The organism is Saccharopolyspora sp. SCSIO 74807, assembly GCF_037023755.1.
In the GTDB taxonomy this organism is placed as follows: domain Bacteria; phylum Actinomycetota; class Actinomycetes; order Mycobacteriales; family Pseudonocardiaceae; genus Saccharopolyspora_C; species Saccharopolyspora_C galaxeae.
The window spans coordinates 6,579,529-6,637,199 of record NZ_CP146100.1 but is presented as its reverse complement, the minus strand read 5'-3'; the positions used below and the strand labels follow the sequence as shown (position 1 = coordinate 6,637,199).

The 57,671-nt window shown below is 71.1% G+C and carries 48 protein-coding genes and 1 riboswitch (2 of these 49 only partly in view); of the genes, 21 read left to right on the top strand and 27 right to left on the bottom strand.

Going from position 1 to position 57,671, the window contains the following annotated elements:
* Positions 1-632: the 3' portion of an aminoglycoside phosphotransferase gene (locus tag V1457_RS30300; protein WP_295140020.1), read on the top strand. It extends 208 nt beyond the left edge of the window; the window shows 632 of its 840 coding nt (coding positions 209-840); its start codon lies beyond the left edge, outside the window; the stop codon is at positions 630-632.
* A 110-nt stretch (positions 633-742) separates the two neighbouring features.
* Here the strand turns inward: V1457_RS30300 and V1457_RS30295 are convergent, their stop codons facing one another.
* From V1457_RS30295 to V1457_RS30270, 6 genes are all read right to left on the bottom strand, one after another.
* The gene (locus tag V1457_RS30295) at positions 743-1,108 is read right to left on the bottom strand and encodes a GntR family transcriptional regulator (RefSeq protein ID WP_200071902.1); all 366 of its coding nucleotides are present in this window, start codon (positions 1,106-1,108) and stop codon (positions 743-745) included.
* A 65-nt stretch (positions 1,109-1,173) separates the two neighbouring features.
* Positions 1,174-3,255 carry a tetratricopeptide repeat protein gene (locus tag V1457_RS30290; RefSeq protein ID WP_338598701.1) on the bottom strand — a complete coding sequence of 694 codons (2,082 nt, stop codon included), beginning with the start codon at positions 3,253-3,255 and terminating at the stop codon, positions 1,174-1,176.
* Between the two features lie 283 nt (positions 3,256-3,538).
* The gene (gene meaB / locus V1457_RS30285; RefSeq protein WP_338598699.1) at positions 3,539-4,525 is read right to left on the bottom strand and encodes a methylmalonyl Co-A mutase-associated GTPase MeaB; all 987 of its coding nucleotides are present in this window, start codon (positions 4,523-4,525) and stop codon (positions 3,539-3,541) included.
* 49 nt (positions 4,526-4,574) lie between these two features.
* Positions 4,575-6,803, bottom strand: coding sequence for a methylmalonyl-CoA mutase (gene scpA / locus V1457_RS30280; RefSeq protein ID WP_338598697.1), 2,229 nt, complete (start codon positions 6,801-6,803; stop codon positions 4,575-4,577).
* Positions 6,803-8,704 carry a methylmalonyl-CoA mutase family protein gene (locus V1457_RS30275; RefSeq protein WP_338598695.1) on the bottom strand — a complete coding sequence of 634 codons (1,902 nt, stop codon included), beginning with the start codon at positions 8,702-8,704 and terminating at the stop codon, positions 6,803-6,805. Before V1457_RS30275 ends, scpA begins: the two co-directional genes overlap by 1 nt.
* 466 nt (positions 8,705-9,170) lie before the next feature.
* The gene (locus V1457_RS30270; RefSeq protein ID WP_200071907.1) at positions 9,171-9,359 is read right to left on the bottom strand and encodes a hypothetical protein; all 189 of its coding nucleotides are present in this window, start codon (positions 9,357-9,359) and stop codon (positions 9,171-9,173) included.
* Positions 9,360-9,503: 144 nt separating this feature from the next.
* On the opposite strand from V1457_RS30270, the gene V1457_RS30265 reads away from it, so the two are divergent.
* Positions 9,504-12,002: an RNA helicase gene (locus tag V1457_RS30265; RefSeq protein ID WP_200071908.1), complete on the top strand. Its 2,499-nt coding sequence runs from the start codon at positions 9,504-9,506 to the stop codon at positions 12,000-12,002.
* A gap of 72 nt (positions 12,003-12,074) precedes the next feature.
* Positions 12,075-12,488: a universal stress protein gene (locus V1457_RS30260; RefSeq protein ID WP_200071909.1), complete on the top strand. Its 414-nt coding sequence runs from the start codon at positions 12,075-12,077 to the stop codon at positions 12,486-12,488.
* 154 nt (positions 12,489-12,642) lie between these two features.
* Here the strand turns inward: V1457_RS30260 and V1457_RS30255 are convergent, their stop codons facing one another.
* The gene (locus V1457_RS30255; RefSeq protein ID WP_200071910.1) at positions 12,643-13,503 is read right to left on the bottom strand and encodes an SAM-dependent methyltransferase; all 861 of its coding nucleotides are present in this window, start codon (positions 13,501-13,503) and stop codon (positions 12,643-12,645) included.
* Between the two features lie 251 nt (positions 13,504-13,754).
* A complete protein-coding gene (locus V1457_RS30250; protein WP_338598690.1) occupies positions 13,755-15,215 on the bottom strand; it encodes a 5,10-methylene-tetrahydrofolate dehydrogenase in 1,461 nt (486 codons plus the stop codon).
* Between the two features lie 188 nt (positions 15,216-15,403).
* Between V1457_RS30250 and V1457_RS30245 the strand changes: the two genes are divergently transcribed.
* Together V1457_RS30245 and V1457_RS30240 are read left to right on the top strand one after the other, a co-directional pair.
* On the top strand, positions 15,404-16,432 hold the full coding sequence (locus V1457_RS30245; protein ID WP_338598688.1) for an NB-ARC domain-containing protein: 1,029 nt from the start codon (positions 15,404-15,406) through the stop codon (positions 16,430-16,432).
* On the top strand, positions 16,366-17,526 hold the full coding sequence (locus V1457_RS30240; RefSeq protein ID WP_338598686.1) for a tetratricopeptide repeat protein: 1,161 nt from the start codon (positions 16,366-16,368) through the stop codon (positions 17,524-17,526). The genes V1457_RS30245 and V1457_RS30240 overlap by 67 nt, the downstream gene beginning before the upstream one ends.
* 107 nt (positions 17,527-17,633) lie before the next feature.
* On the opposite strand, the gene V1457_RS30235 is transcribed toward V1457_RS30240, so the two are convergent.
* The 5 genes from V1457_RS30235 to V1457_RS30215 all read right to left on the bottom strand — a co-directional run bounded on the left by V1457_RS30235 (position 17,634) and on the right by V1457_RS30215 (position 23,536).
* A complete protein-coding gene (locus V1457_RS30235) occupies positions 17,634-18,488 on the bottom strand; it encodes an NAD(P)H-binding protein (RefSeq protein ID WP_338598684.1) in 855 nt (284 codons plus the stop codon).
* Positions 18,489-18,675: 187 nt separating this feature from the next.
* Complete coding sequence (locus V1457_RS30230) at positions 18,676-19,941, bottom strand: hypothetical protein (RefSeq protein WP_338598682.1); 1,266 nt, start codon at positions 19,939-19,941, stop codon at positions 18,676-18,678.
* On the bottom strand, positions 19,892-20,386 hold the full coding sequence (locus tag V1457_RS30225; protein ID WP_338598680.1) for a hypothetical protein: 495 nt from the start codon (positions 20,384-20,386) through the stop codon (positions 19,892-19,894). Before V1457_RS30225 ends, V1457_RS30230 begins: the two co-directional genes overlap by 50 nt.
* Positions 20,383-21,603, bottom strand: coding sequence for a glycosyltransferase family 4 protein (locus V1457_RS30220; protein WP_338598678.1), 1,221 nt, complete (start codon positions 21,601-21,603; stop codon positions 20,383-20,385). Before V1457_RS30220 ends, V1457_RS30225 begins: the two co-directional genes overlap by 4 nt.
* A 37-nt stretch (positions 21,604-21,640) precedes the next feature.
* Positions 21,641-23,536 carry a heavy metal translocating P-type ATPase gene (locus V1457_RS30215; RefSeq protein ID WP_338598676.1) on the bottom strand — a complete coding sequence of 632 codons (1,896 nt, stop codon included), beginning with the start codon at positions 23,534-23,536 and terminating at the stop codon, positions 21,641-21,643.
* A gap of 132 nt (positions 23,537-23,668) precedes the next feature.
* Between V1457_RS30215 and V1457_RS30210 the strand changes: the two genes are divergently transcribed.
* On the top strand, positions 23,669-24,013 hold the full coding sequence (locus V1457_RS30210; protein WP_200071916.1) for a metalloregulator ArsR/SmtB family transcription factor: 345 nt from the start codon (positions 23,669-23,671) through the stop codon (positions 24,011-24,013).
* A 6-nt stretch (positions 24,014-24,019) separates the two neighbouring features.
* Here V1457_RS30210 and V1457_RS30205 read toward each other — a convergent pair whose 3' ends face one another.
* From V1457_RS30205 to V1457_RS30180, 6 genes are all read right to left on the bottom strand, one after another.
* Positions 24,020-24,349 carry a YnfA family protein gene (locus tag V1457_RS30205; RefSeq protein WP_295149246.1) on the bottom strand — a complete coding sequence of 110 codons (330 nt, stop codon included), beginning with the start codon at positions 24,347-24,349 and terminating at the stop codon, positions 24,020-24,022.
* A 206-nt stretch (positions 24,350-24,555) separates the two neighbouring features.
* Positions 24,556-25,098 (bottom strand): cyclodeaminase/cyclohydrolase family protein, encoded by a 543-nt coding sequence (locus tag V1457_RS30200; protein ID WP_200071918.1) that lies wholly within the window; start codon positions 25,096-25,098, stop codon positions 24,556-24,558.
* The gene (locus V1457_RS30195; protein ID WP_338598671.1) at positions 25,095-26,792 is read right to left on the bottom strand and encodes a formate--tetrahydrofolate ligase; all 1,698 of its coding nucleotides are present in this window, start codon (positions 26,790-26,792) and stop codon (positions 25,095-25,097) included. Before V1457_RS30195 ends, V1457_RS30200 begins: the two co-directional genes overlap by 4 nt.
* Positions 26,789-27,631, bottom strand: coding sequence for a methylenetetrahydrofolate reductase (locus V1457_RS30190; RefSeq protein ID WP_338598669.1), 843 nt, complete (start codon positions 27,629-27,631; stop codon positions 26,789-26,791). The genes V1457_RS30195 and V1457_RS30190 overlap by 4 nt, the downstream gene beginning before the upstream one ends.
* 14 nt (positions 27,632-27,645) lie before the next feature.
* Positions 27,646-28,845, bottom strand: coding sequence for a glycine cleavage T C-terminal barrel domain-containing protein (locus V1457_RS30185; protein WP_200071921.1), 1,200 nt, complete (start codon positions 28,843-28,845; stop codon positions 27,646-27,648).
* Positions 28,846-29,058: 213 nt separating this feature from the next.
* Positions 29,059-31,548, bottom strand: coding sequence for an FAD-dependent oxidoreductase (locus V1457_RS30180; RefSeq protein ID WP_338598666.1), 2,490 nt, complete (start codon positions 31,546-31,548; stop codon positions 29,059-29,061).
* Positions 31,549-31,924: 376 nt separating this feature from the next.
* Between V1457_RS30180 and V1457_RS30175 the strand changes: the two genes are divergently transcribed.
* From V1457_RS30175 to V1457_RS30155, 5 genes are all read left to right on the top strand, one after another.
* Positions 31,925-33,160 carry a sarcosine oxidase subunit beta family protein gene (locus V1457_RS30175; protein WP_200071923.1) on the top strand — a complete coding sequence of 412 codons (1,236 nt, stop codon included), beginning with the start codon at positions 31,925-31,927 and terminating at the stop codon, positions 33,158-33,160.
* 282 nt (positions 33,161-33,442) lie between these two features.
* A complete protein-coding gene (locus V1457_RS30170; RefSeq protein WP_200071924.1) occupies positions 33,443-33,685 on the top strand; it encodes a sarcosine oxidase subunit delta in 243 nt (80 codons plus the stop codon).
* The gene (locus V1457_RS30165) at positions 33,682-36,525 is read left to right on the top strand and encodes a 2Fe-2S iron-sulfur cluster-binding protein (RefSeq protein WP_338598663.1); all 2,844 of its coding nucleotides are present in this window, start codon (positions 33,682-33,684) and stop codon (positions 36,523-36,525) included. Before V1457_RS30170 ends, V1457_RS30165 begins: the two co-directional genes overlap by 4 nt.
* The gene (locus V1457_RS30160; RefSeq protein WP_338598661.1) at positions 36,503-37,114 is read left to right on the top strand and encodes a sarcosine oxidase subunit gamma family protein; all 612 of its coding nucleotides are present in this window, start codon (positions 36,503-36,505) and stop codon (positions 37,112-37,114) included. Before V1457_RS30165 ends, V1457_RS30160 begins: the two co-directional genes overlap by 23 nt.
* Positions 37,115-37,350: 236 nt before the next feature.
* On the top strand, positions 37,351-38,097 hold the full coding sequence (locus V1457_RS30155; RefSeq protein ID WP_200072132.1) for an IclR family transcriptional regulator: 747 nt from the start codon (positions 37,351-37,353) through the stop codon (positions 38,095-38,097).
* 217 nt (positions 38,098-38,314) lie between these two features.
* Here V1457_RS30155 and V1457_RS30150 read toward each other — a convergent pair whose 3' ends face one another.
* Positions 38,315-39,871, bottom strand: coding sequence for a Na+/H+ antiporter (locus V1457_RS30150; RefSeq protein WP_338598659.1), 1,557 nt, complete (start codon positions 39,869-39,871; stop codon positions 38,315-38,317).
* Positions 39,872-40,005: 134 nt separating this feature from the next.
* Here V1457_RS30150 and V1457_RS30145 point away from each other — a divergent pair, with 134 nt between their 5' ends.
* Positions 40,006-40,272, top strand: coding sequence for a UBP-type zinc finger domain-containing protein (locus tag V1457_RS30145; RefSeq protein ID WP_200071928.1), 267 nt, complete (start codon positions 40,006-40,008; stop codon positions 40,270-40,272).
* Here V1457_RS30145 and V1457_RS30140 read toward each other — a convergent pair.
* Positions 40,248-41,453: a hypothetical protein gene (locus V1457_RS30140; protein ID WP_200071929.1), complete on the bottom strand. Its 1,206-nt coding sequence runs from the start codon at positions 41,451-41,453 to the stop codon at positions 40,248-40,250. The two genes, V1457_RS30145 and V1457_RS30140, sit on opposite strands and share 25 nt — an antisense overlap.
* A gap of 220 nt (positions 41,454-41,673) precedes the next feature.
* Between V1457_RS30140 and V1457_RS30135 the strand changes: the two genes are divergently transcribed.
* From V1457_RS30135 to V1457_RS30120, 4 genes are all read left to right on the top strand, one after another.
* Positions 41,674-42,303, top strand: coding sequence for a DUF4383 domain-containing protein (locus V1457_RS30135; protein ID WP_200071930.1), 630 nt, complete (start codon positions 41,674-41,676; stop codon positions 42,301-42,303).
* Positions 42,300-42,953 (top strand): DUF1990 family protein, encoded by a 654-nt coding sequence (locus tag V1457_RS30130; protein WP_338598653.1) that lies wholly within the window; start codon positions 42,300-42,302, stop codon positions 42,951-42,953. Before V1457_RS30135 ends, V1457_RS30130 begins: the two co-directional genes overlap by 4 nt.
* A 78-nt stretch (positions 42,954-43,031) precedes the next feature.
* The gene (locus tag V1457_RS30125; protein WP_338598651.1) at positions 43,032-43,715 is read left to right on the top strand and encodes a DUF1990 domain-containing protein; all 684 of its coding nucleotides are present in this window, start codon (positions 43,032-43,034) and stop codon (positions 43,713-43,715) included.
* Positions 43,712-44,374 (top strand): hypothetical protein, encoded by a 663-nt coding sequence (locus V1457_RS30120; RefSeq protein ID WP_338598649.1) that lies wholly within the window; start codon positions 43,712-43,714, stop codon positions 44,372-44,374. Before V1457_RS30125 ends, V1457_RS30120 begins: the two co-directional genes overlap by 4 nt.
* Here V1457_RS30120 and V1457_RS30115 read toward each other — a convergent pair.
* Positions 44,349-45,200 (bottom strand): Scr1 family TA system antitoxin-like transcriptional regulator, encoded by an 852-nt coding sequence (locus tag V1457_RS30115; RefSeq protein WP_295145687.1) that lies wholly within the window; start codon positions 45,198-45,200, stop codon positions 44,349-44,351. The genes V1457_RS30120 and V1457_RS30115 overlap by 26 nt on opposite strands.
* A 388-nt stretch (positions 45,201-45,588) precedes the next feature.
* On the opposite strand from V1457_RS30115, the gene V1457_RS30110 reads away from it, so the two are divergent.
* Positions 45,589-45,969, top strand: coding sequence for a hypothetical protein (locus V1457_RS30110; RefSeq protein ID WP_200071935.1), 381 nt, complete (start codon positions 45,589-45,591; stop codon positions 45,967-45,969).
* Between the two features lie 251 nt (positions 45,970-46,220).
* Here the strand turns inward: V1457_RS30110 and V1457_RS30105 are convergent, their stop codons facing one another.
* On the bottom strand, positions 46,221-46,907 hold the full coding sequence (locus V1457_RS30105; protein WP_338598645.1) for a biliverdin-producing heme oxygenase: 687 nt from the start codon (positions 46,905-46,907) through the stop codon (positions 46,221-46,223).
* A gap of 95 nt (positions 46,908-47,002) precedes the next feature.
* Entirely contained in the window at positions 47,003-47,935 is a 933-nt protein-coding gene (locus V1457_RS30100) for a siderophore-interacting protein (protein ID WP_200071937.1), read from the bottom strand.
* Positions 47,936-47,998: 63 nt separating this feature from the next.
* Between V1457_RS30100 and V1457_RS30095 the strand changes: the two genes are divergently transcribed.
* Positions 47,999-48,994: an ABC transporter substrate-binding protein gene (locus tag V1457_RS30095; RefSeq protein ID WP_338605170.1), complete on the top strand. Its 996-nt coding sequence runs from the start codon at positions 47,999-48,001 to the stop codon at positions 48,992-48,994.
* A 51-nt stretch (positions 48,995-49,045) separates the two neighbouring features.
* Here V1457_RS30095 and V1457_RS30090 read toward each other — a convergent pair whose 3' ends face one another.
* Positions 49,046-50,116 (bottom strand): ribonucleotide-diphosphate reductase subunit beta, encoded by a 1,071-nt coding sequence (locus V1457_RS30090; RefSeq protein WP_200071938.1) that lies wholly within the window; start codon positions 50,114-50,116, stop codon positions 49,046-49,048.
* A 41-nt stretch (positions 50,117-50,157) separates the two neighbouring features.
* The gene (locus V1457_RS30085) at positions 50,158-52,674 is read right to left on the bottom strand and encodes a ribonucleoside-diphosphate reductase subunit alpha (RefSeq protein WP_295140678.1); all 2,517 of its coding nucleotides are present in this window, start codon (positions 52,672-52,674) and stop codon (positions 50,158-50,160) included.
* 120 nt (positions 52,675-52,794) lie between these two features.
* Positions 52,795-53,023, bottom strand: a riboswitch (cobalamin riboswitch).
* A gap of 400 nt (positions 53,024-53,423) precedes the next feature.
* Here V1457_RS30085 and V1457_RS30080 point away from each other — a divergent pair.
* Both V1457_RS30080 and V1457_RS30075 read left to right on the top strand, forming a co-directional pair.
* A complete protein-coding gene (locus V1457_RS30080) occupies positions 53,424-55,112 on the top strand; it encodes a bifunctional UDP-sugar hydrolase/5'-nucleotidase (protein ID WP_338598641.1) in 1,689 nt (562 codons plus the stop codon).
* A 4-nt stretch (positions 55,113-55,116) separates the two neighbouring features.
* A complete protein-coding gene (locus tag V1457_RS30075) occupies positions 55,117-55,392 on the top strand; it encodes a hypothetical protein (RefSeq protein WP_200071940.1) in 276 nt (91 codons plus the stop codon).
* Here the strand turns inward: V1457_RS30075 and V1457_RS30070 are convergent.
* On the bottom strand, positions 55,351-56,682 hold the full coding sequence (locus tag V1457_RS30070) for a hypothetical protein (protein WP_338598637.1): 1,332 nt from the start codon (positions 56,680-56,682) through the stop codon (positions 55,351-55,353). The genes V1457_RS30075 and V1457_RS30070 overlap by 42 nt on opposite strands.
* 188 nt (positions 56,683-56,870) lie before the next feature.
* On the opposite strand from V1457_RS30070, the gene V1457_RS30065 reads away from it, so the two are divergent.
* Positions 56,871-57,671 carry the start of an AAA family ATPase gene (locus V1457_RS30065; RefSeq protein WP_338598635.1) on the top strand. 2,220 nt of this gene lie beyond the right edge of the window, so the window shows 801 of its 3,021 coding nt (coding positions 1-801); its start codon is at positions 56,871-56,873; its stop codon lies off the right edge, out of view.

Below are 57,671 nucleotides of genomic sequence, written 5' to 3'. Positions count from 1 at the left end.
GGGCCGACGGGGACTGGTGGACCGGCAACGCCGACTCGAACGCGATCACCGGCGTGCGCAAGCCCAAGGTGCTCGGCCTCGTGCAATGGGACGTCGAGCAGGCGCGGCGGCAACGCGGTGAGCTGATGACGTTCGTGCCCGGGCAGCGGTGCTCGGACACCGATGTGCTGCGCGCCGAACTTGACCTGCCCGCCGACTGGTGGGAGCAGCTGCGCGGCACCATCGACGCGGTCCGCGAGGTGGCGACCGAGCGGATGCGCGACGACGAACCGGCGATGCGGCGGGCCGTGCACGACGCGCTCGGCATCGACCTGCGCATCGAGCACTGGGAAACCGTGCACGGCGACCTGCACTGGGCGAACCTGCTGCGGCCGCGGTTCGGGCTGCTGGACTGGGAGCTGTGGGGGCGCGGCCCGGCGGGCACGGACGCGGCTTCGCTGTACTGCTACAGCCTGCTCACGCCGGGCACCGCCGCGCAGGTCTGGGAAACCTTCGCCGACGTGCTGGAGGCTCCGCACGGCCGCACCGCGCTGCGCTACGCGGCGGCGCGCATCCTGCACCGCGTCGACATGGGCGATCACCCGGATCTCGCCGAACCGCTGCGCGAACTCGTCGCGAACCTGCCGGAGTGACGCGCCGGCTCGCGTCTCGCCGACTCGCCCCGCCCCCGGCGATCCGAGTGAACGACCTGTTCGCCCGGCTAGATTGGGCGAACGGGCCGTTCACTCCTGGAGGAACGGGGTCAAGCCGGGGCGTCGAGGGCGGCGCGGACCATCGCCAAGGCTTCCGCGGGCGGGATGCCCAAAGCGTGCACGGTGCGGGCGTACTCGGCGGCGGCTTCGGCGGCGCGCCTGCTGCTGCGGTCACCGGTGGAGCTGACGAACGTGCCCGCGCGGCCGCGGGTCTCGATCAGCCCGGCCTGCTCCAGCTCGCGGTACGCCTTGGCCGCGGTGTTCGCCGCGATGCCCAGATCCGCGGCCAGCGCCCGCACGGTCGGGAGCTTGCCGCCGACCGGCAGCGCACCCGAGTTGATCCGCTCGGCGATCCCGGAACGCACCTGCTCGAACGGCGCAACCCCGGAATCCGGTTCCACGCTCAGGTCCAACATGGAGCCATTGTGGCAACAAGTCCGTCGAACCGGTCGCACCGCGGCAACGCGCGCGCCGGTGCGGCTCAACCGGCGAGTTCGTGCGGGACTCCGAGCTCGTCGTAGAGCTGCGCGGCCAGCCTGCGCTGCTCGCGGGCCTGCACGGGACGCCCGGTGGTGTCCCAGATGTCGGCGAGCCGCTCGCGGTCCAGCGCCTCGCCGTAGCTGTACTCCACGTCCCGGTGCAGCTCCAGCGCCAGCTCCAAGTGCTCGACGGCTTCCCCGGTGCGGCCGGTGGCGCCGAGCACCAGGCCGATCTCGCTCAGGCAGCTGCCCTCGAGGCGGCGGTCGCCGTGCGAGCGGCGGATCTCGATGGTCCGTTGCAGGTGCCGGATCGCCTCGTCGTACTGGTGCAGGCGGTGCTCGGCCTTGGCCAGCGCGCTCAACGTGGTCTCCTCGCCCCACTCGTCACCCAGCTCGACGTGCATGCTCAGCGAGCGTTCCAGCGCCTCGTTCGCCTCCTCGTCGCGCCCCAGCGCGTAGTACGCGCCGCCGAGGTCGCGCAACGCCCACGCCTGCGCCCACTCCGGGCCGGACCGCTGCCACAGCGGCACCGCGCGCTGCAGTTCCGCCAGCGCCACCTGGTGCTGCTGCAGCGTGCTGCGCGGGATGGAGTCACTGGTCAGCAGCCACGCCTCGGCCAGCTCATCGCCGAGCGCGGCGGCCGAGGCCAGCCCGATGCGATGCGATTCCAGCCAGTAGGCCACCGGCCTGCGGGCCAGCATGAAGGCGAACATCGCCACCGGCAGCTGCCAGGCGAAAACGTGCTCGCCGCGGTCCGCGGCCTGCCGGACCGCGGCCAGCAGGTTCGCGCGTTCGGCGTCGTAGAAGTGCAAAGCCGTCGGCCGATCGGTGAATTCCGGCACCGATCCCGGGGAATCCGGCAGCTGCATCGGGAGGCGGGTGAAGCTCGGCTCGGCCTTCCAGGACGCGCCGATCGTCGCGTGCAGGTACCAGGACAGCAGGCGGCGGACGGCCGCGTCGCGTTCCTCGGCGCTCTCGTCGTACTGCGCGCATTCCGCGGCGTAGAGGCCGACGAGGTCGTGGAAGCGGTAGCGCTGCGGCTGGTGCTCGTCGAGCAGGTGAGCACCGGTCAGGGATTCCAGCAGCCTGCGGGACTTGGGTCGGGAGATGTTGGCCAGCGCGGCTGCGGCGTCCAACCCGATGTCGGCGCCCTCGGCGAGACCGAGCAGCCGGAACAGCCGTGCCGCCTCCGGCGCGAGCGAACGGTACGACCAGGAGAAAACCGCGCGCACAGTGGTGAATTCGTCCTCGTCGATGGCCAGCGCGTCGAGCCGTTCCCGTTCGTCGGCCAGTTCCGCGACGAGATCGGCGATCCGCAGCTGCGCGCCGGCCACCAGCCGTTCGGCGGCGATGCGCAGCGCCAGCGGCAGGTATCCGCAGTAGTGGGCGAGCTCGGCGGTCGCGTCCGGCTCGGCGTCGACCCGGTCGGCTCCGGCGGTCCTGCGCAGCAGCTCGACCGCGCGGTCCGGGGGCAGCACGTCCAGCGACATCCGGCCGGCTCCTTCCCTGGTCGTCAGGCTCGTCAGGTGACTGCGGCTGGTTATCAGCACCCGGCAGTCCGGAGAACCGGGCAGCAACGGGCGGATCTGCTCGGCAGCGGCAGCGTTGTCGAGCACGATCAGCATACGGCGGCCGTGCAGCATGGTCCGGTACATCGTGGCCTTCGCGGCCGGGTCGACGGGTAATCGTTCGCTCGGCACGCCCAGCGCGCGCAGCACCTCGTCGAGCGCCTCGTCCGCGTCGCGCCTGCGGCTGACGTGGTAGCCGCGCAAGTCCACGTAGAGGTCGCCGTCGGGGAAGCTGTCCCGCACCCGGTGCGCCCAGAACGCGGCCAGCGAGGTCTTGCCGACGCCTCCGGAACCGACGATCAACCAGGTCGGTGCGGCGGAGTCGGACGGTTCGGCCAGCCAGGAGTCCAGCGCGGTCAGGCTCGCCTCGCGGTCGGTGAAGTGCGTGACGCGCTGCGGAAGTTGCCGCGGCACCGGGACTTCCGGCTGGTGCAGGTGCACACCGCCGTAGATGTGCTGCGCCTGCACGACGTTGCGCGCATTCCCGGAGAAGACGTTCGAGGCCCCGTCGCTCATGCCGACCCCCAACCGAAAGGCAGCGAACACCTCGCATGATCGCCCTCCGCCGCGGACCGCCGGCGCGGAACTTCCCGGAATTTCCGGAAAAACGACCGTACGGGCCAATGCCGCCACCCGAACGTCCGCACCCGGCCGGACGAATCCCGCCGGGGCCGGAGATCTTGCGCGAGGGACGCAGTGCGCAGCGGGAGGCTGCACCCGGAACAGCGAACGCCGGGACGGATTCAACTCCGCGCCGTGGTGGGTTTCGCCGCGCGCGGGCGGGCGGCCGGGGGAATCGTCATTCGCGGTTGAAGGCTTGCAGGAGTTGCTGGGCCGCCAGGCTCGCGGTGAGATCGCCCCGGCTGACGCGGGTTTCGACATCTTCGACGATGGCTCGGACGCCGGGATGGGCGGTGAGCTCGGCCATCAGCTGGTCGCGCACCAGCGACCACGTCCACTCGACCTGCTGGCGGCTGCGCTTCTGCGCCAGCTCGCCGGTTTCGGCGAGCGTGGCGCGGTGCTGCTCGACCTGCTCCCACAGCGAATCCAGGCCTGCCGCGGTCAGTCCGCTGCAGGTCAGCACCGGTGGTTTCCACGAGGCGCTGACCGGGGTGAGCAGCCGCAGCGCGCTGCGCAGCTCGCGCGCCGCCTTCCGCGCGTCCGTCTCATGTGGACCGTCGGCCTTGTTCACCGCGACCAGGTCGGCGAGTTCCAGCACGCCCTTCTTGATGCCCTGCAACTGGTCGCCGGTGCGGGCCAGGGTCAGCAGCAGGAAGCAGTCCACCATCCCGGCCACGGTCACCTCGGACTGCCCGACGCCGACCGTTTCCACCAGCACCACGTCGAAGCCCGCGGCTTCCATCAGCACGATCGTCTCGCGGGTGGCGCGCGCGACCCCGCCGAGCGTTCCGGCCGAGGGGGAGGGGCGCACGAACGCGGCCGGATCCGCCGCCAGCGTCCCCATCCGGGTCTTGTCGCCGAGGATGCTGCCGCCGCTGCGGGTGGACGACGGGTCGACCGCGAGCACCGCGACCCGGTGCCCGGCCGCGGTCAGCGACGTCCCCAGCGATTCGATGAACGTCGACTTGCCGACGCCGGGCACCCCGGTGATCCCCACCCGGTGCGCCCCGCCGCTGTGCGGCAGCAGCTGCACCAGCAGTTCCTGCGCTTTGGCCCGGTGCGCCGGTTTGGTCGACTCGACCAGCGTGATCGCCTGCGCCAGTTTCGTGCGGGAACCTTCCAGCACGCCCTTGGCGTAATCCTCGACGTTGATCTCGCGCGGCATCACGGGTCCTTGCGGAATGGATCTGCTCAGTGGGTCGGGTAGCGAAACCTCAGTCGAGGTCGAGACGGGTCCGCAGGTCCGCCAGCACGCCGAGCGCGGCCTCGGCGATGACGGTGCCGGGCGGGAAGATCGCGTTCGCGCCCGCGTCGTGCAGCGCCTCGAAGTCCGCGGGCGGGATCACCCCGCCGACCACGATCATGATGTCTTCGCGGCCCACCGCGGCGAGTTCGTCGCGCAGGGCGGGCACCAGCGTCAGGTGCCCGGCCGCCAACGAGGACACTCCGACGATGTGCACATCGGACTCCGCGGCCTGGCGCGCCACCTCGGCCGGGGTCTGGAACAGCGGGCCCACGTCCACGTCGAAACCGAGGTCGGCGAAGGCGGTGGCGATCACCTTCTGACCGCGGTCGTGCCCGTCCTGGCCCATCTTCGCGACCAGCAGGCGCGGCCGCCGCCCCTCGGCCTCGGCGAACTCCTCGACGACTCCGCGGGCGCGTTCCAGCGACTCGGACGGACCGGACTCGTCCCGGTACACCCCGGAGATGGTGCGGATCTGGCCGGAGTGGCGGCCGAACACCTTCTCCATGGCCTCGGAGATCTCACCGACGGTGGCCTTCGCGCGGGCCGCGTCGACGGCGAGGGTCAGCAGGTTGTGGTCCAGGTCGTTCGGCCGCTCGTCGGACATCGCGGCCTCGGCCGCGCCGGTGAGCTTGCGCAACGCGTCCTCGCACGCGGCGTCGTCGCGTTCCTCGCGCAGCCTGCGCAGCTTGTCCAACTGCTCGGCGCGGACCTCGGCGTTGTCCACCTTGAGCACGTCGATCTGCTCGTCGCCGTCGAAGCGGTACTTGTTGATGCCGATCAGCGGCTGCCGCCCGGAGTCGATGCGCGCCTGGGTGCGCGCGGCCGCCTCCTCGACCCGCAGCTTCGGGATGCCCGCGTCGATGGCCTGGGCCATCCCGCCCGCGCCCTCGACCTCGGTGATGTGCGCCCACGCCCGGTCGGCGAGGTCCTGGGTCAGCCGCTCGATGTAGTGGCTGCCGCCCCACGGGTCCACGACGCGGGTGGTGCCGGATTCCTGCTGCAGCACCAGCTGGGTGTTGCGCGCGATGCGCGCGGAGAAGTCCGTCGGCAGCGCCAGCGCCTCGTCGAGCGCGTTGGTGTGCAGGGACTGGGTGTGGCCCTGGGTGGCGGCCATCGCCTCCACGCAGGTGCGCGCGACGTTGTTGTAGACGTCCGCCGCGGTCAGCGACCAGCCGGAAGTCTGCGAATGGGTGCGCAGCGACAGCGATTTCGGGTTCTGCGCGCCGAATTCCTTGACCAGCTTCGCCCACAGCAGGCGGGCGGCGCGCAGCTTCGCGACCTCCATCGCGAAGTTCATCCCGATGCCCCAGAAGAACGACAGCCGGGGCGCGAACGCGTCGATGTCCAGGCCGGCCTGCTTGCCCGCGCGCAGGTACTCCACGCCGTCCGCGAGGGTGTAGGCCAGCTCCAGGTCGGCCGTGGCCCCGGCCTCCTGGATGTGGTAACCGGAGATGGAGATCGAATTGAACTTCGGCATCCGCTGCGAGGTGTAGGCGAAGATGTCCGAGATGATCCGCATCGACGGCTGCGGCGGGTAGATGTAGGTGTTGCGGACCATGAACTCCTTGAGGATGTCGTTCTGAATGGTCCCCGCCAGCTTTTCCGGCGGCACGCCCTGTTCTTCCGCGGCGACGATGTAGAGTGCCATCACCGGCAGCACCGCGCCGTTCATCGTCATCGACACGCTCATCCTGTCCAGCGGGATGCCGTCGAAGAGCTGGCGCATGTCGTAGATCGAGTCGATCGCCACCCCGGCCATGCCGACGTCACCGCCCACGCGCGGGTGATCGGAGTCGTAGCCGCGGTGGGTGGCCAGGTCGAACGCCACCGACAGCCCCTTCTGCCCGGCCGCGAGGTTGCGGCGGTAGAAGGCGTTCGACGCCGCCGCGGTGGAGAACCCGGCGTACTGGCGCACCGTCCACGGCTGGTTCACGTACATCGTCGGGTACGGCCCGCGCAGGAACGGCGCGATTCCCGGGTAGGTGCCCAGAAAATCCAGCTCGGCGGTGTCGGCCTCGGTGTAGAGCGGTTTGATGCCGATGCCCTCCGGCGCCTCCCACACCAGGGCGTCGGCCTCCTTGCCGGTGGCCGAGAGCACCGCGGAGTCCCAATCGCCGGAGTTCCCGTTCCCGGCAGGCCCGCCGGCAGCGGACGGCGCCTCGTCCCGCGGAATGTCTGCGAAGTTCGGGATGCTCATCACTCGACTCCCAACGTGCGGTGCGCGGTGCGCAGGACCTTGACCGCGTCGCAGCCGGTGTGCACGAAACCGTCCACATCGTCCGGTCGGTCCTTGGGTTTTCCGGCCAGCAGCACGGATTCGGCGCCGGCCTCCTTGAGCGCCCTGGCGGTCTCGGCGGCGCGCTCGGCGTAGACCTGGTCCGCCGAGCACAGGCACACCACGGCGCTGGGTTGCTCGGCGTAGGCCCGCACGACCTCCTGAGCGGACTCGGTGGGGCCCGCTTCGGGGGTGGCCAGCCCGCCGGCGGCGAACAGGTTCCTGGCGAAACCGGCGCGTGCGTTGTACGTCGCCAGCGGTCCGAGCGTGGCGAGGAAGACGGCGGGTCGTTCGCCGGTCCGCTCGGCCTGCGCGTCCGCGGCGTCGCGCAGCTCCTCGAACTCCTGGGCGTAGCGCACCTTCGGCAGCCCGCCGGACGGCTCGGCCGGGGCGGGCTCGCGCTGCAGGGGCTGCTCTTCGAGGTCCGGGAACTCGCTCACGCCGGTGATCGGGTCGTTGCGGTGCGCCAGCGCGTTCCGGCGGCGCTGCCAGATCGCGGAGAGCCGATCGGCCACCATCCCGGAACGCAACGCAGCGGGCAGCCCGCCCGCGCCTTCGATCTCGCGGAACCACTCCCAGGCGGCGTCGGCCAGCTCGTCGGTCAGCGTCTCGACGTACCAGGACCCGCCCGCCGGATCGATCACCTGGGCCAGGTGCGACTCGTCCAGCAGCAGCGCGTGCGTGTTGCGGGCGACGCGGCGCGCGAACGCGTCCGGCAGCCCGATCGCGGCGTCGAACGGGCGCACCGTGATGGCCTGCGCCCCGCCGACCCCGGCGGCGAACGTCGAGATCGTCGAACGCAGCATGTTCACCCACGGGTCGCGGCGGGTCAGCATCGCCGCGGAGGTCACCGCGTGCTGGCGCTGCGCCCGCGCCTGCTCGGGTGCCCCGGACTGCCGCGCGACCTGCTCCCACAACCGCCGTGCGGCCCGCAGCTTCGCGATGGTGAGGAACTGGTCGGCGGTCGCGGCGTAGCGGAACTCCAGCAGCCCGCAAGCGGTCCCGACGTCCAGCCCGGCCCCCTCCGGCGGGGCCGCCGTCAGCCACCGCAGGTAGGTCACGCCCGCCGCCAGCGAGGCACCGAGTTCCGCGCCATCCGAGCCACCGGCCTCGTGGTACGGCTGAGCGTCCACGGTGATCGCCCGCATTCCCGGGAGTTCCGCGGCGCAGCGCCGCGCGAGTCGCACCGCATCGGCCGGCCCGACCTCGCGGCCGGTGCGCGCCTCGACGCCGAGCGGGTCGGCACCGAGGTTGCCGCGCAGCGCGCTCGGCGCGACATCCTGGCCCGCGGCGATCTCCAGCAGCTTCGCCGCGGCCTGCGGAGCCTGCTCGCCCGCGTCCAGCACGATCCCGATCATGTCCAGGTGCACGCCGTGCAGCGCGTCGGCGAGGTCGTCGACGGCGATCCCGCCCGCGCCGAGCCGCAGCGTCAGGGAGGTGGCGCCGCCGTTGAGGTCGGCGAGCGCCTCCTGGTTCGTCCGGGCCGCATCCGGGTGTGCGTGCTCCTGCCGCACGTCCCAGCCCTCCGGCGCGGACCCCTCCGGACGACTCCCGCGCACGTACGGCGCGAAGCCGGGCAGACCGGAGTCGCCTGCCGCGGACGTGTACAGCGGCCGCACGGTGATCTCGTCGTAGGTGGCGGAGTTCAGCATCGCGGCGGGATCGTCCGGCGCGGGCTCGCCCTCGGCGATCCGGCCGGTGCGGCGCAGGATCTTCTCCACCTGCGCCTGCCATTCCTGGTGGGTGGGCTGCGGGAACTCACCGCCCAGGCGAAGCCCGGGGCGGGGGCCGCTCGGCGTTGAGAGCCGGTCTGAGGGCGCCATGGAGCCCGATGGTAGGACGCGCGCAGGCGCCGAAACGGCCGCTGACCTGTGACTCACGTCCCAAGATTCACGCGCCGCCCGGGCGGTCGCAGAACGCGCGCGCTCGGTCCGGCCGGGCCGGGTCGCGGACTCGAGCTCGGCCCGGCCGTGCGCGGATTCCCGGGAGCCGGAAGCCGGGGCTCCGGTCGCCGGGGAGCCGGTCACCAGGGAGCCGGTCGCCAGGGAGCCGGTCGCCAGGGATCCCGCCGCCGGGATTTCGGTCTCGCGCGGCGTCGTCATCAGGTCCATGACTTCATCATCCGGATGCGAACGCACGTTCGCATCGCTGAACCGGGTGGATCTCGATCGCAATGCCCGGAGACCGGCGCTCGCGCCCCGGAGCGCTCGGACCCGGCCCCTCCGCGCCGGATCTCTCGGCCCCGGATTCCTCGGACTCGGATCCGCTGGCCCCGGATCGGACCCCGGCTCAATGCTCGGTGTGGTACTCCCATCCCGCGTCGTTGCTGTAGTGCAGCCGGTACCGGGTGACGATCTTCGGCCCCTCGTGCAGGTGGATGTGCCGGAGCAGGCGCCCGTGCACCGCCTCCGATTCGCGCAGCTCCTGCTCGCGCCCGTCCAGCGGCCCGCCGATGAACCGCACCTGTCGTTCCGGCATGCCCCGAGTCTCCGCGTTCCGCGCCGCGGCGATCCACCCCCGAACAGCGACCAGCTACCCGATCGGGTGAGAAACCGCGCGGGCCGTTGCGCGCGCGACCCCGGCTGCGGTGCGCCGAAGGCGGGCGGGGACGATTCGGGGGCCATGAATCTGACGGACCACCTGCCCGGCGCCCCTGACCCCGACGGCCTGCTCGAGGCGTTCACCACCTGGACTTCCGGGCACGGCATCGAGCTGTACCCGGCGCAGGAAGAGGCGCTGATGGAGGTGGTCACCGGCGCGAACGTCATCCTCAGCACCCCGACCGGGTCCGGCAAGAGCCTGGTCGCCACCGGAGCGCACTTCACCGCGCTGGCCGCGGGCGCGCGCAGCTTCTACACCGCGCCGATCAAGGCACTGGTCTCGGAGAAGTTCTTCGCGCTCGTCGACGTCTTCGGCCCGGACAACGTCGGCATGATGACCGGCGACAGCAGCGTCAACGCGGACGCGCCGATCATCTGCTGCACCGCGGAGATCCTGGCGAACATCGCGCTGCGGGACGGCGAACGCGCCGACGTGCGCCAGGTGGTGATGGACGAGTTCCACTTCTACGCGGAGCCGGAACGCGGCTGGGCGTGGCAGGTGCCGCTGCTGGAGCTCCCGCAGGCCCAGTTCGTGCTGATGTCGGCCACGCTCGGCGACGTCACCCGGTTCGAGCGGGACCTCACCCGCCGCACCGGCCGGGAGACCGCGGTGGTCAGCTCCGCCGAACGCCCGATCCCGCTGACGTTCCGCTACGCGATGACGCCGCTGCACGAGACGATCGAGGAGCTGCTCGGCGGCAACCAGGCACCTGTCTACATCGTGTACTTCAACCAGGCCTCCGCGCTGGAGCAGGCGCAAGGCCTGATGAGCGTCAACGTCGCCAGCCGCGAGCAGCGGGACCGGATCGCGGAGATGATCGGCGGCTTCCGGTTCACCGCCGGGTTCGGCAAGACGCTGTCCCGGCTGGTGCGCCACGGCATCGGCGTGCACCACGCGGGGATGCTGCCGAAGTACCGGCGGCTGGTGGAGCAGCTGGCGCAGGCGGGCCTGCTGAAGGTCATCTGCGGCACCGACACGCTCGGCGTCGGCATCAACGTGCCGATCCGCACGGTGCTGCTGACCGGGCTGACCAAGTTCGACGGGACCCGAACCCGGCACCTCAAGGCCCGCGAGTTCCACCAGATCGCCGGGCGCGCGGGCCGGGCGGGCTACGACACCGCGGGTTACGTCGTGGTGCAGGCTCCCGAGCACGAGATCGAGAACGCCAAGGCACTGGCCAAAGCGGGCGACGACCCGAAGAAGCGGCGCAAGGTGGTGCGCAAGAAGGCGCCCGAGGGTTTCGTGTCCTGGAGCGAGAAGACCTTCGACAAGCTCGTCGAAGCCGAACCGGAACCGCTGGTGTCCAGCTTCGGGGTCAGCCACTCGATGCTGCTGAACGTGATCAACCGCCCCGGCGACGCGTTCGCCGCGATGAAGCACCTGCTCACCGACAACCACGAGGACCGCCCGGCGCAGCGCAGGCACATCCTGCGCGCCATCGCGATCTACCGGGCGCTGCTGGCCGCCGGGGTCGTCGAGGAGCTGGCCGAGCCCGACGAGCAGGGCCGCCGGGTGCGGGTGACGGTGGACCTGCAGTTCGACTTCGCGCTCAACCAGCCGTTGTCCCCGTTCGCGCTGGCCGCGATCGAGCTGCTGGCGACCGACTCGCCGACGTACGCGCTGGACGTGCTGTCCATCATCGAGTCCACGTTGGACGATCCGCGGCAGGTGCTCTCGGCGCAGCAGTTCAAGGCCCGCGGTGAGGCCGTGGCGCGGATGAAGGCCGACGGGATCGAATACGACGAGCGGATGGAACTGCTCGAGGACATCACCTACCCGAAGCCGCTCGAAGACGTCCTCGAAGCCGCCTACGAGACCTACCGCAAGGGCCACCCGTGGGTCGCCGAGCACGAGCTGTCGCCCAAGTCGGTGGCCCGGGACATGTACGAGCGCGCGATGAACTTCGTGGAGTTCGTCAACCACTACGGGCTGGCCCGCTCGGAAGGGCTGGTGCTGCGCTACCTCGCCGACGTCTACAAGGCGCTGCGGCACACGGTGCCCGATGACGCCAAGACCGAAGAGCTCACCGACATCATCGAATGGCTCGGCGAGTTGGTGCGGCAGGTCGACTCCAGCCTGCTCGACGAGTGGGAGAGGCTGCGCAATCCCGGTGCCGAGGTCACCGCGGAGGCGCCGGCCGAGCAGGGGCCCGCGAAGCTCTCGCAGAACAAGCGGGCGCTGCGGGTGCAGGTGCGCAACGCGATGTTCCGCCGCGTGGAGCTGGCCGCGCGGCGCTGGACCGATCAGCTCGGCGAGCTGGATCCGGAGTTCGGCGCGCAGGCCTGGGACGAGGCGCTGGAGGGCTACTTCGCGGAGTACGACGAGATCGGCATCGACGCCGACGCGCGGGGCCCTGCGCTGCTCATGATCAGCGAGGAGGCCGGGCGCTGGCTGGTGCGGCAGATCTTCGCCGACCCGGAAGGCGATCACGACTGGGGCATCAGCGCCGAAGTCGACCTGGCCGCGACCGACGAACAGGGGCACGCCGAGGTGAAGGTGAAGTCGGTCGGTCCGCAGTAACGGCGTGTGCTGGTGGCCTCCGTCCGATTTCGCCCATAAGATCTACTTTCGGCCGCGATCGGAAGGAGCGACATGCCGCAGACCGTTGTCGCAGGCATTGATGGGTCCGACGAGTCGCAGCGGGCGCTGCGCTGGGCCGCGGAGTACGTGCAGAAGGTGGGAGGTCTGGTGCACGCCGTTTCGGTGTGGCACCAGCCGGTGCAGTTCGGCTACCGGCTGCCCACCTCGGATTCCGAGCTGGAGCAGCGCGCCCGGCAGCAGCTCGACAAGGTGGCCGAGGCGGTGCGCGCGGAGTTCCCGTCCGTCGACATCCGCGAGCGGCTGATCCGCGGGCACGTGGTGGACGAGCTGGTGGGGTTGTCGCCGCAGGCGGACATGATGGTGCTGGGCAACAAGGGGCACGGTGCGTTCACCGGCATGATGGTGGGCTCGGTGGCGTTGAAGCTCGTGCACCACGCCCGTTGCCCGGTTCTCGTGGTGCGGTAGCACCGAAATTTGCGCCGTGCGGTAGCACCGAAATCTGAGCCGTGCGGTAGCACCGCCGGTTTGCGCTGAGCGCACCGCTGCGGCGAACCGCCGCCGATCGCCCCTGTTCCCGCCGAGAACAGGGGCGATCGCGCGTCGGATCCGGTGACCGGGTTCAGCCGTCCAGGTGCGCGGTGAGGAACTGACCGGCCTGCATCTGCTCCTCGAACTCGCTGAAGGTGCGGCCGTAGCTCGCGGCGACTTCCAGCGCCGGGTCGTGGCGCACGGTCCAGCCGAGCTTGCGCAGCTCGTCATCGGCGTCCGGCCGCTCTTCGCCGCTGAACAGCGAGGGCAGGTCCATGCCCCATTCCTTGGCCATCTCGATGAGCTGCTCGTTCTGCAGCGCCGCGGCGATGTTGCCCGCGAAGTGCTCGATGGAGACACGGCTGCCCGGCGCGGAGAACTGGGTCACGGTCTGCAGCAGTTGCGCTTCGGCCGCCGCGGGCAGGTAGGGCAGCAGCCCTTCGGCGAGCCACGCGGTGGGAACGCCGGTGTCGAAACCGGCGTCCTTGAGCGCGGTCGCCCAGTCGTCGCGCAGGTCGACCGGGATCGGGTGCCATTCGGCGGTGGGTTGCGCGCCGAGCTGCCGCAGGGTGTCGACCTTGAAGTCGATGACCTTCTGCTGGTCGATCTCGAACACGCGCATCCCGTCCGGCCAGTTCAGCCGGTGCGCGCGGGTGTCCAGGCCGGAGGCGAGGATGACGGCCTGGCGGGCCCCGCTCGCGGCGGCGCGCAGGAAGAACTCGTCGAAGTAGCGGGTCCGCACGCCGAGGTAGCCGCCCGCGAACTGCTGCAGGATCTCGGCCGCTTCGGGTCCTTTGAACTGCGGCGCATCCGCGGCCGCGGCCAGGTCGGCGGCGTAGGGATCGTTGATGAGGCGGTTCTCCTGGCGGGATTCGATCGCGCGGCCTTCGGCGACGGCCAGCGCGGTGAAGCCGACGCTGGAGACGATGTCCCATTGCTCGTGAACGGTCACGAGTGCACCTTTCCGTATGCCTTTCACATTCGTTGCCGACGAGGCTAACCGAAAGGTTGCGACACGCAACTATGTTGTGACGTGTTCGGCTTCCGGCTAATTGGGACGAATCGCATCCGAGCAGGTCACCGCCCAAGCCCGGCGCAAGTTCGGCTGGTCGCGGTGATCCGTCTGAACTCAACGCAAATATTGAACGTGCAGCAGGAAACGCGTCAACCGGTCGTTCGCGGGCGTTTCCGAGGAGAGTCCTTTCAGCCTTCCCGCCTGCGTTCTCCGCGGCGTTGCTCCTCGCGATAGCCGTAAGCGGCCTGCCGCACCGCCTGATCGGATTCCAGGCTCGACCCGAGCGCACCGGCGACCACGCCCATGGTGGTGAACCCCCAGGCCAGCGACACGTAGACGCTGAACTCCGCGTGCCCGAGCGTGCTGGTCAGCAGATTCGTCGGCACCAGGAACAACGCCACGAGCAGGTTGATCACGAACAGCCCGGCGTACATCACGCTGACCCCGATCGTCAGCGTGAGCACGGTGGAGGTGTTGTAGAGCAGCACCTGCTCGGGGTCGCGTTCGCTGTTGCGCTGCCGCCGCTCCCAGAGCCCGTGCGCGGTGATCAGCCAGAACACCAGCACCGCGATCGAAGCCAGCGAGGCGATCACCTGCCGGGTCGTGCCGAGCAGGTCGCCGATCTGCCAGATGGTGCTGGACGAGAGCCCGAACGCGCTGGTCGCCAACGCCGCGGCGAGCGCGCTGCGCAGCCCGAAGACCAGCCGCCAAGGCTGGTTGGTGCGCACCATCCCGCTGAGCAGCCGCGCCCGCCCGCGCGTTCGCGTGGCTGAGTAGCGCACGTCGACCTCGCCGTCCTGCTCCCGGCTTTCCCGGTGGATCGGAGCGACCAGCTCGGTGAGCTTGCTGTCCAGCCCGTGCCGGTTCTCGGCGCCGTCGTCGTCGTGGTTGAGCTCGTCCATCAGCTGCAGCACGACCTGCCGGGACCGGCGGTACGGCTGGGTGCCGCCGAGCGTGGGCAGCGAGACCACGCCCACGCGCTCGTCGATGTTCGCGTCCGCCAACACCGGTCTGCGGTTCGCCCGCACCGGCAGGTCGGTCAGGCAGATCGCGTAGTCCCAGTCGTGCTGGTTCATCCGCTCCCGGGTGGAGCGCAGGATGTCCCGGGTGTTGCGGCGGCCTGCGGTCACCGGGTCCACATCGACCTCGACGCGCCAGGTGTGCGTGTCGCCCAGCAGCTCCGGCAGTTCCTCGGCGAGGTAGCGGGCCACCCGCTCCGGCATGTCCGGGTCGGCGACCAGGCCCAGCGTGCGGTCCGGCTCGCCGGTTTCCGATGCTTCGCGCTGCGACTCATCACTGCTGCGGTGGTCGATCTCGTCGCGGTCGGTGCCTGCCGAGCGTCCGGCCGCCTCCTCCTCCCGCTGCGCTTCTTCCCGGTCCGTTCGGTCTTGGTCCGCTTCGCCCCCGTTCGCGGTGTCCTGAACTGCGGTGTCCTGGTCGGCAGCGTCCTGGTCGGCGGTGTCTTCGTCGGCTGCGCCCGGGTCCGCTGCGTTCTCGTCCGCCGCGTCCCTGCCCGCCGAGTTCGGGTCCGACGAGCTCGGGCCAGCTGTCCACCGATCGTCGCGATCGGTTTCCGGGCCGGACGAACCGTCGCGCCCGTCGGGATGCGCCTGGTCCCGTGGTTCACCGGGCTGCTGCGCAGCGCTCATTCGCCGGATTCCTCCTGCTCCTAGTCGGTTGCCGCCCGCCCGGCAGCTGCGGTGACCGTGCCGGTGCACCGGCCCCGGGGTATCCACTCGCGACAGCGGCAAACGCGGGTGATCGATCGATCACCGTGCGCTTTTCGCTCACGGTAAGGTCGCACCCGGAGAAGATCAACGACCTCCCGGGGGCGGCGATGGGCGATCCGGCCTGGCACAACTCCAACAACTCGCAGGTGCACGGGAATTTCGTGCAGGCGGGCGTGATCAACGCCGAGCGGATCATCTTCGGGTCGTCCGAGGACGCGGGCCCGGCGATACCGGACACGCTGCCTGCGAAACCCACCGGATTCCTCGACCGCGAGCACGAGTCCGGCAGACTCGACGAGCTCCTGCGCGCGGCCGAGGCCGCCGGGACCCAGCTGCTGGCGCTGCTGCCCGGGATGCAGGGGGTCGGCAAAACGACGCTGGCGGTGCACTGGGGCCGGTCGAACAGGCACCTGTTCCCGGACGGAGCGCTGTTCGCCGACCTGGCGGCTTCCGCTCCGGGCGGCCCTGCCGGTGCCGACGAGGTGCTCGGCGGGTTCCTGGCCCAGCTGGGCGTTCCGCCCGCTATGACTCCGGTGCGGACGGCCGATCGCCAGGCGGTTTTCCGCAACCTGACCAGTGGCCGCAGGATGCTGGTGGTGCTCGACGACGCGGCCAGCACCGCGCAGGTCACCGAGGTCCTGCCCGCGTCGGAACGCAGCTGCGTCCTGGTGACCACGCGCAAAACCCTCGGGCTGGACGCGGTTTCGGTGCCGGTCGAACCGTTCGGCTCGGAGCACGCGGAGGCGCTGGCCGGGCGCGATCTCGGCGAACCGGTTTCGGACGACGACCGCGCGGCGCTGCGCAAGGTGGCCAACGCCTGCGGTGGCCACCCGCTGGCGCTGGATCTGCTGCGCGGCAAGCTCGCCGGGCGGGTGCCGCTCGCCTCCTATGTGGACGGAATCCTGTCCCGCGGGCTGTGCTGCCGCGGCTGCGGTTCGACGACGGGGCCGAGCTCTCCGAGGTCGCGTTCAAAGCGGTGCACGAGGAGTTGTCCGCCGCGCAAGAACGCGCTTTCCGGCTGCTGGGGGCGCATCCCGGTGCCACGTTCTCGGCACGCACGGCCGCCGCGATGCTCGACCTGCCGGAGTTCGAGACCACCGAACTCCTGGATGACCTGCAGCGCCTGCGGTTGTTGAGCAGGGCGGGCGGGCGCTACCGGTTCCACGCGCTCACCCGGCTGTACGTCGCCGACCACGGCCGCGAAGCGGGTGACGCGGGCGAGCTCGCCGCGGCGCTGACCAGGATGGTCGTGGACTACCACGAATTCGCGATCGGGCGGGACAAGGTGCTGTCCGGGCGGCGCCGGATCAGCGAGCAGCGCTACGCCGCGGTGCCCACTGCCCACAGTGGACCGGACGCGCGCGGGGAGGCGCTGCGGGACCTCGCAGAGGAACGGCCGAACCTGCTCGCCGCGGTGCGCACCGCCGCCGACCTCGCGATGTGGGAACAGGTGTGGCAGCTGTGCGAAAGCCTGCACCCGTACTACTCGGACCGCGCGCTGTACGGGGATTGGCTGGACAGCCACGAACTCGGCGTTTCCGCCGCGGAGGAGATCGCCGACCCGGCGGCGCAAGCTCGGATGCGCTGGCAGTACGGCGCCGCGTTGTTCGCGGTGCACGAGGATTCCGCCGCCGCGGAGCAGTTCGAGCGGGCGCGTGCGCTCGCGGTGGCGCACGGAGATGCGTGGGGCGAGCAGAGCGCCACCGAGTGGGCCGGGTTCGTGCTGGAACGGACGGGTTCGCTCGACGCCGCGCTGGAATGCTTCGACCGCTCCAAGGCGATCGTGTCGGAGCGGTTCGCGGCGCAGCGCCGGCGGCGTCCGCTTGCGCTCCACGGGATGCACGCGGGCCGGGTCCTGGTGCGGCTCGGCCGGTTCGCGGAGGCGCAGGAGTTGTTGCGGGACGCCGCCGAGGTCTTCGAAGACCTCGGTGAGCCCGGGAACGTGGCCAAGGTGCTGCTGCCGCTGGCACAGGCGCAGCTGCGCACGGCGGAGCCCGCGGCCGCGTTGGAGCAGGCTCGGCTCGCGCTGGATTCCTTCGTGCGGCTGCGGATTCCCGATTGGCGGGTCGATGCGCTGGAGCTGCTCGGCGAGATCCACGAACGGCTCGGCGATCGGGAAGTGGCGAGCACGTGCGCGCGGGAAGCCGCTGAAGTCGCGACCGTGCTCGGCCAGCAGCGCGCGCAAGCGCTGTGGGACCGCGCCGAGCAGGACGGTCCGTCGCGGTCTTAGGAGTCGTTTCAGTATGATTTTCGGTCTTGTCTTGTCAGCGGCGGAGCCGCTGAGATTCCGCTACCGGCACCGTTACGCAAATCATTCTGAAAGAACTTCTTAGCGCTTCAGGCGGCGATGTCGGCCGCGAGCCGGTCGGTGGCGCTGCTGGGCTCGCGACCGAGGAGCTCGGTCATCAGCGGATCGGCCGCTGCGAAGTAGCCGTCGCGGCCGGCCTGGTACCAGGTGAGCATGAGGCGGGCCGCCTGTTCCGGCACGCCGTTCATGATCTCCTCGGCGACCCACTGTTCGTCGTCCAGGACGGTGCGCTCGATGGTGCGCCCGGTCAGGTCGGAGGCGATCGCCGTGAGATCGTCGAAGGTGACGGCCCTCGGCGCGGTGAGCGTGATCGGGCCGTCGAAGGCGCGGTCGCCGGCGAGGACGACCGCGGTGGCCTCGGCCACGTCCGCGCGGTCGGTGTACGGGACGGGACCGTCTTGCGGTCGGGCGATCTCACCGGTCTGCTGCCACGGGCCGAGTACCTGGTCGAGGGGGCCGTAGGCGCCGTTGCGCAGTGCGGTCCAAGCGACCGGAGACGTCGCGAGGATCGACTCGGTGGCGATGTGCAATTCGGACGGCAGATACGGGTTGCCGGGCACCGCGGCCTGCTGGCTCGTGTAGAGGATCCGCCGGGCACCGGCCGCGACGGCGGCCTCGATGGCGTTGCGGTGCAGGCCGACCACGTCGGCCGCCGGATCGTTGCCCGATACCAGGAGCACCTGCTCGGCACCGGCGAACGAGTTGCGCAGCGCGGCCGGATCTTCGTAGGCGCCCTGCCGCACGCGGACGCCGCGATCGGCGAAGTGCTGCGCCTTGGCGACGTCGCGGACGCTTACGCCGATGTGGTCGGCGGGCACGCGCTCGAGGAGGTTCTCGACGGTGGCGCTGCCCAGCCCACCGGTGGCGCCGGTGACAACGATCATGCTCGTGGCCTCTCTCCCCGTCCGCCCGCACCGCATCCGCCCTGGTGGCGGGCGGCAGCACAAATCGACCGTACAGGACAGCTCCGACTTGCCTGCGACAGTAGGTCGGCAACGCCCTCGCTCTCGAACGCGGCACTGCTCTGGACGGCGACCGCCGCACCACCTACCTGCTTGATCATCGGACCGATCAAGTGCCGTTGCGGTACCGGTCGGCGACCACATAGGACACGGTCACGGGCACGCCGTTGACCGCGGTCTGCTGAGCGAGCTCGCCGAGGCGGTTGCCCGCTGCGAGCCATCCGTGCACAGCGGAGGCGAAGCACGCCGGGTCGCACGAGCCCGGCCGTGCAGCGGTGATCCGCACCGTCTCGCCCGTGCTGGTCCTGACCAGGCACGAGTCGCCGGCCACCGCCGCAGCGACGCGCGCACCGGGCCGCCCGGCCAGCGCTTCGGCGAGGCACTGCTCGACATCCGGCCAGTCCTCGGTGAGCACCACCACGTCGGCGATTCCGCGCAGCCGCCGGCCGGGATGGTTCGCGGTGACCACCAAGTGACTGTCCGCGGGAGACTCCCCGGCGTGCAGCATTTCCGCCGCGAACCGCCGCACGCGCAGCGAACCGTCCGCAAGCACCTCGGCTTGCGCGTAGGCCGCCGTCGGGCGCCAGCTCCACGGTCGCGCGGGCAGCCCGGTGAGGTCGTCCGGCGGCACCGGCGGTTCGGTCGCGGGTTCGGGAAGCCGCAGCATCTCGTAGCACAACCGGCGCAGCCGATCGGCCGCCTCGTCCGGGCAGGACGTCACGAGTTCGTTGATGGCGCCGAACTTCCCGGCCGTCCTGGCCGCATCGTCCAGCCTGGGCCGGACCGGTTCGCCGCCGGACAAGCGAGGGGCGGTTCGCCCGACCATGTCCACTATGGACCCCGGTGCGACCTCGGACTCCGGGAAGGCGGCCAGCAGCGTCGGTTTTCCCAGCGCTGCGCCGTAAGTGGTCACCGAGCCGTGGTCGCCGAGCACGTAGTCCGCGGCGATCAGCGCCGCGCGCCAACCGAATTCCGGTGGCACCACGACCAGCCCGGAACGCTCGTGCGGCGCCAGCATCCGGTGGACCTCGCTGCTGCCGTGCCCGTACCAGATGTTCGGGTGCAGGATCGCGGCGATCCGGAACTCGTCGGCCGGGAACTCGGCGAGCAGCTCGGCGAACAGCTGCGGAGCTCGCCCCAGCACCGAGTCGGTCCACCAGGTCGAACTGACCACCAGCAGGGTGCGCCCGTCCGCACCGAGCGCGCGCCGGTAGGCCGGGCGCCACGGCAGGCTCGCGCGCAACCGGTCGTAGCAGGCATCGCCCGCGACCACAGCGCTGTCGGCTGCCTCCGGGACCGCCTCGGCGAGCTGGATTCGTTGCTGCTCATGGGAAAGCACCAGCGCCGAGGCGATGGGACGTCCTTCGTAGAGCACCCACTGCGGGTCGAGGCCGAACGCCCGCCGCCCGTCTCTGGTCTCCGGTCTCCGGTCTCCGGTCTCCGGTCTCCGGTCTCCGCGGCAAAACTTTAGTGTAGCGAATTCCGTGCGGTATCGAGAGAATCGGTGCCTCGACCTCCACCAGCCCGCCCAGGTTGGCGGCGATCGCCAGGTCGAACCGGGTCAGCAGCGCCTGATTCCACGGCACGAGCGGGATTCCGCGGTCGGCGAGCATGCGGTGCAGTCCGTCCGGGAACGGATCCGAACCGTTCCACGTGTAGCTGAGCTGGACCCGGAAGTCGCCTTCGAACAGCGCGAGCACGTCCAGCAGCCGCGTCATCGCCGTGACGTTGTGCACGACGACGAGCACAGTCCGTTGCGGCGCAACGGTTCGCCAGCGCGCGGCTTGCGTCCCGATCGTGCGCACCAGCCCGTCGCTCAACCTGCGCTCCTCGCCAGCATGGGCACACGGTAGCCGTTCGCGCGCAGGAATCGGATGATCGACTCCCGGTAGTCGTGCCGCCCCAGCACGTCGGTCGCCCGCCGCCGGATCATCGCGCGTTGTTCCGGCGTGCAGCGCAACGCCCTCCGCAGCGCTCGGGCCAGTTCCGCGGGGTCGCCGGGTTCGGCGAGGAATCCGGTGACCCCGTCGGTGACCTGCTCGGTCAACCCGCCGGTCCGCGTCGCCACGACCGGTGCGGCACCCGCCGCGTACGCCTCCAGCGGGACGCGGCCGAACGGTTCGCTGCGGGACGGCACCACCACCGCGCGCAACGCGGGATGACCGAGCATTCCCCGCACCGCCGGGTCGAAGTCGGCCAGGAAAGTCACCGGGAGCCCGTGCAGCGCCGCGGCGAGTTCCCGCTGGTAGGCGGTTCGCCCGGGGGTTTCGCTGACGGCGGCCAGCACGACGTGCGGCAGGGCATCGGCACCCAGCAGCCGCAGCGCCTCGATGAAGTCGCCGAATCCCTTGTACGGCTCGGCCCTGCCGAAAGCGAGCACGAAACCTCGTTGCGCCGCAACGGGAACGTCCGCCACCGGTGGCCGCTCGGAGTCGAGCAGCCCGTCCGGCAGCGGCACCAGCGCCGAGTCCGGAACTCCGTGATCCCGGCGCAGATGCTCGGCCATGAACCGGGAGATCCAGCCGATCCGCGCGCCGCGACGCGCCGCGGCCCGCAGGCATCGGCGTTCCCACTGCACCCGTTCGGTGTCGTGCGGTTGGTGCAGCAGGCCGGTGGAACGCGGCACGAGCACCAGCCGGACCTCGGGCGGTACCGCCTCCGCCAATCCCAGGAACGGCACGTCGAAAGCGACGCACAGCACGGAATCCCCTTGCCGCACAACGCGTTCCCGCAGAACACGCGAGGTTTCCCGGGCAAGGTGGCGGAAATCCGGCAGAGTCCCGAATCGATCAGCGCCGCAGGTGCCGTTCCCGACCGGATGAACCTCGGCCCGGCGCAGCATCGCCCGGGTCTCGGCGTGCCACTCCGCGTGGTACTCGGCACCTGCCGGGTCCAGCCGGACCGGCAGCACAACCAAGCGCACCTGCGGCGGCAGCACCTCGGCCAGCACGCTCAAGAACGCGCGGTTGGCCGCGCCCGCGCCGGTCCCGCACCCGAAGTACCCGTCGTGCACCGCCACGGCCACGGTCGATCCCATCCGATCATGGTCGCAAAGGACGCCGCGGGCAAGAAGCTCACCGCCACGCCGCGGCGCGCAGCAGCCGCAACCCGTTGAGCCCGACCAGCACCGTGGAACCCTCGTGCCCGGCCACGCCCAGCGGCAACGGCAACTCGCCGACGAGATCCCACACCACCAGCACGGCGATGAACGAACCGGCGATGACCAGGTTCTGCCGCACCAGCCGCCGAGCACGCCGTGCCAGTCCGGCGACCTTCGGCACCGCCGCGAGTTCGTCGCGGACCACCACCGCGTCCGCGGTCCGCAGCGTCAGGTCCGACCCGGCGCGGCCCATCGCCACACCGACGTGCGCGGCCGCCAGCGCGGGCGCGTCGTTGATGCCGTCGCCGACGGCCAGCGCGGGCTCGCCGAGCCCGCGCACCGCCTCGACCTTCTGGTCCGGCAGCAGGTCCGCGCGCACGTCGTCGATCCCGGCCTCCGCGGCGATCCGCTCGGCAGCGGGCGCGTTGTCGCCGGTCAGCAGCGTCGGCCCGGTTCCGGTCAGGGATCGGAACCCGCGCACCGCGGCCGCCGCGTCCGGGCGCAGCCGGTCGGTGAGCCCGAGCACCGCGGCCTGCGCACCATCGACGACGACCACTACGGCGGTGCGCCCGGAGGCGGTGACCTCGGCCACCCGCCCGGTGGACTCGTCCGGCCTGCGCACTTCGACGCGGTGCCCGGAAACCGTGGCGGCGACACCCCGGCCGGGCAGCGCCTGGAAATCCGTCGCCTCCAGCACGTCGAGACCGCGTTCCCGTGCCGCGGAGACCACGGCCCTGCCCAGCGGATGTTCGCTGTAGAGCTCCGCAGCCGCGGCCAGCTCGAGCGCGCGCTGCTCGTTGTGCCCAGGTTCGGCCCGCAGCTCGGCAACACGCGGCACGCCTTCGGTGAGCGTGCCGGTCTTGTCCAGCGCGACCCGCCCGGCGTCGGCCAGCCGCTCCATCACCACCGCCGACTTGACCAGCACGCCGTGCCTGCCCGCGTTGGCGATCGCGGACAGCAACGGCGGCATCGTCGCCAGCACCACCGCGCACGGCGAGGCGACGATCATGAAGGTCATCGCCCGCAGCAGCGCGCCTTCCAGCGCCTCGCCGAACAGCAGCGGAATCCCGAACACCGCCAAGGTCGCCACGACCACGCCGACCGAGTAGCGCTGCTCCACCTTCTCGATGAACAGCTGCGTCGGCGCCTTCGTCGCGCCCGCCTCGGCGACCATCGCCACGATGCGCGCGATCACCGACTCCGAGGCGTCCCGGCTCACCCGCACCCGCAGCGCCCCGGAACCGTTGAGCGTGCCCGCGAACACCTCGTCGCCGCCGGTCTTGGCGGCGGGCACCGGTTCACCGGTGATGCTGGACTGGTCGACCTCGCTGCCGCCCGCGACGACCTCGCCGTCCGCGCCGATCCGCTCGCCGGGGCGGACCAGGATCTCGTCGCCGACGTCCAGGTCTTCGGTGCGCACGGTGCGTTCTTCGCCGTCGCGCAGCAGCACGGCCGTGTCCGGCGCGAGGTCGAGCAGCCCGCGCACGGAGTCCTCGGTGCGCGCGGTCGCGAACGCCTCCAGCGCACCGGAGGTGGCGAAGATGACGATGAGCAGCCCGCCGTCGGAGACCTGCCCGATCGCCGCCGCACCGATCGCGGCCACGATCATCAGCAGGTCCACGTCGAGCGTCTTGTCCCGCAACGCCTGCAGCCCGGCCCAGGCCGGCTCCCACCCGCCGGTGACGTAGCAGGTCAGGTACAGCGCCCAGCTCAGCCACAACGGGCCGCCGCCCAGGTCCGCGGCCAAGCCGAGCAGGTAGGCGGCCAGCGCGGCGCCCGCCCAGCGGGCCTCGGCGAGCGCGAACAGGCCGCGCTTGCTCGCGGGCGTGGACTCCCCGGCGGCGGCCGGGCGGGTGAGCGTGGTCGGCATCGCGGCTCCTCTGCTGTGCGGACGCCGCCAAGATACATGAATGACTGCTCAGGTGTTCAATCGTTCAGGCCGTAAATCATCGGCCGCAAATCATCGGACGGGGCATCGAACCCCTGCCGATACACTGCGCCCATGGGTCACGGAGTCGAGGCCAGGGCGACGCCCGCCGCGAAGCTGGACGCGGCATCCGCGTCCTCGGTGGCCGAGACGCTGCAAGCGCTGGCCACGCCCTCGCGGCTGTTGATCCTGAGCGAACTGCGCCAGGGCGCCCGGCCGGTCGGCGAACTCGCCGAAGCCGTGGGCATGGAACCCTCCGCGGTGTCCCACCAGCTGCGGCTGCTGCGCTCGCTGGGCCTGGTCAGCGGGAACCGGTCCGGCCGCAGCGTCGTGTACTCGCTCTACGACAACCACGTCGCGCAGCTGCTGGACGAGGCCGTTTACCACATCGAGCACCTGCGGCTGGGCGTCTCGGACTGACCGGGATCACCGCGGCGCGTACATGATCACGCCGACGCCGGCCAGGCACAGCGCCGCGCCGATGAGGTCCCAGCGGTCCGGCCGGAACCCGTCGACCAGCACACCCCACAGCAGCGAGCCCGCGACGAACACCCCGCCGTAGGCGGCGAGGATGCGGCCGAAGTGCGCATCGGGCTGCAACGTCGCCACGAACCCGTAGACACCGAGCGCGATCACTCCCGCGCCCATCCACAGCAGACCCTTGTGCTCCCGCACGCCCTGCCACACCAGCCACGCGCCGCCGATCTCGGCGAACGCGGCCAGCACGAAGAGCACGACCGAACGCAGAACCTGCACGCCGCGGAGCTTACTTGCGCGCGAGCGCAAGATCCCCGTGCCCGTCCCCTGGCGCAGCACGCCGTCCGGAGCTTCGAGGGGGTCCGAGAAGAAACCTCAACCCGTTGACGACCGCACCGGCCGCGGGCCGATCGCGACGAACCGGAACGCGCGCCTCGGTGCGCTCGGTCGTGGTCGTTGGACCGGCCCATTAGGAACCGCAGGATTCAGCGGGCGTGCCCGGCGGCCTCAGTGGCGTGCCGATCGGCCTCATCGGCGGCGGCGAGGTCGGCGCCCGCGGACGTGAGGTTGATCCGCGCCAGCTCGGCCGCCGATCGGGCGCAAGCCGCGGCCAGCGTGGCGGCGGTGCGCGCATCCCCGCGCAGCGCGGGAGTGGCATCGCCGGCGAGTTCGGCCGCCAGCGCCGCGACCTCGGCGGCCACCTCGGCCAGTTTCGCGGGCGGTCCCGCCGCCCCGGCCAGCGCCTCCCGCACCGCCTCGGCCCGCGCGGGATCCTCGCCGCTGCGCCGCTGCGCGGCCAGCACCGCTTGGTACGCCTCGGAATCGGCCACCGCGAGCTCGGTCGCCCGCTGCCGCAACGCCTCCGCCCGAGCCGCCCGGGAGGACGAACGGATCAGCCGCGCCGTCATCGCCGCCAGCCCGGCCGCCGATGCGACGGTGACCGCGCCGACCACGCCGCCGGTGGCGGACGGAGTCGGCGCGGCCACCTCGTCCAGGAAATCCCGCACGCTCGCGTCGAGATCGGTCAACTCAGCCCCACGACCTGGCCGTGCTCGTCGATGTCGATCTGCTCGGCCGCCGGATGCGAACCGAGCCCGGGCATCGTGCGCATGTCCCCGCAGATCGGGTACACGAATCCGGCGCCGACCGAGGCCCGGACCTCCCGCACCGGCAGCGTCCAGCCGGTGGGGGCGCCCAGCAGCGTCGGGTCCGAACTCAGCGACAGGTGCGTCTTGGCGATGCACACCGGCAAGGTGCCGAACCCGTTCGCCTCGTAGTCCCGCAACGAGCGGGCCGCGGCCGGCGTGTAGCTGACGCCGTCCGCCCCGTACACCCGGCGGGCGATCACGTCGATCTTCTCCCGCAGGCTCGCCGAATCCGGGTAGAGCGGCTCGAAGCTGCTGGGCTCCTCGGCGGCCTCCACCACCGCCTCGGCCAGGTCCTTCGCGCCCTTCCCGCCGTCGAGGAAGTGACTGCTGATCGCGACGCGGGCACCCGCGGCCTCGGCGACCTCCCGGATCGCGGCGTGCTCCGAGGGGTGGTCGCTGGGGAAGGCGTTCACCGCCACCACCGGCGAGACCCCGTGCATCCGGATGTTCTCGATCTGCTTGCGCAGGTTGGCCGCCCCGGCCAGCACGTCGTCCGGGTTCTCCGCGAGCAGTTCCGGCGGCAGCGGCCGGCCCGCGACGATCCGGTAGTTGCCGGAGTGCGCCTTCAACGCCCGCACCGTGGCCACCAGCACCGCCGCGTCCGGGCGCAGGCCGGAAGCCCGGCACTTGATGTTGAAGAACCGCTCCGCGCCCATGTCCGCGCCGAACCCGGCCTCGGTCACCACGTAGTCGGCGCAGCGCATCGCGATCCGGTCGGCCACCACCGAGGAGTTGCCGTGCGCGATGTTGCCGAACGGTCCCGCGTGCACGAACACCGGAGTGTTCTCCGTGGTCTGCATCAGGTTCGGCTTGATCGCCTCGCGCATCAGCACCGTCATCGCCCCGGCCGCGCGCAGCTGCTCGGCGGTGACCGGGGTTCCCTCGGCGGTGTAGGCGACGACGATGTGGCCCAGCCTGCGCCGCATGTCGTGCAGCGAGTTCGACAGCGCGAGCACCGCCATCACCTCGCTGGCCGCGGTGATGTCGAACCCGGTCTGCCGCGGCGTGCCGTCCGCGTTCCCGCCCAGCCCGGTCACGATCGAGCGCAGGTCCCGGTCGTTGACGTCGAGCACCCGCCGCCAGGTGATCCGGTGCGGGTCGATGCCCAGCTCGTTGCCCCGGTGCAGGTGGTTGTCCAGCATCGCGGAGAGCAGGTTGTGCGCGGCGGTTACCGCGTGCATGTCGCCGGTCAGGTGCAGGTTCAGCGACTCCATCGGCACCACTTGGCTGTAGCCGCCGCCGGCGGCGCCGCCCTTGATGCCGAACGTGGGGCCCATCGACGGCTGGCGAACCGCCACCGCCGAGTTGTGCCCGAGGTAGCGCAGGCCCTGCCCGAGTCCCACGGTGGTGGTCGTCTTGCCCTCGCCGAGCGGTGTCGGGGTGACCGCGGAGACGACCACGTAGCGGGCGGGCGGTCGGTCGGCGAGTTCCTCGGCCGCGTCCAGCGACACCTTCGCCACCTGGCTGCCGTACGGTTCCAGCAGGTGCGGGCCGAGTCCGAGCTGCGCGGCCACCTCGTCGATCGGACGCAGCGTGCTCGCGCGGGAGATGTCCAGATCGGACGAAATGCTCATGCGGGAACCTCCTGGATCCGGGCGAGCGCCGCATCGCGCCACTGGGCGGTCCGGGTGATTTCGTTGAACGTGTACAGGTGCCAGCCCGCGATCCCCGGTGCGGGTTCGTCCAGGTACGGCCACAGGCCGTCCACGAGGGAATCCGGGTTGTAGGGCGCCAGCAGTTTGCTGACCATGCCGTGCTGCTTGCGCAGGAACCGCAGCGACTCGCCGAGCCCGATCTTCATCGACACCCGAAGCAGCTTGGTCACGTCCACCGCTCCCGGGAGTCCGATGTGGATCGGCAGCAGCACGCCGCGGGCGCGGACCTCGCCGAGCCAGGCCGCGATGCGCTGCGGGTCGTAGCAGATCTGCGAGACCGCGTAGTCCGCGTAACCGGCCTTGTCGGTCATGGCCCGCACGGTGGCCTCGTCGGACAGGAAGGCGTGCCGCTCCGGGTAGCCGCTGATGCCGACCCGCCCCGGCCTGCGGCCGAGCTCGTCCATCCTGCGCAGCAGCGCCAGCGCGTCCGGGAATTCCCCGGCGGGCGCCGGGGAGTCACCCGCGATCACGAACACCTCGCCGCTGCCCAGCGCCTCCGCCCGGTCCAGCAGGCCGGACAAGTGCGCGGAGTCCTTGATGGACCGGGCCGCCAGGTGCGGCACGACCCGCATCCCCGCCGCGGCAAGTTGTGCCGCGGTCGCCAGTGTCGCCTCGGGGCCCTTGGCCGCCGAGGACGTGACCGTGACGGTGGTGCCCGCGGGCAGCTGCTCGCAGCGCTGCACCACTCCGCGCACCGGCAGCACCTCGAACCGGGCGCTGCACAGCAATTCTTCGAGTCGCTGGATTCCGGTGTCCATGATGGCCCGCCTCGCTACGCCGTGGCCGCGCGCTGCGCGGTCTTCGGGATGTCCTTCTGCGGGTCCAGGAACGGCTTTTCGACCACCTCGGCCTGCTGCGGGCCGTGCTGGGTGTGCACCACGAGCTCGGTGCCGAACTCCTGGTAGGCCACCGGGACCATGGCGAAGCCGATGTTGCCCTCCACTCGCGGCGAGTGGCAGGCCGAGGTGACCTCGCCGATGCGCAGCCCGTGCGGGTCGTGCACGTCGAACGGCTCGATCATGTTGCCGTCGTTGAACGAACCGATCGAGGGCCCGCCGATCCGCACGCCGACCAGTTTGCGGGCCACCCCTTCGGACTTGATCCGGGTCAGGGCCTCCTTGCCGATGAAGTCGGATTCCTGGTTCAGGTCGACCATCCAGGTCTTCTCGAAGCCGTAGCCCGCCTCGAACGGGTTGGTGTCATAGGTGATGTCGCAACCCCAGGACAGGATCCCGGCCTCGATGCGGCGGATGTGGCACGGGCCGATCACGGTCATCCCGTGCGGCTCGCCGGCCTCCCAGATCGTCTCCCACAGCTTCACGCCGTCGCGGCTGGCGTGGTGCAGGTAGATCTCGTAGCCCAGTTCCGCGGTGTAGCCGGTGCGGGAGACCACGACCTGCATCCCGTTCAGCTCGCGGTCCACCGCGTAGTAGTACGGAACATCCAAAATGGACTCGCCGAACAGGTCGACCATCACGTCGCGCGACTTCGGCCCCTGCACCTGCACCGGCCCGACATCGGGCTCGCGGATCTGCACGTCCATGCCGAGGTTGTGCGCCAGGCCCTTCGCCCACAGCAGCACGTCGCTGTCGGCCAGCGACAGCCAGAAGTGGTTCTCGCCCAGCCGCAGCAGCACCGGGTCGTTGATGATGCCGCCGTCCTCGGCGGTGACGAACACGTACTTGCACTGCCCGACGCGGCACTTGTTCAGGTCGCGCGGCACCAGCATGTTGGTGAACTCGAAGGCGTCCGGGCCGGTGATCTCGACCTGCCGTTCCACCCCGACATCCCAGAGCGTCACCCCCTCCAGCAGCGCCCAGTATTCAGCGACCGGGTCACCGTAGTGCCGGGGGTGGTACGTGTGGTTGTAGACGCTGTAGAGGCCCACGCCGTGCTGCCTCGATGCGTGGAAGAACGGCGATTTGCGCAGCCGGGAGTACTGCAGGATGCCCGGATTCGGGTTGACGGCCATGGGCTGATGCTCCTTAGAAAGTTCTTTCAGAGTGGGTTTGCGTGGCGGTGCCGGTAGCGGAACCTCACAAAGATCAAAAAGAAGTGTGCTGATGCTCCTTAGCGGCGAGTGGGTTGATTTCCCGGCCTCGGCGAGGGATGCGGGAGCCGCACCTCGGCGGAATCACCGGGTGGTTGTGCGTTTCTCGGCAGGCGGATCCGTTGCCGGGCTGGTTCAGCAGCGCATCCGGGACATGTCCGGGTCGAACACCGGGTCGGCGACGACCGTTGCCGGATGTCGCCGGTCGAAGTAGGACACCCGCAGTTCGGTGCCGGGTTCGGCGAGTTCCGCGGGGATCCAGGCGTAGGCCAGGCTCGCGCCCGCGGAATGCCCGTAGCCCGCGCTGGTGGTGAACCCGGCCGTGGTGCGCCCGGAGCCGGCGAACACCGGCTCGGAGCCCATCAGCACCGTGCCGTCGTCGATGCGCAGGCAGCACAGCCGCCGCCGCACGGGTTGCTCCCGGCGCCGCAGCAGCGCGTCGCGCCCGACGAAATCGCCCTTGTCCGGTTTCACCGCGAACGCCAGCCCGGCCTCGTCGGGGTCGTGCTCGCTGGACATGTCGCCGCCCCAGGCGCGGTAGCCCTTCTCCAGCCGCATCCCGTTGAACGCGCCGCGCCCGGCGGGGAAGATCCCGTGCTCGGTGCCCTGGGCGGCCAGCAGGTCCCACAGCCGCCTGCCGAACTCCGCCGAGGTGTACAGCTCCCAGCCCAGTTCGCCCACATAGGACAGTCGAAGCGCGGTCACCGGCACCTCGCCGACGTGCAGCCGCTTGGCGCGGAAGAACCGGAACGCCTCGTGCGAGACGTCCTCGTCGGCCAGCGGTGCGAGCACGTCGCGCGCCTTCGGCCCCCACAGGCCGATGCAGCAGGTGCCGCCGGTGATGTCGCGGACCGCCGTGGTCTCGTCGGCGTGCCTGCGCAGCCAGGCGATGTCGCGGGGTCCGTTGCAGCCGACCTGGAACTCGGTCTCGGACAGCCGCGCGACGGTGATGTCGGCGCGGATTCCGCCGGTGTGCTCCAACATCAGCGTGTAGGTCACGTAGCCGGGTTTGCGGTCGAGCTGGTTGGTGGTCAGCCGCTGCAGCAGTTCCAGCGCGCCGCGGCCGCTGACCTCCGCGCGCGCCAGCGAGGTCATGTCGAACATCGCGACCCGCTCCCGCGCGGCCAGGTGCTCGGCGGCCACGATCGGCGAGAAGTAGCGGCCCGCCCACTCGCCCGGGGCGACGATTTCCCGGCCGGCCACGAGATGTTCGTTACAGTCGTACCAGTGCGGCCGCTCCCAGCCGTTGGCTTCCAGGAACACCGCGCCGAGCTGTTCCTCCCGCTCGTGGAACGGGGTGGTGCGCAGCGGCCGGGGGCGCGCGGGCGGCTGCTGCGGGTGGATCACGTCGTAGACCTCGCGGAAGCTCTGCGCGCTGCGTTCGGCCACGTAGGACGAGCTGTGCGCGAACTCCTCGAACCGGCGCAGATCCGCCGCGCGCAGGTCCAGCCGCGGCGAGCCCTCGGTCAGCCACTCCGACATCGCCCGGCCGACGCCCGCGGAGTGGGTGATCCACACCGCCTCGGCGACCCAGAAGTTGTCGATCTCCCGGGACGGGCCGAGCACCGGCATCCCGTCCGCGGTGAACAGCATCAGCCCGTTCATGCCCTCCGCGATCTCCGCGCGGCCGAGCGCGGGCAGCAGCTCGCAGGCGTCGTCCCAGGGCTGCTTGAAGTCCTGCGGCGTGAACGGGTGCACGGAGGACATGCCCTTCCACGCGCCGCCGTCGGACGGAGCCTCCGCGCCGCCGCCCCGCGGAGCGCTCGGCGCCAGGTCCGCGGCCTGCACGGGCAGCACGCGGTGCTGGTAGGAACCGATGCCCCAGCGGTCGTGGATCTGCCGGAAGTACATCGAGCAGTCCTGGTGGCGCAGCAGCGGCTGGGTCACCTCGTCGCCGCCGGCGGCCTTGCTGGCGCCGAGATCGGCGGTCGGGCCGGTGACCGCGTACTGGTGCGCGACCGGTTGCACCGGGATGGACACCCCGGCCAGCGAGCCGATCTTCGGCCCCCAGATCCCCGCGCAGCACAGCACCGTCTCCACCTCCACCGAGCCGTCGGTCGTGCGCACCGCGCGGACCCTGCCGCCGGTCACGTCGAACCCGATCACCTCGGTGTTTCCCCGGAACCGGACGCCACGGCGAGTGGCCTCGCGGGCCATCGCCTCGGCCGCGCGCACCGGTTTCGCGATGCCGTCGGTGGGCACGTACAACCCACCGTGAATGCGGGACGGGTCGAGCTGCGGGATGCGGTCGTGCACCTCGTTCGGCCCGATCAGTTCCGCGGGCACGCCCCACGCGGCGGCGAGTCCGCGCTTGCGCTCCAGGTCGTCCCAGCGGGCTTCGGTGGCCGCGACCTCGATGCCGCCGACCTGGTGGAAGCACCGGCGCCCGTCGAGTTCCTCGGCGCTGAACCGCTCGACGGTGTAGGCGGCCAGTTTGGTCAACAACTCCGAAGCGTTGGTCTGGAACACCAATCCCGGTGCGTGCGAAGAGGAACCACCGGTGGCGAACAAGGGTCCTTGGTCCACGACGAGAACGTCGGTGACCCCGGCGCGCGCGAGGTGGTACGCCGTGGAGCAGCCGACGACGCCCGCCCCCACGATCATGATCCGCGCACTGGTGTCCATGTGCAGCCCCCTGGCTCACGAATCTGGTTTCCGGAGAACCGGTGCTGGACTCCGGGAAGATTTCGGCTTGGTTGACGCAGATTCGCTCTCGCGCGACCGGTCCGGGTGCCTGCGGAACACCTCCGGAGGGACTTTCGGAGGTGTTGCGCTCCTCACAACTGGCTGCGTTATGAGCAACAGTGCGCCTGGATCAGGGCGGGCGTCAAGGACACGGAGGGGCGAATTTTCGTTGGCATGATCGGCTTTCCGCGGCTCGATCGGAGCGCTTGATCGACATCGCTGGGCCACTGAGGCGATCCCGCTTGTCGCGGTGACCCGGCGTGGCTAACCTCTGCCGCACAAGGACATCTGGCGTTCTCGCCGAGTGGGTGATCAGATGCGATCCCGCCCTCCACAAGCTCCGGAACTCCCGGAACCTCCCGCGCGCCTGTGGCGTCCGGCCGAGCCCAAGCGCGGCTACGACGTGGTGATCGTCGGCGCGGGCGGGCACGGACTGGCGACCGCCTACTACTTGGCCCAGGAACACGGGATCCGGGACGTCGCGGTATTGGAACGCGGCTGGCTCGCGGGCGGGAACATGGCCCGCAACACCACGATCATCCGCTCCAACTACCTGCTCGACGAGAGCGCCGCGCTCTACGGGCACGCCCTGGACCTGTGGGAGCGGTGGCCGGCCGAACTGGACCACGACTTCCTGCTCAGCCAGCGCGGGGTGCTCAACCTGGTGCACACCGAGCAGGAGATCCGGGACGCGCGGCGGCGGGTGTTCGCCAACGGCCTCAACGGAATCGACGCCGAGTTCGTCGGTCCGGAGGAGATCGCCGAACTGTGCCCGGTGCTGGATGTCTCGCCGCACAAGCGATATCCGGTCCGCGGCGCCACTTGGCAGCCGCGGGCCGGGATCGCCAAGCACGACCACGTCGCGTGGGCGCTGGCGCGGCGCGCCGACCAGCTCGGCGTCGACCTGATCGAGAACTGCGAAGTCACCGGGTTCGTCATGGACGGTGCGCGGGTCGCGGGAGTGCGGACCTCGCGCGGGGACATCGCCGCCGGCCGGGTCGGGCTCGCCGCCGCCGGGCGGACCAGCGCGCTCACCGAGACCCTCGGGCTGCGGTTGCCGCTGCAGAGCCATCCGTTGCAAGCCATGGTCTCCGAGCTGCTGGAGCAGGTGCACCCGTGCGTGGTGATGTCGAACCACGTGCACGTCTACTGCAGCCAGGCGCACAAGGGGGAATTGGTCCTCGGCGCGGGGATCGACACCTACAACGGCTACGGGCAGCGCGGGTCGGTGCACGTGCTGGAGCAGCAGCTCGCCGCGGCGGTGGAGCTGTTCCCGATGTTCGCGCGGGCGCACGTGATCCGGACTTGGGCGGGCGTCGTGGACGTCACGCCGGACGCCTCGCCGATCATCGGGCCCACGCCGGTGGAGGGCCTGTTCGTCAATTGCGGATGGGGCACCGGCGGGTTCAAGGCGACTCCGGCCGTCGGCCGGGTGTTCGCGCACACCGTTGCCACCGGTGCGCCGCATCCGCTCAACGAGCCCTACGGGCTGGAGCGGTTCCGCACCGGGGCCCTCATCGACGAACACGGCGCCGCTGCCGTGGCGCACTGAAGAATGTTTGAAAGGTGGTTTGCGTAGTGGGTCGCTTAGCGGAACCTCAGACGCCGTCTCGCTGCGGGATCTCGTCCTGAAGTAGCGCGCCCTACTCGGCGTCTGAGCTGTCCTCGCGAGACGACGCCTGAGAACCCGCGGCGGTGCCGGTTGCTCAGGTGGTCCGCCGCAAGCGGCTGCGCCGCTTCCAAGGCCGAACACAAGAACGTGCCGCCACGCAAAAGGCGCAGCCCCGCGCCGCTCGAAGACAAGAGCCCAAATGATCCGAAGTGGAGGGACGTGATGTTGCGCATCCCTTGCCCCTGGTGCGGTGAGCGGGACGAGGTGGAGTTCCGCTACGGCGGTCAGGCGCACGTCCGATACCCGGCCGACCCGGCCGGGCTGGACGACGCCGCCTGGGCGGAATACCTGTTCGTACGGGGAAATCCGAGCGGCAGCCTCGCCGAGCGCTGGGTGCACACCGCGGGGTGCAGGCGCTGGTTCGACCTGGTCCGGGACACCGCGACGAACGAGATCACGTCATGACCCGGCTCGGCAGCGGCGGCCGCATCGACCGCAGCCGCACGGTCCGGTTCACCGTGGACGGCACGCCGATGCTCGGGCATCCCGGCGACACGCTTGCTTCGGCGCTGCTGGCCGCGGGCGAGATCGAGGCCGCGCCGTCGCCATATCTCGGCCGCCCGCGCGGAATCCTCACCGCCGACGCGAGCGAGCCGAACGCGATGGTCCAGGTGCTCGACGAGCCCGAGCCGATGGTGCCCGCGACCGAAGTGGAGCTGCGAGACGGTCTGGAAGTGGCGAGGCTCTCCGGCGTCGGCTGGGCCGAAGCGGGCGAGGAGTCCCGCTGCGACAAGAAGTACCGGCACGCCGACGTGGTCGTGATCGGAGCCGGCCCCGCCGGGATCGCCGCCGCCCTCGCGGCCGGTCGCAGCGGCGCGCGGGTGATCCTGGTGGAGCGCAATCGGGAACTCGGCGGCGCGCTGCTGGACGGCGACGAGGTGGTCGACGGCCTGCCCGGTCCGGAGTGGGTGCGGCGGGCGGTGCGGGAACTCGTCGAACTGCCCGAGACGCGGGTGCTGACCCGCGCTACCGCGGTCGGCCACTACGACCACGGATACCTGCTCGTGGCCGAACATCCCGGACCTGGCAAGCACCCGGGGCAGCACCGCCTGTGGCACCTGCGGACCCAGCAGGTGGTGCTCGCGGCGGGTGCGCGGGAGCGGCCGATCGCGTTCGCGGGCAACGACCGGCCCGGGGTCGTGCTCGCTTCCGCGGTCCGCCGGTACGTGCGCCGGTTCGCGGTGCTGCCGGGGCGGGAGGTGGTCGTGTGCACCACTTCGGACAGTGCTTATGCGACGGCGCTGGACCTCGTCGCGGCCGGGGCTCGGGTACCGGTGCTGGTGGACAGCCGGAACGACCCGCCCGCTCGGCTCGCCGCGCGGGCGCGCGAAGCGGGCATCCCGGTGCGGATCGGCTCTGCCGTGGTGCAAACCGTTGGCGCACAACGGGTTTCGGGTGTTCGCGTGCGGGATCTGGACGAGCGGGGCAGGCCGATCGGGGAACCGGAGGAGTTCGGCTGCGACCTGCTCGCGGTGTGCGGCGGCTGGAACCCGGCGACCGAACTGGCCGGTTCCTCCGGCGCGTTGCGGTGGGATCCCGTGGTGGCCGGATTCGTTCCGGACCCGGAGCAGGCTGATCCGGACAAGGACGGGCGGATCGTCGGTGCCGCGCGCGGCACGTACGACCTTGCCGGCTGCTTGGCGCAGGGGTTCGCCGCCGGAGCCGCGTCCGCGACCGCGAGCGGGTTCCGCGTGGTGCCGCCGCCGGTGCCCGCGGTGCGCGGTGACCTGACGTGCGCGCGTCCCCGGCCGCTGTGGCTGGTCGATGGCGACGAGCGGGAGATCTTCGTCGACCAGGCGCGGGACGCGACGGTCGCCGACGTCCGCCGCGCGGTCGAAGCCGGTCTGAGCTCGCCGGAGCACGTGAAGCGCTACACCACGATCGGCACCGGCAGCGATCAGGGCGCGACCTCCGGCATCGTCGCGCTCGGCGTGCTGGCGACCCTGCTCGGGATGGACTCGCCAGCGGCGCTGGGACCGACCGGTGCGCGGCCGCCGACGCGCCCGGTGCGGTTCGAGCTGATGGCCGGTAGGGACCGCGGCGAGCTGCACGATCCGGTGCGCACCACGCCGATGCACGCCTGGCACGTCCGCGCGGGCGCGGAGTTCGAGAACGTCGGCCAGTGGAAGCGTCCCTGGTACTACCCGCAGCCGGGCGAGGACATGGAAACCGCGGTGCTGCGCGAATGCGCGGCCGCGCGCACCGGGGTGGCGATGATGGACGCCAGCACCCTCGGCAAGATCGAAGTGGTCGGCCCGGACGCGCCGGAATTCCTCAACCGCGTCTACACCAACGGTTTCGCGAAGCTCGCCGTGGGCAAGGCCCGCTACGGCATGATGTGCACCGCCGACGGCATGGTCTTCGACGACGGCGTCACGATGCGGCTGGCCGCGGACCGCTACCTGATGAGCACCACCACCGGCAACGCGGCCGCGGTGCTGGACTGGCTGGAGGAGTGGCTGCAGACCGAGTGGCCGCAGCTGGACGTGCGCTGCACCTCGGTGACCGAGCAGTGGGCCACGATCGCCGTGGCAGGCCCGGATTCCCGCGCGGTGCTGGCGCGCGTCGCACCGGAGCTGGACGTCTCGGCCGCCGGCTTCGGGTTCATGGAGGTCCGGGAAGCGTTGCTGCGCAACGGGATTCCGGCCCGGATCTGCCGGATCTCGTTCTCCGGCGAGCTCGCCTTCGAGATCAACGTCGAGTCCTGGTACGGCCAGGCGGCGTGGGACGCGGTCACCGAGGACGGCGCGGGTCTCGGGATCACGCCCTACGGCACCGAGACGATGCACGTGCTGCGCGCGGAGAAGGGGTTCGTCATCGTCGGCCAGGACACCGACGGCACGGTCACCCCGCTGGACCTCGGCATGGACTGGGTCGTCTCCAAGCGCAAGGACTGCATCGGCAAGCGCTCGTTCGCCCGGCCGGACACCGCGCGTTCCGATCGCAAGCAGCTGGTCGGGCTGCTGCCGGTGGACTCCGACGCGTTGTTGCCGGAAGGCGCCCAGCTCATCGAACCGGGCACGCCGCTGACTCCGCCGGTGCCGATGCTGGGGCACGTGACCTCCAGCTACCGCAGCGCCGCGCTGGGGCGGACGTTCGCCCTGGCGCTGATCCGCGGCGGACGCGGCCGGGTCGGCGAGGTGCTGCACGCCCCGCTCGGCGGCACCGCCATTTCCGCCGAGGTCACCGAACCCGTCTTCTACGACCCGGAAGGAGCGCGCCGTGACGGTCATCAGCCCGGTTGAACCCGGCACCACCGGCCCGGCAGGCGTCGAACGGCTGCGCCGCAGCCCGCTCGCCGACCGCGCCGCCGAACTGGCCGCGGCCGCGGGGCCGCGCGGCACCCGGCTCGCCGAGGAACCCTTCCTGACCCAGGTGAACCTGCGGGCCGCGCCCGAACAGCTCGCGCGGCTCGGCAACGCGGCGGGAATCCCGTTGCCGCGCAAGGCGAACCGTGTGGGCGGCGACGTCCAGCGGGCGGCGCTGTGGCTCGGCCCGGACGAATGGCTGCTGATGGCGCCGGACGGGGAGGCCGCATCGCTGCGCGACGCGCTCGGTTCCGCCGGTGCCGCGTCGGTCGTCGACCTGTCCGCGAACCGCACCACGCTGCGACTCGGCGGCGGGTCCGCCCGGGACGTGCTGGAGAAGGTGTGCTCGCTGGACCTGCACCCGCGCGCGTTCGCCGCGGGGCACTGCGCGCAGACCTTGCTCGGCCGCACCCAGGCCGTGCTCTGGCAGCTCGGACCGGAGCCGGACTACCGGATCCTGGTGCGGAATTCGTTCGCCGGCTACCTGGCCGATCTCCTGCTGGACGCGCTGCGCGGGCCTGCCTGATCAGGGCGCTGCGTTCAAGATCGCGGCGCCGAGCAACGGCCGCTGCCTGCGCGGCGTGTTCCCGGCTCGGTCACGGGCATCGGGGAGGTATCGTCCGCAGCGGAATCGCCCTTCGACCCTGTTGCGCGATGCGGAACGCCGGGTATGGTCGCTAGGAAAACCACCAGCGACGGGATTCGGGTCCAACCGTGGTCAACGCTCCTCAACCGGCCGAACGCGAAAAGCCCGGCGCACTCGTGCAGTCCGTGGACCGGGCGGTGAGCGTGCTGGAACTGCTGGCCCGCAACGGCGAAGCGGGCATCACCGAAATCGCCGGGGAACTCGGCGTGCACAAATCCACCGCTTCCCGGCTGGTCAGCGTCCTGGTCTCGCGCGGGCTGGTGGAGCAGCTCGGCGAACGCGGCAAGTACATGATCGGGTTCGGTGTGGTGCGGCTGGCCGGGGCGGCCACCGACCGGCTGGACCTGCCCCGGCTGGGCGGCCCGTACTGCGAGTCGCTGGCCGCCGACCTCGGCGAGACCGTGAACATCGCGGTCCGCGACGAGGACGTCGCGATCAACATCAGCCAGGCCCGCGGCACCGCGTCGGTGACCGCGCACAACTGGGTCGGCCAGCGCACTCCGCTGCACGCCACTTCCAGCGGGAAGGTGCTGCTGGCGCACGCACCCGACGACGACCAGGAAGCGCTGCTGGCGGGGGAGCTGGCGCAGTACACCACGCGGACCGTCATCGACCCCGGGGAATTGCGCGACGGCTTCGACCTGATCGTGCGGGACGGGTACGCCACCAGCTACGAGGAGCTCGAGCTCGGGCTCAACGCCGCGGCGGTGGCGGTGCACCGGCACGACGGCGAGGTGGTGGCCGCGCTCAGCGCGTCCGGGCCGTCGTACCGGTTCTCCCGCAAGCGGATGCGCGAAGTGATCGGTGCGATGACGGTAGCGGCGAAAGAACTCTCCGCGCAGCTGGGATTCCTGGAAACCTGACTTTTTCAGAATGATTTGCGTGGCGGTGCCGGTGGCGGAACCTCAGCGGCTTCCTCGCTCCGGGATCGATTTCTGACGTAGGCCCCTACGCGGCGAAATCGCTGTCCTCGCGAGGAAGCCGCTGAGAACCCGCGGCGGTGCCGGTTGCTTGCATGGCCACTGCTCAGCGGCTACGCCGCTGACAAGACAAAGATCAAGAACCGTAGTGAAACGCCGATCAGTCGCGTTGCAGCATGACGTCTTCCAAGTCGAGTTCGTGCAAGACCCGGCGCAGCACCTCGTCGTCGATGCGGCCTTCGTCGCGGAAACGCACGAACACCTCGCGCTCGGCGTCCAGCATTTCGATGCGCAGCCGCCGGTAGGCGGTGGTGGGGCTTTCGCCCAAGTCGGCATCGGGGCGGCCGAGCCGTTCCCACGCGCGGTGGCTGCGGCGTTCGGCCGCGCGACGCAGCTGCTCGGCGACCTCGGCGGGTGGTTCCGCCTCGGCGGTGAGCGCGTCCAGCCGCCCGCGGGCGGCGAGCGCGGCGTTGTGCGCGGCCTCGGCCTCGGCGAGCGCGTCGGTGTAGCTCTCCCGGCCGCGCACTCCGAGCCACCGGATCACCCACGGCAGCGTCGCGCCGTGCAGCAGCAACGTGCCCAGCGTGACGAAGAACGCCAGGAACACGACTTCCGCGCGGTTCGGAAACGCCAGCACCGGGATCGCGGCGGCCGCGGCCAGCGAGACCACACCGCGCATTCCCGCCCAGGCCACCACCAAGCCGTGCTGCCACGGCGCCGCATCCGCTCCGCGAGCGATCCGATCGGGCAGCAGCAACGTGCCGAACACCCAGACCGCGCGCACCAGCACCACCGCGGCGGTCAGCGCGAGCCCGGCCAGCACGAGCGGCCAAAGCCGTCCTGCGACGCCTTCGGTGACGCTGCGCAGCTGCAACCCGATCAGCGCGAACACCACCGCTTCCAGCAGCGTGTCCGCCGAACGCCACACTGCGCGGTCCTGCAGCCGCCGTGCCGCGGTGCCCGAAGGCGCCCGCTGCGCCAGGTACAGCCCCGCCACGACCACGGCGAGCACTCCGGAGGCGTGGATCGCCTCGGCCAGCAGGTAGGTCGCGAACGGGACCAGCAGGCCCACGGCGCTCTCCAACACCCCGTCGGCCAGCGCCAGCCGGAGGCGGTGCACCGCCCAGCCCACCGCGCAGCCGACGACCAGCCCGCCCGCGGCCGCGAGCACGAACACGCCGACGCCCTGCAGCAGCGTGTAACCGGCGCCGACCACACCGGCGACGGCGACGCGGTAGACCGTCAGCGCCGAAGCGTCGTTGACCAGGCTCTCCCCGGACAGGATCGTCATCACCTTGCGTGGCAACCCCAGTCGGCGACCGATCGAGGTCGCCGCCACCGCGTCCGGCGGAGCCACCACCGCGCCCAGCACCAGCGCGGGCCCGAGCGGCATCCCGGGCACCAGCGCCCACGCCGCGAAACCCACCGCGACCGTCGTCACCAGCACGGCACCGACCGCGAGCGAACCGATCGGCCGCAGGTTCGCGCGCAGGCCCAGCGCGGAACTGGTCAGCGCCGCCGAGTACAGCAGCGGCGGCAGCACCAGCACCAGGATCACTTCCGGGTTGATCGCGTAATCCGGCACGCCGGGCACGAACGACACCGCCAGCCCGGCCAGCACCAGCGCCAGCGGCTCCGACAACCCCCAGCGGCGGGCCAGCGCCGTGACCGCCAGCGCGCCTGCCAGCAGCAACATCACTTGCGGGAACTCGTGCATGCGCCCTGTCGTACCCGTTGCGCGCTCGTACCGCGCAGGTCGGGGCCGTCCGGGAACAACGACCCGGCCGCGCAGCGTTCGCGAGGCCCTAGGGTGGACAGCGCCCGAGCAGCGCGTTCCGGAAGGGGGCAGTCGTGCCCGGATGTGATCACCTGGAGGTCGCCGCCGCGCTGTCGCCGGTGCCGAGTTCCCCCGGGGGCTGCGAGGACTGCCTGGCCAAGGGCCTTCAGGTGTGGGCGCACCTGCGGCTGTGCACCGAGTGCGGGCACGTCGGCTGCTGCGATTCCAGCCCGGACCGGCACGCCACCGGGCACCACCGCGACACCGGGCATCCGGTGATCCGCTCGTTCGAGCCGGGCGAGTCGTGGTCCTGGTGCTACGTGGACGAACGGTTGGGCTGAGGGGGCACGTCGGCCCACGGCTGGTCGGCGTCCGCGGTTCCGGGGTTCGCGGGATCGCCGTACCGCTGCCGGATCGAGTCGGCGAACTCGTGCTGCCCGGCCGAGTCGAACAGCGCCGCCAGCCGGTCCGCGAGCCCCGACCGTTCGGCCGTTTCCGGGTCGAGCTCGCGGAGCAGGCCGTCGACTTGCTCGATCGCGGCACGCTCGGCGTCGCCGGTCGGCTCGCCGGGGGCCAACGCGCCTGCCGAGAGTTCCCCGCCTGCCGAGAGTTCCCCGTAGGACAGGTACGAGCTCCCGCCCTCCAGCGAGCCGGTGAACGACAGCGACTCCGCGCGCAGCGGCCGCCCGTTCTGGAACGGTGCCTGCCGCGAAGCGGGCACCAGGTGCCGGAACTGCTCGGCGATCTCGGTTCCGTTCGCGGCCGCGGACAGCTGCGCGAGCGTGCCGATCAGTTCGGCGGCGCGTTCCACTTCGTCGTCGTGGCGCGCCAGCCACCACACGACGGCGCTGCCGGTGTCGCGCAGCACCTCGTCGGCGAGGTAGGCGCGCTTGTTGCGCTCGTGGTCGCGTTCCAGCTGCCAGACCTGCTCGTCCTTGCGGACCTCGGCGAGCCTGCGGAGCCGGTCGGCGTCGACCTCCGGCAAGGTCAGCGCCAAGTCCGCGGCCCACGCCTCGATGTGCCGGTGCTCGTCGCGGGTCACCGCGCCCAGCGCGGCCGCGAGCCGGTGCTCGATCGCGCCGCGTCCGGCGGGGTGCTCGCCCGCGGTGATGAGCCGGGCGCGGGAGAGCACCGTCTCCACCGCCAACTCCGCCGGGTTCTCGTGCCCGACGCCGACCGCGTCGGCCGGGCGGCGCCACCACACCGTCGCGCTGAACACGAAGCGGTAGTCGGCCTCGGAACTGGGCAGCGGAACGTCCCGGACCTGGCGCGGCTGGAACGGCTCCGGCTCGGGTTCCGGCGCGGCCGGTGCCCGGCGCTGCGCCAGCAACGCCTCGTGCAACGCATCTTGCCGCTGCCGCTGCAGCACGTGCCTGCCGTACGCGGCGACCGCGGCCAGCAGCAGCGCGGCGAACAGGCCCCACGCCCAAGGCGGCCAGGACAGGCCCAGGCCGAGCACGGCAGGAACCAGCACGGAACCGCCGGCCAGCGCGGCCAGCAGGATCTTGTTGTCGCGGCTCATCACCAGATCCCCGCATCGACGGCGACGTGCTCGCCGGGTCCCCCGGCGCGGTGCGCACCAACTTTAGGGCTCGTGATCACCGGCCGGTACCCGGCGACCGGGCGACCTGCGCGGGTCCGCGGTGTAGTGCGCCCGGCGGACGGGTATTCGGAATGCGTAGGCGTGCGACTCGATCCGGAGGTCGGTGATGACGCGCGGTAAACCGGTTCCTCCTCATCCGGTGCACACGGTTCACCGCATCGGCGCAGTCCTGCTCGGCGTGCTCCTGCTGGTCTTCGCGATCCTCGGGCTGGCGCGCGGATTGCAGTTCTTCAGCACCAGCGGTCAGCCGGTCCTCGGACTGTCCAGCAACGGCCTGCTCTCGATCATCTCCCTGGTGGCGGGCGTGATCCTGATCGGCTGCGCGGCCTGGGGCGGTTGGCAGGCGTCCACCGTCACCACCGGGTTCGGCGGGGTTTTCCTGCTTTCCGGGCTGGTGCACCTGGCGATCCTGCACACCTCCCTGAACATCCTGGCGTTCCGGCTGCCGAACGTGTTCTTCAGCTTGATCGTGGGGATGATCCTGCTGTTCACCGGGCTCTACGGGCGGATGTCCGGCGGGTTGCCACCGGACAACCCGTATCGCCGGGAGCACCCGATGCGCAAGAACCGCCCGCACCCGGAGGAACAGCTCGACTTCGAGGCGAGCGAAACCGATGCGCAGCAACAGCAGTACCGCGAGGCGGAGATGGCGATGGGCGAGGGCCACCCCACTCCGGAGCAGACGCAGCTGGTGATGCGCGATCAAGCCCGCCGCCGAGCCGCCGAACGCGCCAGGGCCCGCCGCAAGCTGGAGGGCGGCGCGGAGTGATCGGCGCCTGGCTGTGGCGTTGGCCGCCCGGACTCGCGTTCGCCGCGCTGCGGCACCTCACCACCGGCATCCCGGTGCACCAGGTGGAACAGGCCGAACAGGTGCGCTCGCCGGAACTGGCCACCGGAGCGGACCTGCAACGCATCGAAGACGGAGTCGGTCCGCTGTTCCACCGCCGCTACGGCGTGCGCGTGCACGTGCACCTGCGGGAGGCCGAGACGGTGATGGCGTCGTTCATGGCGGCGCCGGACTCGATGGTCCCGAGCGAGGTGGCGCGGTTCGAGCCCGAAGGCGATCACCGCGACCTGCGGCTCGGCGACGACCTGGTGGTGCGGATGCCGGGCCCGTGGAACGGCCCGGTGCGCGTGGTCGCGCAGACCCCGCGCTCGTTCCGGCTCGCCACCCGGCGCGGGCACCTGGAAGCCGGGCAGATCGAGTTCCGCGCCGAAGACCGCGGCACGGAGCTGGTCTTCGAGATCGAATCCTGGGCGCGCAGCGGCAGCTGGGCCGCCGATCTGCTCTACGACCGGCTCCAGCTGTCCAAGTTCATGCAGGCGTACCTCTGGGTGCACTGCTGCGAGCGGGTTTGCGCGGCCGCAGGCGGGCGAATGGTCCAGGGCGTGGAGATCTACACCGGACGGGAAGGCTGAGCGCTCTCCACCCCAGGCTTTGCGAGCGACGTCGACGACGAGGAGGTGGGCGTGTTCCCCCGGCGAGGAGCCGAGCAAGTGCAGCGGCTTGCCGAGTTGCCGTTGAACTTCGACGTGCCCCGGACCCCCGCAGCAGCGGACTGGCACATCGACGACTTCCGCCAGCAGCTGCGCGCCGAACCGCCGGGCGAGCCGCTGCCCGGCGGCACCTGGGAAGTCGCCTGCTCGCTGGTGCGGCACTACGAGTTCGCCGACCCCGCGCTGGTGCAACGCGTGCACCGCTCGTCGGACACCCTCGCGGAATCGGACCTGCTGCTGGTGACCCGGTTCTACGGCCTCACCTTCCGGTTGCCGTGCCGGGTGGGCGAGGTCGTCGACGACACCGCGTGCGGGGTGCGCCGGTGGGGGTGGAATTACCGCACTTTGCAAGGACATCTGGAGCAGGGGCAGATGGGCTTCTCGGTGCGCAAGGACCTCACCAGCGGCGCGGTCGAATTCCGCGTGCAGGCGTACTCGCGGGCGGCGCCGATCGCGAACCCGGTGGTGCGGCTGGGATTCGAGCTGTTCGGGCGGAGCACCCAGCTGCGCTTCATCCGCGGCGCCTGCCTGCGGATGGCCGCGCTGAGCGATCCGGCGAAGAACGGCCCGCCGCTGCCCGGCCCGTCGCGCGGGCAGCCCGCTGCGGGCGGTCCCGGTCCGGCTCGGTTCGCTCCGGGGGCTGGGCGAGCAGAGCCGCCAGCCGAGGGCAGTCGTCGACGGTGACGGTCACCGCCGGATGCCGCAGCACGCCCAGCGGCTCGATGCCCGGCACCGGCTCGGCGAACCGCACGCACAGCCCTCGCTCGCCGTTGGTCGCGCAGGTGATCCCGCCGTCGGCCAGCGACAGGTGCGCAGGACCGGCCGTCTTCACCAGCCAGTACGGGCCGGTGACGGTGGTCGAGGCGATGTTCGAGCGCGGGCTGCGCACGCACCACGGCCCGAACCGCACGACGAGCTCGGCCGCGCTGACCCGCACCCACGCCGTCGGCGGCGCGATGCCGAACGGCAGGCCCAGCACCTGGTACCGCCGCCAGAACCGGAACGGGAAGGTCTGCACGGTGCCAGGGTTCGTGCTCCGCACGGTGCCAGGCTTCGTGCTCCGCACGGTGTCGCTGGTGTCGCCGGTGTGCATGCCCCGTGGCTACCCGGACGATCTCCGGGGTCCACGTCGCCTGCGCTGGTCCGGAAATCTGCGTGATCCGCGCCGAGCCGCGAAAACGCTGACGCCCGGAGCCGGACTCGCGAAGGTGCAAGCGTGCAACCCATCACCCGGTATCGCCCGTACGGCCACGTTCGCGACGACACGTGGCCGAAGTGCGCGGCGTCGTACCGGCCGAAGATGGCACGGCTGCGAACTCAGGCCGCCCGCGCCCGCGCGATGATCCCGGTGATCAGCTCGGCCGAGTCGGCGCAGCTCATGGCCACGCGTTCGACCTCGTCCCGGGCTCGCACGAACGCCGCGACGTCCGACTCGGACTGCAGGAAAACCGAACCGCGGTGGTGTTCGAGGTGCACCACCGGCGCCGCCTTGGAGAACTCCAGCAGGAAGAAATCCCCGGAGTGCGCGGGAGTCCACCCCGCGCTGTTCGGGATCACCCGGATCTCGACGGTGTCCTGCGCGCCCAGCTCCAGCAGCAGCCGCAGCTGCTCCAGCAGCGTGCCCGGGTCGCCGATCGGCTGGTGCAGCGCCGTTTCCAGGATGAGCGCGCGGTAGTGCACCGGTGACCTGCGGCGGGTGATGATCTCGCGGCGGCCGAGGCGCAGCGCGACCCGCTTGTCCGCGTTCTCCGTCTCGCCCGCGTGGATGATCGCGCGGGCGTACTCCGGTGCCTGCAGCAGGCCGGGCACCACGTTGGTCGCCACGTCGGTGATCCTGGTGGCGGTCCGCTCGAACTCCAGCAGGGTTGCGAGCTGGTCGGACTGCCCGGGAACGCCTATCGGGGTGCTCGGTGGCGGCTCGGCGGCCGCCTCGCGGGCCAGCTTCAGCATCCGGTTGCGCGCGGTGGCGCTGCTGCCGAGCACCGCGCAGACCGCGGAGACCGACTCGGCCGACGGCACCCGGTCCCCGCGCTCCCAGCGCACCAGCACCGAGTGCGAGACGTCCAGGATCGCGGCCAGCCTGCGCAGCGCGAGACCGCTTTTCTGGCGTGCGTCGCGCATTTCGGCGCCCAGCACATAGGCGCGGGGCCGGGGAGTGGTTCCGTTCATGGAAGGAATGTTAGTCATTTGCAACAAGATCGGCGATCATCCGAACGAGCTATTGTCAATAGGTCTCGGAACCCGACATCCTGTTTCCGGTATTTCCGCGCGGACGGCGGCGCGCTCGGCGGTGAACGGCCGGTCCGATGCGAACCGGCGCGGCGTCCGGTGCGGCCGCGGGTGCGGGTACCGAAAAGTGCTCCGGTGTTCCGGGCGGAGCGATGCTGCGAATCGAATGAAGTGAATCGGTTTCTGATTTGGAAGGGGGAATGGTGCGCGGTGCGGAGGACCCCGTCGGCCGGGCGGACCCCGGACGCACGGCGTCCGGCGCGGATTCGGCCTCGTGCGGGGAAAAACCCGGCTCGGGCCGGGAGCCGGCGGGGTCGGGAGGCGTCCGGTGAGCGCGCACGCCTGGATGGCATCCGCGTTCGCCGCGACTTGGCACAAGGTGGCCGTGTCCGCGCGCGGGACCGCGCCCGCCGCCGCTTGCGGGCACCGCATCGGCGGACCGGTGCACCGCAGGCTCATCGGCCCGCTGCCGGATGACGGGCGAATTCCCTGCGCGGCGTGCGCCGCTGTTCTCGCCACATTCCGCGGCACCCGGGAATTGCGCGCGCCGTACTCCGGTGGCGGGTATTTCTCCGGGCAACTGCCGACCGGGCCGGGGCAACCGGAGTGGCCGGATGCCGACCCGGAGGATCCGCGGAATCCGCCGGGCCGGAACGGTCTTCCGGACAATTCCGCCGAACCCGGAAGGCATACCGGCGAGGCGGCATGAACCGGCCCGGCCGCCCGCGTGGCTCGTTCCGACCCGGTTCCGACCGGGCTCCTGCCGAGGTGCCCGGCTGATGTGACCCGGCCGACCTCCCCGGCCGGGCGGTCCGAAGACGGGCCTGCGTCGCGTCCCCGTCCCCGCGTGGCGCCGGCCCCGGCCGGGGCGATGCCGATTCGCCTCCCGCATCGCCCCGGCCCCCGCGCGGGGTTGCTCCCCGCATCCCCGGACCACTCGTCGTGCTGCGGCACCCCGGGTCACGCACCGCGCTGCCGCGGGATCCGCGGTGGCAGCCTGCGTCCCAGGTCGGTGAAGACCTCGGTGTTCAAGTGGTACGCCAGCCGGACCTCGGCGGTGATCCGCTTCTGCTCCCGCGAGTCCCAGCCTGCGGTGTCCAGCAGCAGCCGGTAGGCGTTGCGCACCCGGGGGCGGCTGGGCACGTCGTCGAAGGTGAGGAACGCGAAGCCCTGCCCGTCCGGCGGGTTCAGGCTGCGCTGCATCGCCGAGCGGATCACGGCGCCGCCGGAGAGATCGGCCAGGCAACGGGTGTAGTGGTGCGCCACGAACCCGCCGGGCCAGTCGAAGCACACCTCGCGCAGCCGCTCGCAGTAGCGCTCGGTGGCCTCGCTGGCGCTGATCACTTCGCGCCAGTCCGGGCCGAGGTAGTAGTGCAGGTCGGTCTCCAGGTGCGGCAGCCTGCGCAGCCGGTCGCTGACGAACGGCCCGGCGACGACGTCGCTGCGCATCACTTCGGCCGCCGATTCCAGGACCTGGTAGGCGAAGTAGTGCTGGGCGAGCATCACCGCGTAGGCGTCGGCCTCCAGCTCGCCGGCGATCAGGGCGCGCAGGAAGGGCAGGGTTTGGACGTGTTCGTGCTCGGTGCGGGTCTCCGACCGGAGGCGGCCGGCGAAATCACTGCGGACCGGTTGCTGCGCGGGTGACACTCGAACCTCCGTGGTTAGGTTAGCCTTACCAAAACCAAGAAGATCCTGACATGCGTCCGGTGAGGCTGCCAAGAGGTCGTCGTTGTGATGCGGGCTCAGCTGCGCCCCGCGCGCCAGTAGCCCATGAACGCCACCGCGCCCCGCGGTACCTGGTGGTCCTGCACCATCAGCCGCCGCAGCCGCTTGATCACGGAGGCTTCGCCGGCCAGCCAGCCGTAGAGCCGGGCGGTCGCCGCGGTCGTCTCCTGCGGCACATCCCACAGCGTCGCGGAGTCGACGTCGACGTCTTCGAGCGCGGTGGCGCAGTCCCCGCCGCTGGCGCTGAACTCGGACAGCGCGGCCGAAACCGAGTCCTCCAGCAGCGCGCCGTGCGGCAGCCAGCCGGTCGGGCGCCGCCGCACCAGCCAGCGGATCTCCACGTTCCGCGGGCCCTCCCAGGTCTGGATGTCGTCCACGGTGGGCACTTCGGCGCAGACCACGCCGCGGGCGTCGGCGGGCAGCGACTCCACGATGGCCGCCATCGCGGGCACCGCGGTCTCGTCCCCGGCGAGCACCAGCCGATGGGCGGAGCGCGGCGGGGACCATTCGCAGCCCCACATGGGTCCGCTGCCGGGCCGGTCCGGTCCGAGCAGGCCGGCCTCGTCGCCCGGCGCGGCCGTCGCCGCCCAGGTCGAGGCCGGTCCGCCGTGGCCGGCGTCGACTCCGTGCAGCACGAAGTCGATGTCCAGCTCGGCGGCCTCCGGCCGGTGCGCGCGCACGGTGTAGGTGCGCAGCGTGGGGCGCACCTCGTCCGGCATCGCCTGCCAGCGCGGGTACCAGTCCGGTCCGTCCGGCAGGTCGGCGATGGTGCGGCCGGGCTGCGGCAGCATCAGCTTGATCCGCTGGTCGAGTCCGCCGATGCCGAATCTGTGCAGGTCGTCGCCGGTGAACGTGATGCGGGTGAAGCTCGGGCCGAGTCGTCGCACGCGCGCCACGCGCGCCTGGAACACCACGTACTGCGGACGGGGGACGTCCTGCCGTCGGGCCATCGCCGGAAACCCTTCGCCTATCGGGGCCTACGTAGGCTAGCCTAACCTCAACGGTTGGAGGACGTGATGGTGAGTCGGCGGCGCGTGCTCGGGCTGGGGCTGTCCCTGGGTGCGCTGGCGGGTTGCTCCGCACCGGACGGCGGCAGCGCGCCCGGATGGTCCTTCGTGGACGACCGGGGTGTGCGGGCTACCAGCGGCGCCGTGCCGCGGCGGATCATCGCACAGGTCTCCGCGGCGGGCGCGCTGAACGACTTCGGCGTGCCGGTGGTGGGCACCTTCGGCCCGCTGGTGCGCGACGACGGCAGCACCGAGCCGGAGGCCGGCAGCATCGATCCGCGCCGGGTCATCGATGTCACCGGACCCGGATACGGCGAGCTGGACATGGAACGCACCGCGGCGTTGCGGCCGGACCTGCTGGTCAGCGGCAAGTACGCGGAGTTCGAGGGGTTGTGGCACCTGACCGTCGAGCAGGAGCGGCAGGCGCGGTCGATCGCGGCGACCGTCGGCATCGAGCAGTCCGGCAGGTCGCTGCCGGAGACGATCGGGGCCTACCGCGAACTCGCCCGCGCGCTCGGGTCCGATGTGGACTCGGAGCGGATGCGCGCGGACGAGGCCCGATTTCACGCGGCCGCGCAACGGTTGCGCAGGATCGGGGCGCGGATGCGGGAGCAGCACCGCAGCATCCTCGCGATCGGTGGCACCAAGCAGGAATTCTTCGTCGTGGTGCCAGCGCGCAACCCCGACCTGGACTACTACGTGCGGGAGCTCGGACTGCCGATCCAGGCGCCCGCGCGTCCGGACACCGGCGGTGGCGGGTACTTCGAGCGGTTGTCCTGGGAGAACGCCGGGTCCTACCGCGGGGATGTGCTGATGTGGGACACCAGACCGGCTTCGTTGCCGCCGTCGGAGATGAAGCGCAATCCGGTGTTCGCCGCGCAGGAAGCCGCCGCGCACGACCGGTTCGTCGAATGGCACGCGGTCGCGCCGTGCAGCTACGCGAGCTATGCGGGCATCATGACCGGACTCGCCGACCAGCTCGAAGCTGCCGCACCGGGTTGAGCGCCCCGTCCCCTGCGGTGCGGGGACGGGGTCGCGCTCGAAGGGAGCCCGTCAGTCCCAGCTCAGGGAGGCGCCGGACTGGTACTCGGTGACTCGGGTTTCGAAGAAGTTCTTCTCCTTTTTGAGGTCCATCGCCTCGGACATCCACGGGAACGGGTTCTCCGCCGCGGGGAAAACCGGATCCAGTCCCAATTGGACGCAGCGGCGGTTGGTGATGAAATGCATGTACTGCTCGCAGAGTTCGGCGTTGAGGCCGAGGATGCCGCGCGGCATCGTGTCGCGGCCGTAGGCGACCTCCAGCTCGCAGGCCTCGGTGAGCATCCCGCGCACCTCTGCCTGGAACTCGGGTGCCCACAACTGCGGGTTCTCCAGCTTGATCTGGTTGATGCAGTCGATGCCGAAGTTCAGGTGGATCGACTCGTCGCGCAGGATGTACTGGTACTGCTCGGCGATGCCGACCATCTTGTTCCGCCTGCCCAGCGCGAGGATCTGCGCGAAGCCGGTGTAGAACCACATGCCTTCGAAGATCACGTAGAAGGCGATCAGGTCGCGCAGGAACGCCTGATCGCGCTGCTGGCCGCCGGTGGCGAACTGCGGGTCTTCCAAGTGCTGGGTGTAGCGCAGCGCCCAGGCATCCTTGTCCGAAATGGACGGGATCTCGCGGTAGGCGTTGAACAGCTCGCCCTCGTCGAGGCCGAGGCTTTCGCAGATGTACTGGAAGGTGTGCGTGTGCACCGCTTCCTCGAAGGCCTGGCGCAGCAGGTATTGGCGGCACTCCGGATTGGTGATGTGCCGGTACACGGCGAGCACGATGTTGTTGGCCACCAAGGATTCGGCGGTGGCGAAGAAGCCGAGGTTGCGCTTGAGCATCAGCCGCTCGTCGTCGGTGAGACCGTCGCGGGAGCGCCACAGCGCGATGTCGGCGTGCATGGACACCTCGGTCGGCATCCAGTGGTTGTTGCAGCCGGCGAGGTATTTCTCCCACGCCCAGCCGTATTTCATCGGTAGCAGCTGGTTGACGTCGGCGCGCGCGTTGATCATCGACTTGTCGTCGGCGTCGACGCGGCCTGCGGCGCGGTCGATCTCGCCGAGGCCGGTGGTGTCGGTTCGCAGGGAGGTCATGCTCACTCCAGGAGTTCAGCTCGGTGAGGGGTGCGGATGCCTTACTGGCACGCCTCGCATTCCGGGTCTTCGACTGAGCACTGTGGACTTTCGGCGGCTGCGGGGGAGACGGCGTTGAGCCGGCCGTCGGTGCCTCGCAAGGTGCTCTTCTCCACGTGCGTGGCGCTGGCCGACCGCAGGTAGTAGGTGGTCTTCAGTCCCGCTCGCCACGCGCTGCGGTAGAGCTCGTCGAGCTTGCGGCCGCTGGGTTCGGCCAAGTAGAGGTTCAGCGATTGCGCCTGGTCGAGCCACTTCTGCCTGCGCGCGGCGGCCGAGACCAGCCAGCGCGGCTCGATCTCGAAGGCGGTGGCGTAGAGCGCCCGCAATTCGGCGGGGACGCGTTCGACGGGGCTGAGGTCGCCGTCGAAGTACTTCAGGTCGCGCACCATCTGCTCGTCCCACAACCCGGCCGTCTTCAGGTCTCGCACCAAGTCCTCGTTGAGCACCGTGAAGTCGCCGGACATGTTGGACTTGACGTACAGGTTGCGGTAGAGCGGTTCGATGGATTGGCCCACGCCGCAGATGTTCGAGATCGTCGCCGTCGGCGCGATGGCCATCACGTTGGAGTTGCGCATCCCGCCGGTGCGGACGCGTTCCCGCAACGCGTCCCAGTCCATCGTGGACGAATGGTCGAAATCGGCGTCACCGCGAGATTCCGCGAGCAGCCGCAGGGAGTCGATCGGCAGCACGCCCTGGCTCCAGAGGGAACCGTCGAAGGACTCGTAGCGACCGCGCTCGACGGCGAGCTCGTTCGAGGCGGCGATGGCGTGGAAGCTGATCTCCTCCATGCTGCGGTCGGCGAACTCCACCGCCCGCTGCGAAGCCATCGGGATGCGTTGGGCGAACAGGGCGTCCGAGAAGCCCATCAGCCCCAGCCCTACCGGGCGGTGCCGCAGGTTCGAGTTGCGCGCCTCCGGGATCGTGTAGAAGTTCACGTCGATCACGTTGTCCAGCATCCGCACCGCCGTGCGCGTGGTGCCGCGCAGCCGCTCGTGGTCGATGCCGTCCGGGGTGACGTGGCGGGCCAGGTTGATCGAGCCGAGGTTGCACACCGCGACCTCGTCCGAGCTGGTGTTGAGCGTGATCTCGGTGCACAGGTTGGAGGAGTGCACGACGCCGGCGTGCCGCTGCGGGGAGCGCAGGTTGCACGGGTCCTTGAAGGTGATCCACGGGTGCCCGGTCTCGAACAGCATCGTCAGCATCCGCCGCCACAGGTCCACGGCTCCGACCTGCCGGAAGACCTTCAGCTCGCCGCGCTCGGCGGCGGCCTCGTAGTGGCGGTAGCGCTGCGCGAACTCCGCGCCGTAGAGGTCGTGCAGGTCCGGGACCTCGTCCGGGGAGAACAACGTCCAGGTGCCGTCGGCGTGCACGCGGCGCATGAACTCGTCCGGCACCCAGTTGGCGGTGTTCATGTCGTGCGTGCGGCGGCGGTCGTCGCCGGTGTTCTTGCGCAGGTCGAGGAATTCCTCGATGTCGATGTGCCAGGTCTCCAGGTAGGCGCAGACGGCGCCCTTGCGCTTGCCGCCCTGGTTGACCGCTACCGCCGTGTCGTTGGCGATCTTCAGGAACGGCACGACGCCCTGCGAGCTGCCGTTGGTCCCCCTGATGTGCGCGCCGGTTCCGCGCACCGGGGTCCAGTCGTTGCCCAGCCCGCCCGCGTACTTCGACAGCAGCGCGTTGTTGCTCACGGAGTGGAAGATCCCCGGCAGGTCATCGTCCACAGTGGTCAGGAAGCAGGAGGACAGCTGCGGGCGGGTGGTTCCCGCGTTGAACAGCGTCGGCGTGGAGCACATGAAGTCGAACGACGACAGCAGGTCGTAGAACTCGATGGCGCGCGCCTCGCGATCGTCTTCCTGCAGCGCCAGACCCATCGCGACGCGCATGAAGAACGCCTGCGGCAGCTCGAAGCGGACGCCGCCGTCGTGCAGCAGGTAACGGTCGTAAAGCGTGCGCAGGCCCAGGAAACCGAACGTGGTGTCCCGGTCGGCGTCCAGCGCCGCGCCGAGCCGGTCCAGGTCGAAGCGCGCCAGCTCGGGGTCCAGCTGCCCCAGCTCGACACCGCGGCCGACGTACGCGGCGAAGTAGGACGGGTAGTGCTCGCGCATCTGGACCTGGTCGGCCTGCCGGGGCGCGCCGTGCAGCGCGCTGAGCGCCTCGCGGCGCAGCTCGTCCAGCAGCAGGCGTGCGGTGACCAGGGAATAGTTCGGTTCGCTCTCGACCAGAGTGCGGGCGGACATGGTGAGCGACTCGGCCAGTTCGGCCGCGCGCATCCCGTCGTAGAGCGTGCGGCGGACCTCGCGCAGCACTCGTGCGGAGTCCACATCGGACAATCCCGTGCAGGCTTGCTCCACGACGGTGCTGACCCGGGACCAGTCCAGCCGGTGCCGGGTGCCGTCCGGGCCGGTCACTTCGAGGTCGGGCGGCGCGGCGGCGGTCCGTTCCGGGGCCTGCGCGGGTGCTGCCGCCTGCGCGGATGCTGCGTGCTGTGTGGATGCTGGGGCGATGGGTGATCGGGTCACTGGCTGTCTCCTCGCAAGCTCGGACACCAGCCCGGGGCCGTCGACGAGCGCGCGGGGACAGCGGCGCGCAGCACCGCACGTCCGCGCGACCCGCCCGCGAGGTCCCGGACAGCGCGCACCCCTCGTGCGCGCACCGATGGCAGGTCTTCGGACTCACGAGCAGCCGGCGTCGTCGCGCCGGACCTACTGGCCGTCGCTTCCCGGACGCCTCGGGCGTCCAGTGCTGCACCACCCGGGGAGGTGGTGACGGCGGTCGTTCCCGTTCACCGCTGCGGGGCAGTCCCGGATTCGCACCGGGTTCCCTGTTGTCCCACCGGGCACCCCGGTGACCATCAGCGCGGCCACACTACATGTTGGGCCGAGTCCTCTCCCGCACCCCAAGACTCCGCGTGTCGCCGCCCGCCGCCGATGACCGGCCGCCCGCCCCGGCGGTCACCGCACCCTGCTCCTGGCGGTGCCCGCACCCTGCCGGACACGCCAGGCCATCCGCCGCACATCTCCGAGTGAACGGACCGCTCGACCAATCTAGCCGGACCAACAGGTCGTTCACCCGGATCGAAGCTGCTCGGAATGGGGATGTGCGGGCGTGTCGGGCGCGCGGCAACTGCCGGGTTCGCGAGGAGTGAACGGACCGCTCGACCAATCTAGTGGGACGAACAGGCCGTTCACTCCGAAAAGAGAGGGTGGATTCGGGGGAGGGGTGGCGGCAGAATGTCCGGTGGATCACTGGTGGGTGGGAGGACAATCGGATGCGCGCATGTCGCGTGCGCAGCGCCGCCGTCGCGGTCGCCGCGTGCTTGGTCACCTTCGGAACGGCGCTGCCCGCGCAGGCAGCGCCCGCCGACACCGAGGTGCGGTTGATCACGTTCAACGACCTGCACGGCAACCTCGCGGCGCCGTCCGGATCATCCGGCGAGGTCGAGCTGGCGGACGGGACGAGCGTCCCGGCGGGCGGTGCCGCCTACCTCGCCGCGCACATCGACCGGCTGCGCGCGGAGGTGCCGAACTCGCTGGTGCTCTCGGCCGGGGACAGCGTGGGCGCATCGCCGGTGGAATCCGCGCTGTTCCACGACGAACCGACCGTCGAATTCCTCAACTCGCAGGACGTGCGCGCCCAAGTCGTCGGCAACCACGAATTCGACGAGGGCTACCCCGAGCTGCAGCGGATGCAGCGCGGCGGGTGCCACCCCGAGGACGGCTGCGCGTTCCGGGATTCCTTCGACGGTGCCGATTTCCCGACCCTGGGTGCGAATGTGTCCTTTGCGGACGGTAGGCCCGCGCTGCTGCCGTTCAGCGTGCAGCGCTCCGGCGGTGTGCCCATCGGGATCATCGGCGTGACGCTGCACGACCTGCCGCAGTCGGTGAGCCCGGACGCGGTGGCGGGCCTGGAGTTCGGCGACGAGGTCGCCGCCATCGACCGCACCGCCGAAGCGCTCGACCGACTCGGGGTCAAAGCGCAGGTCGTGCTGATGCACCAGGGCGACGAAGCCGCAGGCGGCGGGCCGGATTCCTGTGCGGTGGCCCCGGAAGGACCGGCCACTCGCGTCGCGGCGGCCGCCTCGCCGAAGGTCGACGCGCTGTTCACCGCGCACAGCCACCAGCAGTACAACTGCACCGTCGACGACCCGGCCGGCGATCCGCGCCCGGTCGTGCAAGGCGCTTCCTACGGGCGTCTGCTGTCCACGATGGACCTGAGCATCAACCACCGAACCGGCGACGTCGTGCGGGACAAGACCAAGGCGCGCAACGAAATCGTCAGCCGCGACATCGCACCCGACCCGGAAACCGCCGCGCTGGTCGACGAAGCCAAGACCAAAGCCGCCCCGATCGCGAACCGCGAAGTGGGCACCGCCACCGGCGACTTGAGCCGCGATCCCGCGCCGTCCGGGGAAACCACGCTCGGCGACCTCATCGCCGACGCCCAGATGGAAGCCACCAAGGGGACCGGCGCGCAGGTGGCGCTGACCAACCCCGGCGGAATCCGCGCCGACCTGCCGCACCGGTCGTCGGCGAACGGCGAAGGTGACGGCGTGATCACCTACGGCGAAGCGTTCGCCGTGCAGCCGTTCGGCAACACCATGCAGACCATGACGCTCACCGGCGCGCAGTTGAAGAACGTGCTGGAGCAGCAGTGGCAGGGCGACGGCGCGACGATGCTGCAGATTTCGTCCACTTTGCACTACGCCTACTCGGAATCCGCGCCCGCCGGGTCCAAGGTGTCCGATCTGGCCATCGCGGGCGAACCCGTTGATCCGGGCGCGACCTACCGCGTCGCGGTGAACAACTTCCTGGCGGGCGGCGGCGACGGCTTCAGCGGCTTCACCGAGGGCACCGACGTGACCGGTGGCCCGGTCGATCTGGACGCGCTGCTGGGATACCTCGGCGCGCACCCGGGCATCGTGCCGCCGCCTGCGGACCGGATCACCGCCACCGGGTGAGCCGGTGGACGCGCTGCAGGAAACCGTCGCCGGTGCGCGCGCCGCACTCGCGCAGCGCGCCCGCGGCGGGGCGGCGCTGGGCACCGCGCCGGGCGGGCGGGACCGGGCGAAAGGCTACTTCCGGGCGATGCTGGATTGCGTCGTGTGGCTGCTGACCGAGCGAGCAGGAACCGCGCGACCGGTCAGCTACGCGTTGGCACGCCGGGTGATCGCCGGCGAAATCACGCCGGAGGAGGCGCTAGCCCTGCACGCCGGCGAGCCGGTCGATGCGGGTGAGTAGCTCCGCGGCGTCATCGCGGGCCGCGTGCTGCCGGTCCGCCAGCTGCGCCGACCACGCGCGCAACCCGGCAAGCCGGCCGCGCAGGCGCGCGCTGCGCACCCGGGAGGCCAGCAGCACCGCGCGGCGGCCGTGCCGGAAACCGGCGGCGTGGTCGCCGAGCGCGAACTTGGCCTCCCCGAGGCTCGCCAGCTCGAACACGGTGGAACGCACCTCGCCCGGAGCGCGGGCGGCCACCGCGCGCGAGAGGTTCCCCGCGGCGCCTTCGTGATCACCCATCGCCAGCTGCACCGACCCGGTCATGCCCAGCAGGTCGGCTTCGCGGAACCACCGCAGCAGCGGGTAGTCGTCGTCGATCGACGCGGCCGCGTGCTGGCTGCGGCCCTGCTCCAGTGCGCGCTGCACGGTGTTCTTGCGCTGCCCGAACGCGGCCGCCCACGCGCAGTTGAGCTGCAGCACCGAACTCACCAGCGGTGACGAGTCGGTGCGCAGCGAACCGAGCTGGAACAGCTTCAACGCCGACTCGGCATCGCCGAAGTGCAGCTCGGTGCGCCCGGCGGCGTAGAGGGCGCGGGAGATCGCCAGCGGATCCGTGCCTTCCCGGCCGAACGACAGCGCGCGCCCGTAGTGCCCGTGCGCGGCTTGCAACAACCCGTTCTCCGCCGCGATCCAGCCCGCGGTGGCGTGCAGGTTGCACAGCATGGCCATCAGGTCCGCGCGTACCTGCTCGGACATGCACGCCTCGCGCATCGCCTCGGCCTGCCGGGCCGACGCGGCGATCGTGCCGTACTGGCCGACGCCGCCGTAGCGCTGATCCAGCGTGCGCAGCTCGGTGATCATCCGCTGCATCGCGGCGAGGTCCGAAGCGCCCACCCTGGTCGGCGCAGCGCTGTGCGCGGTGAGGTCGCGCACGCCCGGCGGGCCGGCGTCGGTTTGCCCACCGACCACCACGGAGCCCGCGTAGGACAGGAAACTCCGTCGTTTCACCTGCTCCTCCTCTTCTTCCGCGTCGGGTGCCTGCTCGTCACCTCCGGCGTAGGCGAGGCCCATCCAGCCGCGCGGCACGCCGAGTCCCTCGGCGATGCGGGACAACAGGTCGTAGCTGCGCACCGCGCGGCCGCTGAGCACTTCGCTGACTTCGCTCTGGGCTTGCCCGGTCAGCGCCGCGATGCGGATCTGCGGCACGCCGTGCGTGCGCAGCGCGCGGTAGACCGAGCCGATGTCGTGGGCCGCCAAGGCGTCGCGGACCTGCGGGCAACGCCAGAATTCCGGCGGGATCTCCTCTCCGGGCACCGGGCGATGCTATACGGAAAGTGATCGGACGTGTGCGGACCGTGAAAAGATCACCGGAAAGGATTCAGCAAGAATCTCGGAATATACCGGGGAAATTCATGCCTTCCCGGTGCCGCGGTCCGGTCGTCGTTGTGCCGCGCTGTGTACCGCCGGTAACCTCCCGCCGCACCGAGATCAGGAGCAGTGCGATGTACGCCGAGCAACGGCACCGGAACATCCCGGGACCAGCCCGTGCGGACCGGGCCGGGCCTGCCGAATTGTTCGGCCGGGACGACGAGCTGGAGCTGCTGACCGGGATCGCGGAGCAAGCCGGGAGCGGTTCCGGCCGGGCGGTTCTGCTGCGCGGGCCCGCGGGCATCGGCAAGACCGGGCTGCTGCACGCCGCGCTCGGACGGCTGGCGCCGGTCGCCGCGCGCACGTTGCGCGCCCGCTGCCCGGATGCGGGGTCGGGAGCTTACGGCGCGGTGCGCGATTTGTTCCAGCCGTTGGGATTCGGCACCGCGGCCGAAGACTCCGCCGATGCATCCCGGGCCGATGCATCCCGGGCCGATGCATCCCGGGCTGATGCACCCGGCGCCGACGCACTTCGGACTGATGCATCGCGGCCCGAAGCACTGCAGACCGATGCACCCCGGCTCGAGGCAACGCAGCCCGATGCGCCCCGGCCGGATGCGTTGCGGGGCAGCGCCCGGCTCGCGCTGCCCGCGCTGCAGCCGGACGGCCTCGCCCCCGCGCCGAGCAGCACCTACGCCGTGCTGCACGGGCTGCACTGGCTCGTCGCAGGACTCACCGCCGACGGGTTGCTGGTGCTGGCCGTGGACGACGTGCAGTGGTGCGACGAGAATTCGTTGCGGTGGCTGGCTTTCCTGCTGCGGCGCGCGGAGGACCTGCCGCTGCTGGTGCTGCTGACCCAGCGCACCGGCGACGGCGGCGCGGGCCCGGAAATGCTCGGGGAGATCGCCGAGATGCCGCTGTGCCGCACCGTGGAC

Excerpts from the sequence above, each read along its gene's own strand:
- meaB (WP_338598699.1), bottom strand. The coding sequence starts at position 4,525 with ATGCCGCGCGAGATCAACGTCGAGGATTACGCCAAGGGCGTGCTGGAA.
- V1457_RS30170 (WP_200071924.1), top strand. The coding sequence starts at position 33,443 with ATGTTGCGCATCCCTTGCCCCTGGTGCGGTGAGCGGGACGAGGTGGAG.
- V1457_RS30115 (WP_295145687.1), bottom strand. The coding sequence starts at position 45,200 with ATGAACGGAACCACTCCCCGGCCCCGCGCCTATGTGCTGGGCGCCGAA.
- V1457_RS30215 (WP_338598676.1), bottom strand. The coding sequence starts at position 23,536 with ATGCCGACCACGCTCACCCGCCCGGCCGCCGCCGGGGAGTCCACGCCC.
- V1457_RS30165 (WP_338598663.1), top strand. The coding sequence starts at position 33,682 with ATGACCCGGCTCGGCAGCGGCGGCCGCATCGACCGCAGCCGCACGGTC.
- V1457_RS30185 (WP_200071921.1), bottom strand. The coding sequence starts at position 28,845 with ATGGCCGTCAACCCGAATCCGGGCATCCTGCAGTACTCCCGGCTGCGC.
- scpA (WP_338598697.1), bottom strand. The coding sequence starts at position 6,803 with ATGAGCATCCCGAACTTCGCAGACATTCCGCGGGACGAGGCGCCGTCC.
- V1457_RS30090 (WP_200071938.1), bottom strand. The coding sequence starts at position 50,116 with ATGACCTCCCTGCGAACCGACACCACCGGCCTCGGCGAGATCGACCGC.
- V1457_RS30100 (WP_200071937.1), bottom strand. The coding sequence starts at position 47,935 with ATGGCCCGACGGCAGGACGTCCCCCGTCCGCAGTACGTGGTGTTCCAG.
- V1457_RS30175 (WP_200071923.1), top strand. The coding sequence starts at position 31,925 with ATGCGATCCCGCCCTCCACAAGCTCCGGAACTCCCGGAACCTCCCGCG.
- V1457_RS30195 (WP_338598671.1), bottom strand. The coding sequence starts at position 26,792 with ATGAGCATTTCGTCCGATCTGGACATCTCCCGCGCGAGCACGCTGCGT.
- V1457_RS30295 (WP_200071902.1), bottom strand. The coding sequence starts at position 1,108 with ATGTTGGACCTGAGCGTGGAACCGGATTCCGGGGTTGCGCCGTTCGAG.
- V1457_RS30220 (WP_338598678.1), bottom strand. The coding sequence starts at position 21,603 with ATGGGATCGACCGTGGCCGTGGCGGTGCACGACGGGTACTTCGGGTGC.
- V1457_RS30240 (WP_338598686.1), top strand. The coding sequence starts at position 16,366 with ATGCTCGACCTGCCGGAGTTCGAGACCACCGAACTCCTGGATGACCTG.
- V1457_RS30250 (WP_338598690.1), bottom strand. The coding sequence starts at position 15,215 with ATGAGCGCTGCGCAGCAGCCCGGTGAACCACGGGACCAGGCGCATCCC.
- V1457_RS30150 (WP_338598659.1), bottom strand. The coding sequence starts at position 39,871 with ATGCACGAGTTCCCGCAAGTGATGTTGCTGCTGGCAGGCGCGCTGGCG.
- V1457_RS30235 (WP_338598684.1), bottom strand. The coding sequence starts at position 18,488 with ATGATCGTTGTCACCGGCGCCACCGGTGGGCTGGGCAGCGCCACCGTC.
- V1457_RS30210 (WP_200071916.1), top strand. The coding sequence starts at position 23,669 with ATGGGTCACGGAGTCGAGGCCAGGGCGACGCCCGCCGCGAAGCTGGAC.
- V1457_RS30245 (WP_338598688.1), top strand. The coding sequence starts at position 15,404 with ATGGGCGATCCGGCCTGGCACAACTCCAACAACTCGCAGGTGCACGGG.
- V1457_RS30290 (WP_338598701.1), bottom strand. The coding sequence starts at position 3,255 with ATGAGCGACGGGGCCTCGAACGTCTTCTCCGGGAATGCGCGCAACGTC.
- V1457_RS30275 (WP_338598695.1), bottom strand. The coding sequence starts at position 8,704 with ATGGCGCCCTCAGACCGGCTCTCAACGCCGAGCGGCCCCCGCCCCGGG.
- V1457_RS30190 (WP_338598669.1), bottom strand. The coding sequence starts at position 27,631 with ATGGACACCGGAATCCAGCGACTCGAAGAATTGCTGTGCAGCGCCCGG.
- V1457_RS30270 (WP_200071907.1), bottom strand. The coding sequence starts at position 9,359 with ATGCCGGAACGACAGGTGCGGTTCATCGGCGGGCCGCTGGACGGGCGC.
- V1457_RS30080 (WP_338598641.1), top strand. The coding sequence starts at position 53,424 with ATGCGCGCATGTCGCGTGCGCAGCGCCGCCGTCGCGGTCGCCGCGTGC.
- V1457_RS30265 (WP_200071908.1), top strand. The coding sequence starts at position 9,504 with ATGAATCTGACGGACCACCTGCCCGGCGCCCCTGACCCCGACGGCCTG.
- V1457_RS30140 (WP_200071929.1), bottom strand. The coding sequence starts at position 41,453 with ATGAGCCGCGACAACAAGATCCTGCTGGCCGCGCTGGCCGGCGGTTCC.
- V1457_RS30260 (WP_200071909.1), top strand. The coding sequence starts at position 12,075 with ATGCCGCAGACCGTTGTCGCAGGCATTGATGGGTCCGACGAGTCGCAG.
- V1457_RS30180 (WP_338598666.1), bottom strand. The coding sequence starts at position 31,548 with ATGGACACCAGTGCGCGGATCATGATCGTGGGGGCGGGCGTCGTCGGC.